Raw genomic sequence first — 56409 nt, forward strand, 5'->3', positions numbered from 1 at the left:
CCGACGTGGCCCGGTTCGCGTCGCTCGGCATCCCGGCGCTCAACTACGGGCCCGGCGATCCGCTGCTCGCGCACGCCCCGGACGAACACGTCGAGATCGGCAAGATCCGGGACGGCGCGGCCACGCTCCACCGCTGGCTCGCGTCCTACCCGAGCTGACTGGCCGCGTACGCCTGCCCACCGCGTACGGGAAGAGGGCGCAAGCGGACCCTCAGGCCGACCGGACCGTGACCCGGCCGATCGCCCGCCCGGCGGGCGGAGCCGGCACCGGATGCAGCAGCGCGGCCACCGGGATCTCGATCGTGGCCTCGCCCGGGTCGGCGGGCTCGGCATGATTGTCGGGCCGGGCAGCGGACATGCGCCGCTCCTCGACCACCAGACGGATGCGCCGTTGCATGCGGCGCTGCATCTTCATTCTTTCGTATCGGGTCGTCACGGTGGCTCCCTTGCCTAGCGCCGTGCCCTGCCGTAGAGGTCTAGCCGCGGAGGTTTGGTAACTGTACAGACGCTTCAGAGCTACCGTCCGTTGCTTCAATCTGGCAAAAAGGTCGCCGACCCGCAATCCTCTTACCGAAACCCAGCCGGTTGTTCACCGGGTTACTGACCGTCCGCACTACCTTTTACGCATGACGGACAGCACCAACGGGCGACCTTCCGGCGCCGAGCGCCACCGCGGGGCGGTCACGCTCCGCCATGATTCCATTCCGCCGAGCACAGCCGACGAGAAGCTGCTGGACTCGCACCACCGGCGCGAATGGAAGACCAAAGACGCCTGGCGGTCGCTGCGGATCCTGTCCGAGTTCGTCGAAGGCTTCGACACGCTGGCCGACCTGCCGCCCGCGGTGAGCGTCTTCGGCTCGGCCCGCAGCACCCCCGACAGCCCCGAATGCGAGCTGGCCGCCGCGCTGGGCGCCGCCCTCGCCGAGGCGGGCTACGCGGTGATCACCGGCGGCGGCCCGGGCGTGATGGAGGCGGCCAACCGCGGCGCCACCGAGGCCGGCGGCATGTCGGTCGGGCTCGGCATCGAGCTGCCGTTCGAGCAGGGGCTCAACGACTGGGTCGACGTCGGCATCGACTTCCGCTACTTCTTCGTCCGCAAGACCATGTTCGTCAAGTACGCCCAGGCCTTCGTCGTGCTGCCGGGCGGCTTCGGCACGCTCGACGAACTGTTCGAGGCGATCACCCTCGTGCAGACCAAAAAGGTCACCCGCTTCCCGGTGATCCTGATGGGCGTCGACTACTGGGCCGGCCTGGTCGACTGGATCCGCAAGACGCTGCTCTCCGACGGCAAGGTCAGCGAGTCCGACCTCGACCTGATCCAGCTCACCGACGACGTGGAAGAAGCGGTCCAGATCATCGTCAGCGCTCAGGAGGCCGTGCTGGCCAAAGACCAGGGGAATCGCTGATGGCCGCGATCGGCGTCTTCTGCGCGTCGTCCTCCACCCTCGAACAGAAATGGCTCGACCTGGCCACCGACACCGGCCGCGAGATCGCCGCCCGCGGGCACACGCTGGTCTCCGGCGGCGGCTGCGTCGGCATGATGGGCGCGGTCGCCGACGGGGCCCGCTCCGGCGGCGCGCACACGCTCGGCGTGATCCCGCAGTCCCTGGTGGACCTCGAGGTCGCCGACGTCCACTCGGACGAACTGATCGTCACCGCCGACATGGGCAGCCGGAAAAACCTGCTGATCGAGCGGTCGGACGCGTTCATCACGCTGCCCGGTGGTCTGGGCACGATGGACGAACTGTTCGAGGTGTGGACGACGGCCACGCTCGACCTGCACCACAAGCCGATCGTGCTGCTCGACCCGGAGGGCTTCTACGACGGGTTGCTGGCCTGGCTCTCCCAGCTGGCCCACACGCAGTTCGTGCGGCAGGCGGCGCTCGACCGGGTGACCCTGGCCAAGTCGATCGCCGGAGCACTCGACCACATCGAGGGTCGCCCCGCCCGGTAGGGCGTGGAACACTGCGGGACATGCCCCCGCAACGGGCGACCCTGCTTCAGGTCGCACAGCGGGCCGGTGTGTCCCGCAGCACGGCGTCCTTTGTCCTGGCCGGACGGCACGCGGACATGAGGATCTCCGAAGATGCCCGGCAACGGGTGCTCCGGGCCGCCCAGGAGCTGGACTACCGGCCCAACCTGATGGCACGCAGCCTGCGCACCAAGGTCACCCGGACGGTCGCGCTGGTCTCGGACACCCTCGCCTCCGACCCGTACGCCGGGGCCGCCATCCACGGCAGCCTGGCCGCGGCCGTCGCCCACGGGCATCTGCTGTTCATCGGCGAGACCGAAGGCAACCCGTTGGTCGAGGAGAAGCTGATCTCCGACTTCCTCGACCGGCAGGTCGACGCGTTCATCTACGCCAGCATGTTCACCCGCTACGTCCGGCTGCCCCGGCTGCTGCGCGACCGCCCGGTGGTGCTGCTCAACTGCCTGACCCGGGCCGCGCCGGCCCACCACGCCTTCATCCCGGACGAGCACGAGGCCGGCGTCACCGCGGCCCGCACCCTGCTCGACGCCGGCCACCGCGGCGGCATCCACCTGGTCGGCAACGCGTCCGAGCGGGTCTTCGCGGCCCGCGAACGGCTGGCCGGCATCGGCTCGGCGGGCGCCCGGCTCGCCGCGCCGATCGAGTGCGAGTGGTGGCCCGAATCGGCGTACGAGGCGGTCAGCCGGGCCCTGCGGGACGGCCTCGCCCCCCGGGCGCTGATCTGCCTCAACGACCGGATCGCCCTCGGTGCCTACCAGGCGCTGCGGGCGGCCGGCCGGACGATCCCGGACGAGGTGTCGGTGATCTCGTTCGACGACTCCGACCTGGCGGCCTGGTTACGGCCGCAGCTGACCAGCATTTCGCTGCCGCACTACCAGCTGGGATGGCAGGCGGTCGAGGCGCTGCTCGGGCCGGCGTCGGAACCGGCCGTCCACCGGCTGCCCATGCCGGTCCGCCTGCGCGCCTCGATCGGGAAGGCGCCGTTCGAATAACGTCGTACCGGCGTGGTCTCATTGGTGCCGTGAGCACGCCGGCCCCCTCCGCGGCGGTGCGCCGCCCGGCGTACCGGTTGGTTCGCCGCGCCCGGCCGGCGGCCCCCGCACTGCTCGGCGACCCGGTGCAGGACTATGTCGCCGACCACCGCGACGGGCCGCTGCTGGTGGTCGGCGGCCCCGGCACCGGCAAGACGACGATGCTGGTCGAGGCGGTCGCGGCCCGGGTCGCCGAGGGCGTCGACCCCGAGCACATCCTGGTGCTGACGTTCGGCCGGCGCGGCGCTGCGGCCCTGCGGGACCGCATCGAGGCGCGCATCGCCGACCACCCCGGGCGCATCGTGCACGAACCGCTCGTGCGCACCTTCCACGCGTACGCGTTCGGCCTGCTCCGCCGGGCCGCCGCCGAGCGCGGCGAGCCCTCGCCGCGGCTGCTCACCGGCCCCGAGCAAGACCTGATCATCCGCGAGCTGCTGTCGGTGGTCGGCGACGACGAGGCGACCGACGAGATCGGCTGGCCCGACTCGCTGCGGTCGGCCATCCCGACCCGGGCGTTCGCCCAGCAGCTGCGCGACCTGATGCAGCGCGCGGCCGAGCGCGGCATCGGGCCGGCCGAGCTGGCCCGCCTCGGCGAACGACTGGGCCGCGACGACTGGCCGGCCGCCGCGCGCTTCCTGCGGCAATACGTGGCCGTGCTCGCGCTGCGCGACGTGACCACCCGGGGTTCCGCGGCCTACGATCCGGCCGAGCTGGTGCGGGCCGCGTCCGGCCTACTGGAGGACGACCCCGACCTGCTGTCGTCCGAGCGCCGCCGGCTCCAGTTCGTCTACGTCGACGAACTCGCCGACACCGACCCGGCCCAGATCGAACTCCTGCACCTGGTCGCGGGCGGCGGCAAGCCCCTGGTCGCCTTCGGCGACCCCGATTCCTCGGTCTACGGCTTCCGCGGCGCCGATCCGGGCGCGGTGAGCGGTTTCCCGGCCAAATTCCGTACGCCGTCCGGAGCCGTCGCCGAAACGATCACCCTGCACACCAACTACCGTGCCGCCGAGCCGCTGCTGGCCGCGACCAGCCGGGTGGCCCGCCGGATGCGCGGGCCGATGACCCACCGCCCGATGCACGTCCCACCCCGGCCCGAGCCGGCCGCGAGCCCCGAGCCGGCCGGGTCGTCCGAGCTCGCCGAGCTCGCCCCGGCCGCCGAACCCTCCGACGCGGCCCGCCCATCCCCGTCTCCTGAGCCGGCGCCCGTCGGGCCTTCGGCGTCTGCTCAGCCTGGGCCGGTCGTGCCTTCCGCGTCTGCTCAGCCCGGGCCGGTCGGGCCTTCGGTGTCTCCTGACCCTTCCGCGTCTTCTGAGCCCGCGGTGACCGCTGATCCTGCGGTGGTGTCTGCTCAGCCGGGCGTGTCCGCTGGACCTTCCGCGTCCGCTGAGCCTTCTGGGCCTGCTGGGCCTTCTGCGGGGATCGGGCCTTCCGCCGACGGTGAGTGGGGGCCGGAGGCGGTTGTGCGGACGTTTCGCACGACGGTCGGGGAGAGCGCGTTCGTCGCGCACGCGTTGCGCGAAGCCCATCTGCTGCACGGGGTGCCGTGGTCGCGGATGGCGGTCATCCTGCGGTCGACCGCGCTTCAGCTGCCGTCGCTACAGCGGGCGCTGGCCGCCTCCGGCGTGCCGACCGTGACCCACGCCGAAGACCTGCCGCTGCACCTGCAGCCCGCGGTGGCGCCGTTCCTGCTGCTCCTGCGGTGTGCGCTCGACCCCGAGGCGCTCGACGAGGAAGCCGCGGTGGCTCTGCTGCACTCGTCGCTGGGCGGGGCCGACCCGCTGGCCGAGCGGCGGCTCCGGCAGGGTTTGCGGGCGCTCGCGCTGGCCGCCGGCGACCACCGCCCGTCGGGCGAGCTGCTGGTCGACGCCGTGCGCGACCCGGCCGGGCTCGACCTGGTCGAGCGGCGCTGGGCGATACCGGCCCAGAACATCGCCCGGCTGATCACGACCGCCCGGGACGCCGCGGCGGCGCCCGGCGCCTCGGCCGAAGATGTGCTGTGGACGGTGTGGCGGGCCAGTGGGCTGGCCGACCGGTGGTTCGGGCTGAGCACCCGCGGCGGTCCCGCCCCGGAAGACGCCGAGGCCGGCCGGGCCCGGCAGTGGCGGGCCGAGGCGGCCGACCGCGACCTCGACTCGATGGTGGTGCTGTTCGACGCGGCGGCCCGGTTCGTCGACCGGCTGCCCGGTGCGCGCACCGAGGTCTTCCTCGACCACGTTCTCGGGCAGGATCTGCCCGCCGACTCGATCGCGCCGAGCGCCGACCGCGGTGAGGCGGTGCGTCTGCTCACCGCCCACGCGGCGAAGGGCCTCGAGTGGGACGTCGTGGTGCTGGCCGGCGTGCAGGAGGGCATCTGGCCCGACCTGCGGTTGCGCGGCAGCCTGCTCGGTTCCGAACGCCTAGTCGACGTGCTGGCCGGCCGCGCCGCCACCGGCGTGGCCGCGGTGGTCGGCGAGACGTCAGCGTTGCTCGACGAGGAGCGCCGTCTGTTCTATGTGGCCACCACCCGCGCCCGGCTCAAGCTGATCGTCACCGCGGTGGCCTCGGGCGGCGTCGGCGGCGACGAGGGCGAGGAGCAGCCCAGCCGCTTCCTGACCGAGCTCGCCCGGCCCGAGTCCGACGCCGGCTCGCCCCCCGAAGGCCCCGAGCCCCCGGACCCCGACGATCCAGGCCCCGACGATCCAGGCCCGGACGAACCGCCGGACCCCGGCGAACCGCCCGACCCCGGCGAACCGCCCGACCCCGACGACCCCGGCCCCTCCAACCCCACCGCCCCGAGCGCCTCCGGCCCGCCCGGCTCCGGCGGTCCGGTCAGCCCTGGCGGTCCGGTCAGCCCTGGCGGTCCGGTCAGCCCCGGCGGTCCGGGCGACGACCCGCTCAGCCCCGGCGGTCCGGGCGGCGGCCCGCTCAGCCCCGGCGGCGATGCCTTGGCCGGCGGCGCCATTCCCGTCGACGGGTCCGAGAGGCCGCCCGTCCGGACAAAAGCGGATAAGTCTGGAGGAGGCGAGTCCGATGTGGTCCGGGACGCCTGGACCGACCCGGGGATGGACACCGATCCTGACGTGGCCGACAGCGCGCAAGCGGCCGACGATGACCAGGCGCGCGTGTCGGCGGACACCTCGGGGGAGCCGGGGGAGGACGCGAGCGAGGCCGCCCGGCTCGACGCCGCTCTGGAGCTTCCCGTCGGGCGGGCGCCTCGGGCGCTGACCCTGGCCGGGCTGGTCGCGGAGTTGCGTACGGTCGTTGTCGGCCGGGAGCAGACGCCCGGCCGGCGGCTCGCCGCGGCCGCCCAGCTGGCCAAGCTGGCCGCGGCCGGCGTGCCCGGCGCGCACCCCGACGACTGGTGGGGTCTGCGCCCGCTCTCCGACGACCGGCCGCTGGTCGACGAGGGTGAGCCGGTCAAGGTCACCCCGTCGTCGATGGAGAGTGCGATGCGCTGCAGCCTGCGCTGGCTGCTGGAACGGCACGGTGGCGCGGCCCCGGCCGGCCCCGCCCAGGGCGTCGGCAACCTGGTGCACGCCGCTGCCATGCTGGCCGAGGACGCCAACGCCGACCGGGAGAAGCTGGTCGAATATGTCAGTGCCCGGTTCGACTCGATCGAGCTGGCCGCGCGCTGGCTGGCCGGGCCCGAGAAGGAGCGGGCCCAGGCCATGGTGGACAAACTGTTGCGCTGGCTGGCCGTGAATCCGCGGCGGCTGCTGGCGATCGAGCACGAGTTCACCGTGCTGCTCGAGGACGAGAAGCGGCCGGTGCGGCTGACCGGGCGGGTCGACCGGCTCGAGATCGACGACGAGGGGCGGCTGGTCGTGGTCGACCTCAAGACCGGTAAGTCCACCGCCGTAGCGGCGGCCGAGGTCGAGGAGCACGCCCAGCTGGCCGGCTATCAGGCCGCGGTCGACGCGGGGGCGTTCGCCGACTACGGCCGGGAGAGTGGCGGCGCCTCCCTGGTGCAGCTCGGCCCGGGCAAGGACGCCCGCGAGCAGATGCAGCTCCCGCTGGCCGACGCGACCGACCCGGCCTGGGCCCACGCGATGGTGAAGCGCACCGCCGAGACGATGGCGGCTGCTACCTTCTCCGCCGTCGCCAACAGCCGGTGCCGGGTCTGTCCGGTCCGCACCAGCTGCCCGATCTCCGGAAAGGGCCGTCAGGTAGTCGAGCAGTGACCCAACCGAGTTTGTTCGCCGACGAGCCGGCGACACGGAAGAGGAGAGCCAGCGAAGGGCCCCGCTACACGCCCGCCGAGCTGGCCCGTCTGTTGCGCCTGCACCCGCCGACCCCGGAGCAGGTCGCGATCATCGCCGCCCCGGTCGAGCCGCTGCTCGTGGTGGCCGGGGCCGGGTCGGGCAAGACCGAGACGATGTCCTCGCGGGTGGTCTGGCTGGTCGCCAACGGCTATGCCCGGCCGGACGAGGTTCTCGGGCTGACGTTCACCCGGAAGGCGGCCGGTGAGCTGGCCCATCGCGTACGGACGCGGCTCGGGCAGCTCATCAGAAGGCTGGGCCGCGACGACGCGTTCGCCGGTGAGGCCACCATCTCCACCTATCACTCCTATGCCGCCCGGGTGGTCACCGAGCACGGTCTGCGCGGCGGGTTCGAGCCGTCGGCGCGGCTGCTCACCGAGGCCGCCCGGTGGCAGATCGTCGACTCGTTGGTCCGGGCGTACACCGGGGAGATGACCGGCCTGAACCGCGCCCCGGGCACGGTGACCGACGACGTGCTGGCGCTCGCGGCCGAACTGGCCGAGCATCTGGTCGACCCGGACGATCTGGCCGCCTGGACGGGCCGGTTCTTCGCCGAGGTGACGCAGCGGCCGGGCCGGGTCTACAAGGATGTGACCGACATGCTGGCCCGCCAGCGCAACCGGCTCACCCTGCTGCCCCTGGTGCGCCTCTACGAGCAGCGCAAACTCGCGCTGGAGGCGATGGACTTCGGCGACCAGATGTCGCGGGCGGCGCGGGTCGCCCGTGACTATCCCGAGGTCGGCGAGATCGAGCGGGGCCGCTTCCGGATCGTGCTGCTCGACGAATATCAGGACACCAGCCACGCCCAGGTCACGATGCTGAACGCGCTGTTCGGGGGCGGGCATCCGGTGACCGCGGTCGGCGACCCGTGCCAGTCGATCTACGGCTGGCGGGGCGCCTCGGCGGGCACGCTCGACCGCTTCCCGGGCGAGTTCACCGGACCGGCCGGGACCGACGCGTGGGTGCTCAACCTGACCAGGAGTTGGCGCAACCGTCCCGAGATCCTGCGGGTCGCCAACGAGCTGTCGCGTCCGCTGCGGCAGGCCGGGGCCCGGGTCGCCGAGCTGGTTCCGGCCAGCCGGGTGGCCGGGAGCGTCGGTGGCCGCACGGTCGCCTGCGCGCTGCTGCCGACCTTCGCCGACGAGGCCGACTGGATCGGCGACTCGATGCTCACCGCGTGGCGGATCGCGGCCGGCCTGCGGGAGGCGATGCCCGAGGAGATTCCGGTCGAGAAGCGCCCGACCAGCGCGATCCTGGTGCGCGTCCGCAGCCAGATCCCGGTGATCGAGGCGGCCCTGCGGGCCCGCGGCCTTCCGGTCGAGGTGGTCGGCCTGGGCGGCCTCCTGGACACCCCGGAGGTACGCGACGTCGTCTGCACCCTGCGCGTCCTCGCCGACCCGACCGACGGCGCGTCGCTGTTGCGCCTGCTGACCGGCGCCCGCTGGCGGATCGGCCCGCGTGACCTGGTCGCCCTGCACCGCCGGGCCCGGGGCATCGCGTCCGCCCGGGCCGCCGTCGTCAACCGCACCGACCCCGACGACATCGTCGCCGACCGGCTCGACGACGCGACCCTGATCGAGGCGATGGCCGACCTCGGGGCCCCTCAGCAGTATTCGGCCGAGGGCTATGCGCGGCTCCGGGCGTACTCCCGCGAGCTGAGTGCCCTCCGGCAGCGCCTCGACCAGCCGCTTCCCGATCTGGTGGCCGACATCGAGCGCACCGTGGGGCTGGACGTGGAGGTGGCCGTCCGCGGCTGGCACGCGGGCGACGCGGGGCTGGCCCGCGGTCACCTGGACGCGCTCGGCGATGTGGCCGCCCGCTATTCGGGTGAGACCGAGGGCGGCACCCTGGCCGGTTTCCTGGCTTTCCTGGCCGCGGCCGAGGAGGAGGAACGCGGCCTCGAACCGGGGCAGGTCGACGTGGTCGAGGGCGCGGTGCAGATCTTGACCGCGCACGCCGCCAAGGGCCTGGAGTGGGACGTCGTGGCGGTGGCCGGCCTGAGCACCGGGGTGTGGCCGGGCCTGGTCCGCAACTCCGACCACTACCTGATGGGCCTGGGGGTGCTGCCGTTCCCGCTGCGCGGCGACTCGTCCGGTCTGCCCGTGCTGGACCTGTCGGCGGCGCGGGACCAGAAGGACGTGCTGGCCGCGGTCAACGCGTTCGGCCGCGACTGGCGGGAGCACGACGAGCGCGAGGAGCGCCGCCTGGCCTACGTGGCGGTCACCCGGCCGCGGCGGCTGCTGCTCTGCTCCGGCTACTGGTGGGGTGACGGGGTGAAGCGGCCGCGCGGCCCGTCGGTGTTCCTGGAGGAGGTCCGCACCGCCTGTGACGACGGCGCCGGCGTGGTCGACGTCTGGACGCCCGAGCCGGCGCCCGGGGCGGCCAACCCGTCGTCCGAGGTGGTGGCGTCGGCCGAGTGGCCGCAGGATCCCCTCGGCGTACGCCGTCCGGCGATGGCGGCCGCCGCCGACCTGATCCGCCGCATGATCGCCCAGCCGACCCCCGACGCGGCCGCCGCCTTCGCCGACCTGATCGAGCAGGAGCCCGAGGTCGCCGCGCGGGCGGGCCTGGCCGCCGACCTGGCCGGCGTCGCCGAAGGCACCGATCTGGCCGGCCTCGCCGAGGGCGCCGATCCCGATCTCGCGCGCTGGCGCAAGGAGGCGGCCCTGCTGCTGGCCGAGCGCGAGGAGCGGGCCCGGCGCGACGGCCCGCTCGAGGTCGCGCTGCCCGGGCACCTCTCGGTCTCCCAGCTGGTCGTGCTGCGCCGCGATCCGCAGGCCCTGGCCCGGACGCTGCGGCGCCCGCTGCCCCAACGGCCGACCCCGCACGCCCGCCGGGGCACCGCCTTCCACGCCTGGCTGGAGCAGCGGTTCGGCTCGGCCCGGCTGATCGACGTCGACGAGCTGCCCGGCGCGGCCGACGACGACGCGGCCGGCGACGAGGAACTGGCCGCGCTGCAGGAGGCGTTCCTGACCGGTGAGTGGGCCGACCGCACCCCGGTCGAGGTCGAGGTGCCGTTCGCGACGACGATCGCCGGCGTGGTCGTGCGGGGGCGGATGGACGCCGTCTTCGCCGAGCCGGGCAACCGCTTCGACGTGATCGACTGGAAGACCGGGCGACGGCCGTCCGGGCTCGACGCGGAGGCGGCCGCGGTGCAGCTGGCCGCCTATCGCGTGGCCTGGGCGGCGCTGGCCGGGGTGCCGGTCAACCGGGTCCGGGCCGGCTTCCACTACGTGCGCGAGCAGGTCACCGTGCGCCCGGTCGACCTGCTCGACGCGGCGGAGCTCACGGCGTTGATGGAACAGGTCCCCGAGGGGTGACTCAGGCGGCGCCGGCCGCCGCCAGCAGGTGCAGCAGGGCTCCCGCGTACGCCTCCTCGGCCGTGGCCCCGTCGAATGTCCGGCTCTCGCCGAGCAACTCGACGTCCACGGCGTACCCGGAGAGCGGGCGCCGCAGCGCCCGGAACGTGCCTCCGAGGAACTCGCGCAACTGGTCTTCGCGGGGCAGCCAGAGGGTCTCGTCGAGCTCCACATCGTCGAGCGCCCACTCGGTCGTGCCGTTGAAACCGATCACCCGCCCCTCGGGCATCGTGTGGACCTCGATGGTCATGTTGCTCAGCACGAACACCTCGTCGTCGAGGTCGCGGTCGGGGATCGCGAAGCGGTCTCCAGGCCCCGGTTTCCACTCGAGTCCCGCCTGTTTGAGCTGCCGGGCAAGTTGTACGCCGATCACTGGCCAGCCTTCCTGAACGTGCTACGCTCCCGAGCGTTGTCAGTTTGGTTCCCAAGTACTTAGGAGCGCCTGTGGGGAATTCTGCCCCAGGCGCTCTTTGTCGTAACCCGGGTTTCTCCGGTACGGGCGATCAGTACGGCGACACGAGACCGCGAATTGCGGCTCTTATTATCTCGTTCCCGTCCATAATGGCCGGGAACGATCGACCGTCGAGGAGACGAGCATGGTTACCGGCGTTGTGAAGTGGTTCAACGCGGACAAGGGCTTCGGGTTCATCACCCCTGACGACGGCGGCGCCGACGTCTTCGCCCACTTCTCCGCGATTCAGATGTCGGGCTACCGCAGCCTGGAGGAGAATCAGCGGGTCGAGTTCGAGGTCACCCAGGGCCAGAAGGGTCCGCAGGCCGCGAACATCCGCGCTGTCTGAAGTAACTGGTCACCGGCTCCGGACCCTCGGGGACGGAGCCGGTACGGCCTGATTCACATCGCGGCGGCTGCCTCGGGCAGCGGCGCCGTACCGCCCAGATGGGCGGGGAGCCACCAGCGGTCCTCGGGACCGGCGGGCTTGTCGGGGTACGCGCGTTGCACCGCGTCCAGCAGCCCTTGGATGCGCTCGCGCAGAACGACCGAGATCGCGTCGGGCGAGACCCCCTTGGGCATCTCGACCGCTTGCCCGATCTTGATGAGCACCGGCACGTGACGTTTGGTCAGTTCTTTCGGGTGCCCCTTGGTCCAGAGCCGGTGCGGGCCCCAGACGGCCATCGGGATGAGCGGCACCTTCGCCGAGCGGGCGAGGCGCACCGCCCCCGACTTGATCTCCTTGACGGTGAACGACTCGCTGATCGTCGCCTCCGGGAAGACGCCGACCACCTCGCCGCCCTTGAGCGCGGCCGCGGCCTGCCGGAACGAGCCGGCCCCGTTGTCCCGGTCGACGCTGATGTGCCGCATGCCGCGCATGAGCGGCCCGCTGATCTTGTTGTCGAAGACCGACTGCTTGGCCATGAACCGGACCAGGCGCTTGGCCGGCTGGGCACCGAATCCGCAGAAGATGAAGTCGAGGTAGCTGGAGTGGTTACTGGCCAGCACCGCCCCGCCGGTCTCGGGGATGTGCTCGGCGCCGTCCACCTGAACCTTCAGGTCGAGCACCCGGAACATCGTCTTGGCGAAGGCGATGACCGGGGGATACACGAGTTCCATGGAGTGACGGTAGCCGAACGCCCTGAACAGGGACCGAAACGGGTGCAACCGACGGCCGGGTTGCCGCGTCTTTAGTTTTGACGCCACTTCACGGAAGGCACATCCACCATGCGGAGCACACCCGGCAGCCGGGAGCTCGGTTTCGTTCTCGCCGTCGCCCTGGCCGGCCTCGCGCTGGTTCTCGCGGTCGCCTTCACGCCGTGGTATTCGGCGTCGGGCGATGCCGCGGCCGCCCCGGTCGAGGTTCCGGCGGCCACCGCCACGCCGGTGCTGTGAGGCAATAGCACCCCGGGTGGTGTTCACTGGGGTTCATGACCGAGCCCACCCAGCAGACGTTTCCCTGGCAGCGGCCGGGCGGGACATGGGGTTCCGGCACGGTCACCGCCGGTGGCATGCCTCCGCTCGCCCCGCCGCCCCCGCCCGCCCCACCCCAGCCGCCACCGGACGGCCCGGCCCGCCGTCGCCGGCAGATGATGATCTTCGGCTGGCTGGCCGGCGGCATTCTGGCCCTCGGTCTGACGATCCTGCTGGTAGTGGCCCTGTCGACCGACGGCGCGCCGTTTCGCGGCCAGGCCGAGGCGCCGAAGGACGTACGCCCGCCGCTCGCCCAGGCCTGCCCGGCGCCGACCGGTTCGGCCGCCCCGGCCCCGAGCGCGGCCTCGCTGCCGCCGGAGACCGGCCCGCGCACGGTCGACCAGGCGGCCGGCATCTCCTACCGGGCGTACGGCGCGCCCTGGGTGCCGTGGACCGAGGAGTGGAACGCCGGGTCGCTCCAGGTGCCGTACCGGGTGGGGCAGCACTTCGTGACCGAGGTGTACAGCGGCGGGACGTACCACGCGTCGATCCTGTCGGCCGCGGTGCCGGCCGCCGACAACGACGCGGTGACGCTCGACCTGTCCTGCGTGGGCCGGCAGGTGGCGGCCGACGTGCGGGCGTCCTACTACCCGCAGCCCAACACCCTCGACGAGCTCCGGGACGGTCTGACCACGCTCGGCGGGCGGCCGGCCTACGTCAACGAGTTCCGGCTGCACTTTCACGCCGACGGGCTGACCGCCACCTCCGAGCTCTCGGCGGTGGCGGTCATCGACGTCGGCAAGCCGACCGCGGCGGTCCTGTACGTCTCCATCCCCAGCACCCACAAGCAGTGGGACTACGCGGTGGAAGACGTGTTGAACTCGGTCAGGCCGCTGTAGAAGTCACTGGGTGAGGCCCCATCGCTTGCGGAGCGAGGTGTCGGCCCAGCTGAAGAGCACGTCGATCAGGATGCCGAGGATCAGCACCACGATGATGTAGCTGATCACCAGGGTCGAGTCGAAGAGGTCCTGGGCGTTCTGGATCCGGACGCCGATGCTCACCGTGCCGGGCACGATGACCAGCAGCTCACCGGCCATCAGGCTGCGCCACGAGAACGCCCAGCCCTGCTTGAGCCCGGAGACGAACGACGGCAGCGAGGCCGGCAGCACGAGGTGGCGGTACTTGGCCCAGCCCCGCATGCCCATCACCTGGCCGACCCGCAGCCAGGTGCGCGGGATGTAGTCGATGCCGCTGATCAGGCCGTTGGCGACCGACGGCGCGGCACCGAGGATCACCACGAAGTAGATCGCCCGCTCGTCGAGCTGGAACAGCAGGATCGCGAGCGGGAACCAGAGCACCGACGGCATCGTCTGCAGGCCGGTGATCAGCGAGCCGATCGCCGACCGCAGCGGGGCGAACGTCGCGACCAGGGAGCCGAGCACCGTGCCGATGATCACGGCCAGCGCGAACCCGAAGACCGCCCGGGTCATGGTCAGGCGTACGCCGTCCCAGAAGTCGGCCGTCTTGACCAGGCCGCCCAGGTCTTTGAAGACCGGTCCGGGCCCGGGCAGGATGTATGACGGTTTCCAGCCGGAGAGCGCGATCAGCTCCCAGACGAGCAGCACGATCGCGATGGCCAGCAGCTTGGGCCACGCCGCGCTCCAGACCCGGCGGCCGCGGGCGCCGTTGGTCGGCGGTGCCCCGAGTTCGAGCTGGTCGAGCCCGGAGACCTCGTTGGCCGGGCCGGCGGTCGTGAGTTCAGTTGGCATGGCGGGCGACCTCCGCGCGGAGACGGTCGGTGATCTCGGCGGCCTGGCCGGACACCTCGGGCGAGTCGATGCGGCGCGGGCGCGGGTGCTTGACCTCGAAGTCCTCGATGACCCGGCCCGGCCGGCTGCTGAGCAGGATCACCCGGTCGCCGAGCCGCACCGCCTCGCGCACGTTGTGGGTCACGAACAGCACGGTCAGTTCGCGCTCCCGCCAGATCCGCTCGAGCTCGTCGTGCAGGATGTCGCGGGTCATCGCGTCCAGGGCGCCGAACGGCTCGTCCATGAGCAGCACGTCGGCGTCCTGGGCGAGGGCCCGGGCCAGGGCCACCCGCTGCCGCATGCCGCCCGAGAGCTCGTGCGGCCGCTTGTCGGCGAAGCCGCCGAGGCGTACGAGATCGAGCAGTTCCGACGCCCGCCGGCGGCGGTCCGCCTTGCTCGCCCCGCGCAGCCGCATCGGCAGCTCCACGTTGGCCGCCACCGGGAGCCAGGGGAACAGGGCGGCCTCCTGGAACATCATCGAGACGAGTGCACGGCCCGGGGCCTCCCGGTGCTGGCCGCCGATGTCCAGGGTGCCGCCGCTGATCTCGTCCAGTCCGGCGACCAGCGAGAGCAGGGTGCTCTTGCCGCAGCCGGACGCGCCGAGCAGGCAGACGAACTCGCCCTTGCGCACGCTCAGCGAGACCCCGTCGAGCGCGAGCAGGGAGTTCGGGCCCGTTCCGTAGCGCTTGGAGACGCTGTCGAGCCGGACGACGTCGACCAGCTCGCGATCCTCGACGATGGTCATGAGTGCTACTCCTCGGTCGGTCAGGAGGCCGGAGCCGCGTCGCTGACCGCCGGCTTGCCACCGGCGGCGAGCAGGCTGTTCAGCGGGGCCAAGTCGTAGATGCCCTTGAGGTCGACCGACTTGAGCAGGCCGACCGCCTCGGCGTGCTGGGCGCCGGTGTAGAGCGACGACGCGATCGGGTCGTTGGTGAAGGTCAGGTCGGTGAACGCGGCCTGGAGCACGTCGTCCTTGAGCGGCTTGCCGGAGAGCGAGGCGAGCTGGGCGTTGGCCGCGGCCTGGGCGTCGGCCTTGTTGCTCGCGATGTAGTCGATCGACTTGAGCTGGCCCTGGAGCAGCTTCTTCACCGTGTCGGGGTACTTCTTCAGGAACGTCTGGGTGACGACCAGTTGGGTCGTGACGAACTGGCCCTGCGGCCACAGCGTCTTCTCGTCGACCAGGACCTTGCCCTTGGACTGGAGCACCAGCTGGCTCAGGTAGGGCTGGGGCACCCACGCGCCGGCGATGCTGCCCTGGGCGAAGGACTGGAGCATGGCCGAGTTCGCCTGCGGCACGATCGAGACGTCGCCGCCGCCCTGGGTGTCGGTGGTGAGTCCCTGGTCCTTGAGCCAGGAGCGCAGCGCCACGTCCTGGGTGTTGCCGAGCTGCGGGGTGGCGACCTTCTTGCCCTTGAGGTCCTGGACACCGGCGACGCTCGGCTGGACGACCAGGGCCGCGCCGCCCGAGGTGCTGCCGGCGATGATCTTCAGGCCGGTGCCGTGGGTCTGGGCCCAGCCGGTGATGGCGGGGTTGGGGCCCATGTAGGTGGCGTCGACCGCGCCGGAGAGCAGAGCGGTCAGCGCGTCGCCACCGGCGTTGAAGGTCTTGGTCTCGAGCTTGGTGCTGCCCAGCGCGTCCTGATAGAAGCCCTTGTTGACGCCGACCAGGGCGGGGGCGTGGGTGATGTTGGGGAAGTAGCCGAGCCGGATCGTCGAGGCGTCGCCACCGGCCGACGCCTTGTCGTCGTCCTTGCCGCAGGCGGCGAGGGCGGTCGTGGCCAGCAGTGCGGCGGCGGCAAGGGCAAGCGCGCGTATGCGGCGGGAGCTCATGCTCTCTCTCCTAGTTCTAGGGCGGCCAGAGTGGTGTGGTCGACAACGCCCTCGATGGCTTCCTCGACCGCGAGCCACACGTCACGCAGGCCGGTCGCGGCCCCGTGGTAACTCGTGGTGGTGATGGGCAGACCGCGTACGGTGGCCAGCGCCCCGCCGACCGCGCGGACGATGTCGCCGATGGTGATCTCACTGGCCGGACGGGCCAGCACGTAACCGCCGTCGACCCCGCGGTGGCTGTGCAGCAGCCCGACGCGGCGCAGGTCGAGCAGGATGCCCTGCAGGAAGCTGAGCGGGATCTCCTGGGCGGCGGCCAGCTCGGCCGCCTTGACCAGGCGCTGCCCGGAGGCCGCGACGGCCAGCATGGCCCGGACGGCGTAGTCGGTGCGCGCGGAGACGTACACGAATCCCTGCCCCCATCCCGCCCGTGGCGATCAAACTCTGCTTTGTCTACCTGTTGGATGGGAATACTGGACGATGTAGGGTTTCGGCGTCAAGGCCGATCCGGATGGCGGGACAGGCCGGGGCCCGGGCAGCGCGCTAGGGTCAGCCTGTGGCGCGCACAATCAAGATCCCCGCGACGAAGTACCCGGTCGAGCGGTTCACCCTGGACAACGGCCTCCGAGTGGTCCTGACCCCCGATCGCAGCGCGCCGGTGGTCGGCGTCGCCGTGGTCTACGACGTCGGCATCCGCTCCGAGCCCCAGGGCCGCACCGGCTTCGCCCACCTCTTCGAGCACCTGATGTTCCAGGGCTCGGAAAACCTGGAGAAGCTGGCGCACTTCCGGCACGTGCAGGGCGCGGGCGGCACCTTCAACGGGTCGACCCACCTCGACTACACCGACTACTTCGAGGTGCTGCCGTCGGGCGCCCTCGAGCGGGCGCTCTTCCTCGAGGCCGACCGCATGCGCGGCCCCCGGCTCACCGAGGAGAACCTGCGCAACCAGGTCGACGTGGTCAAGGAGGAGATCCGGGTCAACGTCCTCAACCGGCCGTACGGCGGCTTTCCCTGGCTCAAGCTGCCCCCGGTGATGTTCGAGACGTTCCCCAACGCGCACGACGGCTACGGCTCGTTCGCCGACCTCGAGAGCGCCACGGTCCAGGACGCGCAGGACTTCTTCGACCACTACTACGCGTGCGGCAACGCGACGCTGGCGGTGGCGGGCGACTTCGACGTGGCCGCGGCGACCGAGATGATCAGGCGGCACTTCGCCGACGTACCGGCGCGGCCGGCCCCGAAGCGCCCGGACTTCGACGAGGCGGGCCTGACCGCCGAGCGCCGCGAGGTCTACACCGACCACCTCGCGCCACTGCCCGCGATCGCCGGCGGCTGGCGGGTGCCCGACCCGATCGGCGACTTCACGGCGTACCTGCCTTTTGTGGTGCTGGCCGAGGTGCTCACCGACGGCGACGCCTCCCGGCTGGTCGAGCGTCTGGTGCAGCGCGACCGCACGGTCACCAGCATCGGCGGCTACATCGGCTTCATGGGCGACGAGTTCCAGGTGCGCAACCCGACCGCGCTGCTGCTGCAGGCGTTCCTGCCGCCCGGCGGCGACGCGGTCAAGGTGCTGCGCACGATCGACGAGGAGCTCGACCGGCTCGCCACCGACGGCCTGGCCGCCGGTGAGCTCGAGCGCACCCAGGCGCGCATCGCCACCCACCTGCTGCGGGACACCGACGCGGTGCTCGGCCGGGCGCTCCCGATGGCCGTGCTCGAACTGCAGCGCGGCCGCCCCGAGCTGCTCAACGAACTGCCCAAGCTGATCGGTGAGGTGACCGAGGCGCAGATCACCGTGGCCGCGGCCGCCCTGCGCCCCGAAAATCGCGCCACCGTCGAGGTCGTCCCCGGAGCCGCCGCATGACCAGGAACCTGCCCGACCTCGTGCCCGACGCCAAGCTCAAGCTGCCCAAAGAGGCCGAGCGCACGCTGCCGTCCGGACTGACCGTGATCGCCATCCGGCGCCCGGCGGTGCCGCTGGTCGAGCTGCGCCTGCGGGTGCCGTTCGGCCGGGCCCCGCTGCCCCGGGCCACCCTGCTGTCCCAGGCCCTGTTCACCGGCACCGGCACCATGTCGAGCGTGCAGATCGCGGCCGAGCTGCAGGCGGTCGGCGGCGGCCTGTCGGCCGGGCTCGACCCCGACCGGCTGTTCGTCACCGGCAACGCGCTGGCCGGCGGCCTCGACCGGATGCTCGAGATCCTCGCCTCGGTGCTGACCGATCCGGCCTATCCCAACGAGGAGGTGGCGACCGAGCGCGAGCGCCTGGTCGACCACATCCAGGTCGCCCAGAGCCAGCCCGCCCACCTGGCCCGCGAGGCCCTGCTCAAGCGCATGTACGGCCGCCACCCGTACGCGGTGCAGACCCCGGAGCCCGAGCAGGTCCGCGGCGTACGCCCCGGTCAGCTGCGCTCGCTGCACGCCGACCGGGTGCGGCCCGACGGCTCGGTGCTGGTGCTGGTCGGCGACCTCAACCCGGAGAAGGCGATCGACGCGGCCGCGAAGGCGCTCGGCAGCTGGACCGGCCCCGGCCGGGACGGCGACGTGCCGCCCACCCCGGAGCTCGAACCGGGCCCGCTGCTGCTGGTCGACCGGCCCGGCTCGGTGCAGTCCTCGTTGCGGATGGCGCTGCCCGCGGTGCCCCGCACCCACCCCGACTACGCGGCGCTCCAGCTGGCCAACCTGGTCTTCGGCGGCTACTTCTCGTCCCGCTGGGTCGAGAACATCCGCGAGGACAAGGGCTACACCTACGGTCCGCACTCCTCGATCGAGCACTTCCTGGCCGGCTCGGCCCTGCTGGTCTCGGCCGAGGTCGCGACCGAGGTGACCGGCCCGTCCCTGCTCGAGACCCGGTACGAACTGGGCCGCATCGCGAGCCTCCCGCCGGGCGAGGACGAGCTCGAGCAGGCCCGGCGCTACGCCCTGGGCACGCTGCGGCTCGGCATGTCGACCCAGGCCGGCCTGGCCGGCCTGGCGAGCATGTACGCGAGCTTCGGCCTGCGCCTCGACCACCTGCGCGAGCACTCGGCGTCCCTGGCCGCGGCCACCCGCGAACAGGTCGCCGAGGCGGCGGCACATTACCTGGCCCCGGCCCGGGCGATCACCGTGGTGCTGGGTGACGCCGCCAAGGTCGAGGCCCCCCTGGCCGCGTTGGTGCCGGTGGAGCGTGGCGGCGAGGAAGCGTGAGCGAGCAGGAGCAGCCTGACCTGGGCGAGCAGCCCGGCCTGCCGCCGCTCGCCCGCAGCGCCCTCGACCGGTCGGCCCTGCGCCGCCGTGACGACGCGTGGCTGGCCAAGGCCTGGGACGAGGGTGTCGTGCTCGTGGTCGACCTGGCCCAGGGCGGCCGGGCGCTGGTCACCGACCGGGCCGACGGCAGTGCCGCGCTGGTGCTGGTGCCGTCGGCCGAGGCGCCGGAGGGCGACCACTGGTTCCTCGGGATCGACCCGTCGGGCCTTCCGGTGTGGACCATCGACGCCCCGTTGCCGTCGCTCGACGGCGCGCGGGCGGTCACCCTGCGAGACATCGGGCACCTGCTCGACGACCGCGACGCCGGGCTGTTCACGGCCGCCGCGGCCCTCGACAACTGGCACGCCAGTCACAAGTTCTCGCCGCGTACCGGCCTGCCGACCGAGGCCGTCGAGGCCGGCTGGGCCCGGCGCGACACCGAGGGCAACATGATGTGGCCCCGCACCGACCCGGCCATGATCGTGCTCGTGCACGACGGGGTGGCCGGTCCGGAGGGGCGCTGCCTGCTCGGGCACAACGCGGGCTGGCCGGCCGGCCCCGACGGCGTGCGCCGGTTCTCCTGCCTGGCCGGGTACGTCGAGCCCGGCGAGTCGGCCGAGGCGTCGGTGATCCGCGAGGTCGGCGAGGAGGTCGGCATCGCGCTGCGCTCGCTGCACTACGCGGGCAGCCAGTCCTGGCCCTATCCGGGCTCGCTGATGCTCGGGTTCCACGCGGTGGCCGATCGTGATCAGCCGTTCCGGCTCGACCCGGAGGAGATCGACGAGGCCCGGTGGTTCACCCGCGATGACGTGGCCCGGATGATCGCGGGCGACTTCGTCGATCCGGAGTCCGGCCGCCCGTCCAGCCTGCCGATGCGAGCTTCTATCGCGTTTTACCTCATTGAACGTTGGTTGCGCGGTTTGCCCGCGTAACGTACCCAACCCGGTCTAAGCGGAGAAGTTTTCTTCTTCTGCGGTAACCTTCCCGCGTTCTCAGACCGTCTCGAACTACAAAGACCGAGAGGTGGATTCGATGACGCAGGTTGAAGCGCCCGCATGGACCCCCATGACGGACGACGAGCGTGCCACGTTCGATCGGGATGGCATCCTCGTCGTTCCGGGCGTGCTCAGTGAGAGTGAGATCGAGGTCGGGCGCAACGCGATCCAGGCCGCATACGAGCGGGCGCAGGAGCCCGGTGGCCACGGCCTGAACGCGACGGGTGCCCTGCACCAGCTGTCCGCGATCACCTCAGTCCCTGAGCTGGCCTACTTGATCGACCACCCGACCGCGTTCAAGTACATCTGGTCGCTGCTCGGGTGGAACACGCACATCTACCACTCCCACGTGGACGTGCACCCGCAGATCCACGAGAAGCAGAAGGACTGGTGGCACTGGCACCAGGACGGTGGCCGTCAGAACCGGGAGATCGAGACCGACCCGCGCCCGATGTTCTCCGTGAAGCTGGCCTACTGGTTCTCCGACGTGAGCGAGACCGGCCGCGGCAACTTCACCGTGATCCCGGGCAGCCACAAGGCCAACTGGCTTCCGGGCCCGCCGAGCCGGGGCGTTCCGTGGCCGGCGCCCGAGGGTGCGACCCAGATCACCGCCAACCCGGGCGACCTGGTCGTCTTCGACCGGCGCATCTGGCACGCGCGTTCCGACAACTACTCGGCGATCACCCGCATGGGCGCGTTCTTCGGTTACACGTACCGCTGGATCGCCGGCCGTGACGACGTGGCGCACCTGCCGCAGGAGCCGTGGTTCCAGGGGCTCAACGACGTGCAGAAGCAGCTGCTCGGTCACTGCCCGAAGGGCGACGGCACCGGCGACCACGCCTGGGGCCACTACCCGGAGACGACGCCGCTCTACGGCGCTCTCAAGGAGCGGGGCCTGCTCGACTCCAGCATTCCGGCTCTGATCCCCTGAGACCGCGCATCCGGTTAGAGTCCGGATGTGGGTCAAATAGGGCAATTAGCGACAGCGGCGACCGCGGCGGGCCGACTCGTCCTCGAGGCACTCGAGAGCGAGCACCCGGCGCGGTCGCTGTCTCGTCTCAGCGACTCGCCGCGCGCCATCCGGCTGCTGCGGGAACTGTTCATCGTCGCGGTGCGCCGCACCTTCGTCGGGCGTGATCCGCGGGCGGCCACCCGATATGTCAACGATCTGCTGGCGTACCAGTCACTGCCGACCGGCGGCGAGGTCGCCCGCCAGGCCGAGGCACTGATCCGCTCGGCGACCGGCGAGCCCGAACTCGCGCACGGCATCTCGGACGTGCGCCGCTTCGAACTGATCTGCTACGTCGTCGGCGACCTGGGGCGGTCCGGCGTCGACGCGGTCGCGCTGATCGACCAGGCGGAACGGCGGGTGGCCCGGTTCGACCGGCCTCGCAACCGCACGATCGGCCGGCGGTCGGTATGAGCAAGCCCAAGCGGCGGCCGGCCAACCAGGGCCGGCACGCCGATCCGGCGCGGCTCCGGCGGCCGAACGAGGGCCCCCGCGACCCGGCGGCCCCCTCGGCCGGCCCGGACCATCCGCCCTGGACCAACGCGGGAGACTATCTGCGGGCGGCGGCCGGCGACGAGGCGCCGGCCCGATTCGGTACGCCGTCGGGCCCGGTCGACGACTACGCCCGCCGGGTCTGGCACAACGCGTTCGGCCTGGCCGTCCGCCGCCGGTTCGAGCCCGGCAGCCCGCTGGCCGAAATCAGTCGCACGGTCGCGACCGCGGTCCACGTGCACGAGGTGGCGGCGCTACCCGCGATCGACGCCGAGATGCTGGTGCGGGCCGAACTGGGCGAGACCGTTCCGGTCGGCGAACTCGACCCGGCCGTGCTGGTCGGCGTCCACCTGCTGCTCTTCGCCTCGCTCGCCGACGAACTGGCGCTCGGCGACGACGAGCTCGACGACCTCGTCACCGAGGCCGAACGGCTCGCCGCCGCTCTCGCTGGATGAGCGTCAGGCCGTGATAGCGGCCAGGTGCTCCTTGACCTTGACGATCGACGGGTTGGTCAGCGCCGAGCCGTCCTCGAACTTCAGGGTGGGCACCGTCTGGTTACCACCGTTGACACTCATCACGAACTCGGCCGCGGCCGCGTCCTGCTCGATGTCGACGACGTCGTAGGCGATGCCTTCCCGGTCGAGCTGCGACTTGAGGCGGTGGCAGAAGCCGCACCAGGACGTCGAGTACATGGTCAACATCGGTCGGGATCCCTTCGTACGGGTCACATGGCATTGCGCCGTCCCGCACAACGTCATACCGGGGTGTCATGATTCCCTACCGTGCAGAGTGATGCGGTGCTCGCCGGGCTCGACCCCGAACAGCGGACGGCGGTGACCGCGCCCGCCGGCCCGGTCTGCATCCTGGCTGGCGCGGGCACCGGCAAGACCCGGGCGATCACCCACCGCATCGCCTATCGCACGCTGACCGGCGAGGCGAGCCCGCGGCATTTCCTGGCCGTGACCTTCACCGCGCGGGCGGCGGCCGAGATGCGGGCCCGGCTCAGCGCGCTCGGTGCCGCCGGGGTGCAGGCCCGCACGTTCCACGCCGCCGCGCTGCGCCAGGTGCGCTACTTCGCGCCCCGGCTGCTCGAGGGGCGCGCGATGCCCGAGCTGCTGGAGAGCAAGGCCCGCATGGTGGGGCTGGCCGCCGCCCGGGCCGGGGTGCGGGCCGACCGCGCGGGCGCCCGCGACCTGGCGAGCGAGATCGAGTGGGCCAAGTCGTCGCTGGTCGAGCCGGGCGAATACGCGGTGGCCGCGACCAAGGCGCTGCGCGAGCCGCCGTTCGAGCCGGCCAAGGTGGCCGAGGTCTTTGCCGCCTACGAGACGCTCAAGCGCCGGCAGGGCGTGATCGACTTCGAGGACATGCTGCGCGCCGCGGTGTGGGGCATCGAGGAGCACTCCGACGTGGCCGAGGAGATCCGCGCGCAGTACCGCCACTTCGTGGTCGACGAATACCAGGACGTCAACCCGCTCCAGCAGCGCCTGCTCGACGCCTGGCTGGGCGGCCGCGACGACCTGACCGTGGTCGGCGACGCCAGCCAGACGATCTATTCGTTCACCGGCGCGACCTCCGGCTATCTGATCGACTTCCCGCGCCGGCGGAAAGCGGCGGTGGTGGTGCGGCTGGTCCGCGACTACCGCTCGACCCCGCAGGTGGTCGGCCTGGCCAACGCGGTGATCCGCCAGGCCAAGGGCAGCGAGGCGCGACTGCGGCTCGAACTCGTCGGCCAGCGGCCACCCGGCGCGGAACCGGAACTCAAGATCTTCCCGGACGAGGCGGCCGAGGCGGCGGCGGTGGCCCGGCGCTGCCGCGACCTGATCGCGTCCGGCACCCCGGCGAGCGAGATCGCGGTGCTCTTCCGCATCAACGCGCAGTCCGAGGCGTACGAGGAGGCGCTCGCCGAGGCGCGGGTGCCGGCCGTGGTGCGCGGGGCCGAGCGGTTCTTCGAACGGCCCGAGGTGCGGCAGGCGATGATCGCGCTGCGGGCCGCCGTGCGTTCCACCCCCGGCGAGACCCCGCTGGTGGTTGCGGTGGTCGAGGCGCTCGCGGCGGTCGGCTGGTCGCGCGAGCAGCCGCCGGCCGGCGGCGCCGCCCGCGAGCAGTGGGAGGCGTTGGCGGCGCTGGTCGCGCTGGCCGAGGAGTACGCGAAGGCGCCCACCATAGAACCGATCGGTCAGGCCGGGGCCGTGCAGCGGGACGTCTCGCTCTCGGCGTTCAACGACGAGCTGGCGCGCCGGGCCGAGCAGCAGCACGCCCCGACGGTCGAGGGTGTGACGCTCGCCTCACTGCACTCCGCCAAGGGCCTGGAGTGGGACGCGGTCTTCCTGGTCGGGCTCGCCGACGGGACGCTTCCCACGACGTACGCGAAGACGCCCGCCCAGCTGGAGGAGGAACGCCGCCTGTTGTACGTCGGGGTGACCCGGGCCCGGCAGTGGCTCTGGCTCTCCTACGGTCAGCTGCGGTCGACGGGCGGCCGCGCCCGGCGGCCATGCCGTTTCCTGCCCCAGCTCGAGCGCACGTCGTCGACCGAACGGGCGGGGGACCGGAGTCGGCCGGGTCACAACAACCGGGCCGACCGACGGCGGCCCCAGGTCGCGTTCTGCCGCATCTGCGGGGCCACGCTGCTGGCCGGCGCCGACCGCAAACTGGGCCGCTGCCCGACCTGCCCGTCGGACATGGACGAAGATCTCTACGAGCGTTTCCTGACCTGGCGGCAGCGCACCGCGGCCGGGCTCAAAGTCCCTGCGTACGTTGTCTTCACCGACGCGACCCTGGTCGCGCTGGCCGAGCGCCGGCCGAGCGGCCCGCCGGAGCTGCTGGCGATCGCCGGAATCGGCCCCCGCAAACTCGGTCAGTACGGCGACGCGGTGTTCGCTCTGGTGGCCGGAGCGAGCCCGGATGATCTTGCTCCCGACCCCGCTCAGAAAAACTTTGAAAACTAGTCCGTAATTCGTTTGCCCTCGCTTGCGAGGCAGGAATAGCCTCAGAGCACACCTCAGCGAGCAGCTGTTCGCGGGGCAAAACAACGAGTGCAAGGCATATGGAGGAGGTGGCAACGATGGAGACCAACAAGCTGACGCGACCGTCGGTGCTGCTGCCTGCTGCCTGCGCTCCGTCCACCCTGACGCCCGCCGCCGCTGCCCCCGTGGCAACTCCGGTATTGGCGGAAGCGTGGGCTCCGATTTCGCGGGTGCACCAGGTCCAGACCCAGGCCGAGCTGGCTCTGGCCGACGGTCGCACCAACGGGATCAATGGCACCACCGGGTTCATGGGTCTCGGCGGCTCCAGCAAGCGGTACGTCGATGAGCGCGGGATCCCGCCTCGAGGAAGGCCGGTCTGATCACCAGACCACCGGCTCACCTTGAGGCCGCGGAACCCGATAACCGGGATCCGCGGCCTATTTCTTTGCCGGCTTACCGCCGGTGCACGACCGGTAAGGCGATCCAGAAGATCGAAGAGAAGAGAGAGGTGACCGGGCTTTATGAGTCTGGCGCTGGCCCCGATCGACGTGAACGTCGAGATCGAGGCAAACCTGCCCTGTCGGAAGTTCGACCCGGACCTGTGGTTCTCGGACTCCCCGGCTCAGCTGGAACTGGCGAAGTCGCTCTGCGGGGACTGCCCGCTGCGCGTCGAATGCCTGGCCGGCGCGGCCGAGCGGAACGAGCCCTGGGGTGTCTGGGGAGGCGAGATCTTCGAGCGTGGCGCTGTGGTCCCGCGTAAGCGGCCCCGCGGTCGTCCCCGCAAGGCTGATGTGGCCCGCGACGCGGAACTCGCGGTCGAGGTCGAGGAGCGGCTGGCCCGCGACGGCGTCGACTCCCGCAACGCGGTCCGACTGGCGGCCTGAGAAGCAATGACCACCACCCTGATCCATCCCGACGTCCGAAAGCCGAGTAGCGAAATGACCCCGAACGGAGCCACGAAGGTGAAACTTCTCCACGAAGCGTTGTCCCGGGCCCGAATGCGTCGGCCTCAGAGTGACCGCACATCTGAGGCGTACCGTCCCGCTCGTCGAGTAGCCCTGGAAGCCCGTGCGCGGGCCTCCCGTGAACTCGGTGGTGGGCGCTACTGATCGACCCCTGACCGGCCGAAACCAGGAGAGAACGAGAAGAGCCCGACCGCCTCGCCGGCGGCGGGCTCTTCCGCATGTCAGGCGTTCGAGAGGAAGACGCGGGCGGCGGCGGCCAGACGGCCGGGGTCCTCGACATGGCACATTTCGCGGGCCGAGTGCATCGACAGCAGCGGGGTGCCGACGTCCAGGGTCGGGATGCCGAGCCGGGTCGCCGTGATCGGGCCGATCGTCGAGCCGCACGGCACCGCGTTGTTGGAGACGAACTCCTGGTAAGGCACGCCCGCGACGGCGCAGGTGCGGGCCCACAGCGCGGCGCCCGCGCCGTCGGTGGTGTAGCGCTGGTTCGCGTTGATCTTCAGCAGCGGGCCGCCGCCGGGCACCGGATGGTTGGCCGGGTCGTGGCGGTCGTCCCGGTAGGGGTGGATCGCATGCCCGGCGTCCGAAGACAGGCACCACGAGCCGGCGACGGCGCGGGCGAGATCGCCGCGGTCGCCGCCGAGCGCGGCCGAGACGCGTTCGAGCACGTCGGCGAGGAACGGGCCGGCCGCGCCGGAACGGCTCTCCGACCCCACCTCCTCGTGGTCGAAGGCGGCCAGGACCGCGATCGAGCCGGCCGGCTCGGCGGCGAGCAGACCGGCCAGCCCGGCGTGCACCGAAGAGAGGTTGTCGAGACGGGCCGAGGCGAACAACGACTCGTCGGCACCGAACCGGGCCGGGGCCGCGGCGTCGACCGTCACCATGTCGTACCCGCCGACCTGCTCCGGGTCGATGCCGGCCAGCTTCGCCAGATGGCCGACCAGATCGCCGTCCCCCGGGCCGCCGACCCCGAAGACCGGCTGCACGTCACGCTGGCGGTCGGGCGCGAACGACGTGTTCAGGTCGCGGTCGAGGTGGATGGCGAGGTGCGGGATGCGGGCGTACGGGCCGGTGCGGATCAGGTGGGTCGTGCCGTCCAGGGCGACCAGGCGGCCCGCGAACTCCAGCTCGCGGTCGAACCAGGAGGAGATGATCGGACCGCCGTACACCTCGACGCCGGCCGACAGCCAACCGAAAGCGGACAGCGTCGGCCTGGGTTTGAGTTTGAAACCGGGCGAGTCGGTGTGCGCCCCGACGACGCGGAACGGGGTCGTCGCCCCGGCGTCCGGCGGCAGCGCGAACGCGATCACCGAGCCCTCGCGCACCACGACCAGCCGTGCGCCGGGCCGGACGGCCCCCCGCCAGTCGGCGGTCTCGTCGAGCGGAACATAACCCGCCTCGCCGAGCCGGCGGGCCGCCTCGGCCGCCGCGTGGTACGAACTGGGCGATGCGGTGACGAAGGCGGCCAGGTCATCGATGTGGGAGGGCGCGTCCATTCCCTCATCGAATCATGAAAAGCGGTTGCCTATCCGACCGGTGCGAAGCCCGGCAGCCACTCCTCGAGGATCGAACGGTAGGGCGCCTCGGCCTCCAGCTGACACAGCACCCCGATCGAGCCGAGCGTGACCCGGTGGATCAGCAGGTAGGACGGCGGCAGGTTGAGCTTGCGGCTGAGCTGGTAGGCCGGGGACCTGGGATTGCTCAGGCGGGTCGCCTCGCCGCGCAGCCAGGCCCGGCTGAACCGGAACTCGTCGACCGCCACCGGCTCGATCATCGGGCGCAGGAACGCCAGCACCGCCTCGGCGTCGATCTCGGCGTCGGCGGCGATGAAACCCTCGTCACGCAGGCCGTCGACGACCCCCTGGGCGTCGCCGTCGAGCGCCAGCCGCACCAGCCGGCCGACCGGCTCGGGATGGCCGCCGGGCAGCCGGGCCACCGCGCCGAAGTCGATCACACCGAGCCGGCCGTCGGGCAGCATGCGGAAATTGCCCGGATGCGGGTCGGCGTGCAGCAGCCCGGCCCGGGCCGGGGCGGAGAAGTGCAGAAGAGCCATCAGGCGGCCGGCCTCGTCGCGCTCCTCGACCGTGCCATCGGAGATCACCTTGGCCAGCGGGGTGCCCTCGACCCACTCGGTGACCAGCACTCGGGGCGCCTGGGCGATCACCTTGGGCACGAAGATCTCCTCGTCGCCCTCGTACGCCGTGGCGAAGGCCCGCTGGGTCTCGGCCTCCATCGCGTAGTCGAGCTCCTCGGTGATCCGCTCGCGCAACTCGGCCAGCAGCGGCTTCACGTCGATGCCGGGCTGGATGATCTTGAACATGCCGGCCAGCCGGCCCAGCTGCTTGAGATCGCCGAGCAGGGCCTCACCGGCACCCGGATATTGCACCTTGACCGCGACCTGGATCGTCTTGGGCCTGGCGTTCCGGCGGGCCGGCTTCAGCTTCCAGGTCGCGCGGTGCACCTGGCCGATGCTGGCCGCGGCGGCCGGGCTGTCGTCGAACTCACCGAACTTGTCGCGCCAGTCGTCGCCCAACTGCTCGGCGAGCGCCTTGTGCAGGCTGGCCACCGGCATCGGCGGGGCCGCCTCCTGCAGCTTGGTCAGGGCCTGACGGTAAGGCCCGGCCATCTCCTCGGGCAGCGCGGCCTCGAAGACCGACAGGGCCTGGCCGAACTTCATCGCCCCGCCCTTGAGCTGCCCGAGCACACTGAACAGCTGCTCGGCGGTGCGCTGCTGGATGTCGGCGGAGATCACGTCGCTCGCGATGCCCACGGCGCGCTTGCCCAACCCGAGTGCGGTGCGCCCGGCGAAGCCGAGAGGCAGTGCCGCCAGCTTGGCCGTGCGGGCCGCGGCACGGCGCGGTATGTCGCTCACCCGATCATTGTGACCGAAGAATCGGCCATCATCCGCCCGGGTGGGCGGCCTCTGTCCGGTTTGATGGGCGAATGTCCGATCATTGCCCGACGCGATCTGTCCCACGCACGCCGCGAGGTCGGCCCGGTTCCGCCGGGTGGCGCCCCGGCCGAGTGCGCGGGTGGCCGCAGCGGCGTGCGCTGCCGCTGGGGTGGGGCCGGCGCCGAGAGTGGGGCCGGCGGCGAGAGTGGGGCCGGCGGCGAGAGTGGGGCCGGCGGCGAGAGTGGGGCCGGCGGCGAGAGTGGGGCCGGCGGCGAGAGTACGGGTTGTGCCGAGCGGGCAGGCCGGCGCTCGGAGTGCGGGCGGGCACGGCTGGCCGGCCGGGCTGGCACCGGCGGGGTAGGCCGGCACCGGCCGGGGCTGGTCAGCGCTGGCCGCCGGCTCAGCGGTGGGCGGCCGGCTCAGCGGTGGGCGGCCGGGTTGGCGGTTGGCGGTCGGGACAGCGGGGGCGGCCGGCTCAGCGGTGGGCGGTCGGGTTGGCGGTGGGCGGCCGGCTCGGCGGCGTGCAGTCGGGTTGGTGGTTGGCGGGCAAGTCAGTGCCGGGCCGGCGGATCGGCGGTGCAGTGGCAGGCGGGGTGGGGTGTCCAGCGACGGCGGCGGGTGCGGCCGGGGGCGGTGATCTCGACTGTGGCGCCCACGGTCTGGGGACGGCCGCCGTCGAGGTGGGTCAGGGCCTCGGCGGTCGCGAATGCGGTGGCGGCCAGGAGGGTGGCGACCGCGCACGGCTGGATGGCCTCGTGGAGTGGCCGGCGGGGTGGGCTGGGCCAGGCCGGATCGCGGTCCTGCCGATGCAGGTCGAGGCAGCGGAGGCAGGGGCCGCCGAAGGCCGGGACGAACGGGCCGATGACGGGTGTGCCGTCGCGGATGGTGACGGCCAGGTGTGGCACTCCGGGTGGTCCGTCCTGGTCCAGCCGCACGACCAGGGACATGGCGGGGTCGAACTCGGGTGGAGGGTGCGGGCCGGTGCCGTCGGTGGCCGGCGGGAAAGCGGGGTGCAGGCGGGGCATGGCGTTGTCCTGCGCGGAAGGAGGGCGGTCGGCGGGGTCGCGTACGGAAGGGGGGCGTGACCGAGGCGCGGTGATGCGGCGTACGGAAGGGGGGCACGAGCCGGAGGCGGCGCGGAGGACGGCGTCGGAGATCGCCTCCCGCCTGGGCCGGCCAAGGTCGGTTCCGTGCAGCGGGCCGCCCGCCAGTTCGCCCGGGCCGACCGTGCCCGGCACGTCGGCCTGCACCGAGCCGACGCCCGCCTCGGTGAGGGCGACCCCGATCGGCGCGCCCAGCCGGCCCGGCCCGGTCAGGATGACCCGGCAGTTGGACCGGCGGCGCAGGATGTCGGCCGGATGTCTGCCGGTCATGGCCAGCGCGGCCGCCTCGCCGATCAGGCGGCGCCGCGGCTCGTCGGGGACAGCGGTTGGAAGCAGGTCGGCGGCCGGAAGGACCAGGCCGGCCGCCTGCAGGGCCTCGAGCAGGGCTTTCGCCTGGTCGACGGGGGCACCCAGCTCGGCGGCTCGCAGCAGCACGGCCCGCTCGGGGCGGGTGCCGTCGAGCAGGTCGAGGATCTGGGCCGCGCGCGGGTCGGGGAGCTCGATCGACAGCGCCCGGGACGGGTCGGAGCCGAACTGAATCTCGCGTGGGCCGCGCCAGAAGCGGGGGAGGCCGGGGATGAGGATGGGGCGGTTCACGGGTGACACCGTGTCACGGGGGCGCTGCGGAGCGGATCAGTTGTCCACAGGGCAACGAGGCTCGTGACACATGTTGTCCACAGCTCTGACGAAGTTATCCACAGGCTGGGGACGGACCACCAATCACTAAACGTGGTTGAGTCGACACGGATACGGGTTCCCCCGGGGCGGTCACCCGCCCCGGGGAACGCGGATCAGGCCTTGGCCTTGCCCAGGATCCGGTTGACGGTGGTGCCGCAGACCGGGCACTTGCCCTTGGCCATGTTCATGCCGGTCTTCGAGACCTCCACCGTGCCCTGGAAGTCGCGCTTCTCCTTGCACTTGACGCAGTAGCCGTTGTACGTGTTGTCGGCCACGGTTCCTCCTAGTGTCATGTCGTCGGCCGGATCGGCCCGGTGCCTGCCCGCAACGGCGGGCCGTGATCTTCTGTTCGGCGCTGGACCGCTCCGCGACCACGTGGATGTGGCCGCCGCTCGGCGGTCACTACCCAGGTCAGGCCAGTTCCATGTCAGCGCAGCGTCGGCGTGTGTCTCCGACGACGCTGAGTGTGCCGGGAGAAAACGACCTTTTCGTCCAATTAGCCCGAAACACGCCGACGATTGTCTTCAAACCGGATCTTTTCGCTGTTTCTGGCAGGAACTTGCGCGAGGCGGGGGCGACGAGCAATCGTCTGTGTTGCGAGGGTGGAAAATTTTTTCGGTTATTTGCGGACGAAGTACGCATATCCGACAGGTGTCATCGGCCGTACTCTTGCGGTGACATGGGTCTCACGGATTAGCGTCTCAACGTGAACCCGAACCTGGGCTGCGCGAGCCGGTAATGGCACGCACGCGCAAGCCTGTCGTCGAAGTGCGGCGCAGCCAGCGCCGGCGTCGGACGGTGTCCGCGTATCGCGACGGTGAGCGCGTGGTCGTGCTCATCCCGGATCGGTTCTCCCGGGCCGAGGAGACCGAGTGGGTCGAGCGCATGCTGGCCCGTCTCGCCGCCCGTGAGGAGCGCGACCGGCGCACCGACGAGGAGCTGCTGGCCCGGGCCCGTCGCCTGACCACCCGCTACCTGCCCGACCATGCGGCGCGCATCATCCCGAACAGCGTGCGCTGGGTCACCAACCAGAACGGCCGCTGGGGCTCCTGCACCCCCGACGACGGCACGATCCGCATCTCGCACCGCATCCAGGAGATGCCCGACTGGGTCATCGACTACGTGCTCCTGCACGAGCTGGCCCACCTGGTCGTGCCCAGCCACAACGCCCGGTTCTGGGACCTGGTGGGCCGCTACCCCAAGTCCGAGCGGGCCCGGGGCTACCTCGAGGGCATCAGCGCCGCGACCGGGCTGGTTCTGGCCGACGACTAGAGTTCGGGCGTGGTTCGACGGGTTGTTGCTGCTCTGCTGGTTCCGGTGACGTGGAGTCCGCCCGGGGTGGCGCTCGACAAGTGGCGGGCGGCGCTGGCCGAAGACGTCATCGACCTCCTCGCGCGGCTGTCCGCCGCCTCGCCGGCCATCGCGTGCGTCCCGGCCGACCGTGAGCTGGCCGAAGAGATCGCCTGGCCGGGCATGCGGGTGTGGGAGGTGCCGTCGGCCACGATCCGGCCGGTCTTCTCGGCGGCGGTCGAGGACGGTTTCGATCAGGCGGCGATCGTGGCCGCGGACGCGCCCGACGTGCCCGGGATGATCCTGGGGAAGCTGCTGCAGCCGCTGGACGCGAAGACCCTGGCGGTGGCGCCGGGTGGGCCGGGCGGAGGGGCGCTCGGGGTGGCGGCCCGGTTGCCGCTCGCCTCGTGGGTGGGCGATGTGGGGCTCGATGAGGCGACCGCTCAGATGTTGCGGCGGGGGGCGCCGCAGCCGGGTGAGGTGACCACCACGGCCGCGTGGCGGCGGCTGAGGGGCGCTGAGGAGCTGGCGTCGCTCGACATGGGGCTGGAGGGCTGGGACAACACGCGGGCCGTGCTCGGCGGCTGAGATTGCTGCTCAAGCGGCTGGACGAGGCCCGCGGGGGCGCCCCCCGATGCCATTCTCGCGCGAAAATGAAGATCGTGGGGGGTGCCTGTGGACAACCCGGGGGCTGTCCACAGGCGGGGTGTCACTCAGCCGCGGGACCGGGCTCCTCGCCCTTGTCCTTCGGGCCGTCTTCCTTGGGAGCGTCACCCAGGTTGTCGAGCTCGCTGATGTCCCAGTCGTCGCTCGTCTGGGCGAACGCCTGCGGGTTGGCGAAGTCGTCGTCGGTCGGCAGCAGGTCGGGGTGCCCCCACAGGGCGTCCCGCCCCTGGATGCCGCGGCTCTCGGTGACCGCCGCCCACAGCGCTCCCGCCTCGCGCAGCCGCCGCGGCCGCAGCTCGAGGCCGACCAGTGCGGCGAAGGTCTGCTCGGCCGGTCCGCCGGCGGCCCGGCGGCGGCGGAACGCCTCGCCGAGCTGTACGACCGACGGCAGCCGGTCGCCGGCCGCCGCGTCGACCACGTGGCCGACCCAGCCCTCGATCAGGGCGAGAGCGGTCTCGAGGCGGGCCAGGCTGGCCTTCTGCTGCGGCGTGTCCTCGGGGGTGAAGATGCCCTCGAGGGCCATCGCCTGCATCGACTCGGGGTCGCTCGGGTCGACCCGGCTCATCGCCTCCTCGATCGCGTCGCGGTTGACGGTGATGCCGTTCGCGTACGTCTCGACGGCCGTCAGCACGTGCGCGCGCAGCCACGGAACGTGCCCGAACAGCCGCTGGTGGGCGGCTTCGCGCAGGGCGACGTACAGGCGTACCTGATCTTCGGGGATCTCGAGGCCCTCGCCGTACGCCTTGATGTTGGCCGGGACGAGGGCGGCCGTGCCGCCCGGTCCGAGCGGAAGCCCGATGTCGCCGGCCGAGAGAACCTCGGCCGCGAGCTGGCCGAGGGCCTGCCCGAGCTGGCCGCCGAAGAGTGCGCCGCCGAGCGTGGCGACCATCGACTGCATGGGACCGAGCTGGGCTTTCGCCTCATCGGGGACGAGGTCGCCCATGGCGCCCACCATGCGGCCGGCGATCGGGTCGCAGAGCTTCTTCCACACGTCGAGCGTGTTGTAGATCCACTCGTTGCGGTTCCAGGCCGCGGCGACCTTGATGCCGCTGGGCAGGGCGGAGGCGGGGTCGAGCCACAGGTCGGCGAGCCGCAGCGACTCCTCGACCTGGTGCCGTTCGAACATGTTCACGGCGGGATCGCCGGATCCGGAGAGCTGGCTCGCCGCGACCTGGCGGGCCAGGTCCCAGTTGACCGGGCCGCTGCCGGGCGCGGCGAACATCTGCTGCAGCTGATTCATGAACTGCTGCATCTGCTGCGGGTCGGAGGGATCGGGCGGCTGAGCGCCCGGCAACGAGAAGCCGAACGGGATATCGGGCACGTAGTCAAAGGTACGCGCGAAACACGAGCTCCGGACCGTTGGCGGTGTCAGCTCAGAGTGAACTCAGACAGGGGCGATAGTCTCACGCGCATGAGACGTCGCGGTGTCACGGTAATCCTCGGCGCCCTGCTCACCGCTCTGCTGGCAGTCGGTGTCATGGCCGCACCCCTGCCCTACGTGGTGCTCAAGCCCGGGCCGACGGTCAATACGCTCGGCACCGCCGACGGTAAGGACGTCATCCAGGTCAAGAAGGGCGAGACCTCGACCTCGACCGGGCAGCTGCGGCTGACCACGGTCAACGTGCAGTCGCAGGTGGAGCTGGTGTGGGCGATCGGCAGCTGGTTCAGCAGGAAGGACGCGGTCGTCCCGCGTGAGCTGATCTACCCGCCCAACCAGACCGAGAAGCAGGTCGAGCAGGAGAACGCCCAGGAGTGGACCGAGTCGCAGCAGAGCGCGGTCACGGTGGCGCTGACCAAGCTCGGCTACCCGGTGCAGACGGTCGTGCAGAGCGTGACCGCGGGCGGGGCGGCGACCGGCCTGCTCCAGGCCAACGATGTGATCACCACCATCGACGGCGGCAAGGTGACCGACCCGGGCAAGCTCACCGACCTCGTGCAGGCCAAGCCGGCCGGCACCGCGCTGGCCGTGGGCTACACCCGGGGCGGCAAGGCGGGCACGGCCACGGTGACCACGAAGGCCGACGCCAAGGACGGCAAGACGCCCCGGCTGGGTGTTCAGATCACCACCAAGCAGCCGAGCCCGTACGACATCCACATCGATCTCGACAAGATCGGCGGGCCGAGTGCCGGGCTGATGTTCACGCTCGGGATCCTGGACAAGCTTGAGCCGGCGGATCTCACCGGCGGCAAGATCATCGCTGGCACGGGCACGATCGACGACGGGGGCAATGTCGGCCCGATCGGCGGTATTCCACAGAAACTGGTCGGAGCGAAGAGCGCCGGCGCACAAATTTTCCTGGTGCCCAAAGACAATTGCGCCGAAGCCCTGCAGAACGCGGTTCCCGGTCTGCCGATGGCCGAGGTGGCAAACGTGGACGACGCTCTCACCGCGCTCAAGACCTTCACCAGCGGCGGCACTCCCAAGCCGTGCTCGGCGTCGTGACAGGTGTCGTAGTGTGAGAAATTCGGCCCGACTGAAGTGTGGAGCCAACGTTGGTCATGCGTAATAGTCCTCTGCCGAGGATGAGTCGCCGCGGTCGCGTCACCGTCGGCGTCCTGGTCGGGGTCTTCCTTTTATTCACGCTGCTCGGCTGGGGCATCGACGCGTACACCGACTATCTCTGGTTCAACGAAGTTCATTTCACCAATGTCTTCACCGGTGTTCTGCTGACCCGGCTACTTCTGTTCGTCGTGATCGGCGTGGCAATCGCGCTGGTCATCGCCGCGAATCTTTATCTGGCCTACCGGCTGCGGCCGCTGCTGCGCCCGCACTCCGCCGAACAAGCCACCCTCGAGCGCTACCGCATGGTCATCGGTCCCCGGCTCGGCACCTGGATCACCGTTCTCACGGTGATCATCGGGTTCTTCGCCGGCCTCTCCGCACAGGGCCGCTGGAAAGACTGGATGCTCTTCCGCAACGCGGTGCCGTTCGGCGTCAAGGACCCCCAGTTCCATGTGGACCTCTCGTTCTACGTCTTCGACTACCCGATCTGGCGCTACCTGCTCGGGGTCGGGTTCACCGCCATCGTCCTGTCGGTGATCGGCTCGCTGGCCGTCCACTATCTCTTCGGCGGCGTGCGCCTGCAGGGCGTCGGCGACCGCATGACCACCGCGGCCCGGGCCCACCTGACCACGCTGGTCGCGATCTTCGTGTTGCTCAAGGCCGTGGCGTACGTGCTCGACCGGAGGGCCCTGCTGCTCGCCCAGCACGTGTCACCCGGCCTCTACGGCGCCGGCTACACCGACGTCAACGCGCTGCTGCCGGCCAAGGAGATCCTGGCCTACATCTCGATCGTGGTCGCGGTGGCGATCATCGTGTTCTCCAACGCCGGCATGCGCAATCTGGTCTGGCCCGGCGTCTCGCTCGCCCTGCTGGCCATCTCGGCGGTCGCGATCGGCGGCATCTACCCGCTGGCGGTGCAGAACTTCGAGGTCAAGCCCAGCCTGGCCGACAAGGAAGCGCCGTACATCCAGAGGTCGATCGACGCCACCCGGACCGCCTTCGACCTCGGGTCGTCGTCGCCGGCGGTGCCGGCGCAGACCGACAACTTCACCCCGAAACCCACCCTCGCGACGAACACGAGCGCTCAGAACGTACGCATCGTGGACCCGCAACTCGTCTCGCAGGCGTTCACCCAGGCCCAGCAATACCGGGGGTTCTACGACTTCGGCAAGAAGCTGGACGTCGACCGGTACACCCTGGCCGGCGCGAAAACCCCGAGCGACTACGTCGTCGGCGTGCGCGAGATGAACGACGACAAGCTGACCACCCAGCAGCGCAACTGGATCAACCGGCACACGGTCTACACCCACGGCTACGGCCTGGTCGCGGCCCCGGCCAACAAGGTGGTCTGCAACGGCCTGCCGTACTTCGTCTCCGGCTTCCTCACCAACAGCCAGCCGGCGACCGGCACGCCGACCGGCAGCACCAACCAGCAGGAATGCTCCTCGCCGACCGACCAGATCCCGGTCGACCACCCGCAGATCTACTACGGCGAGGAATCCACCGAGTACGCGATCGTCGGCCAGACCGACTCGACCAAGCACGTCGAGTTCGACCGGCCGGCGCCCGACGCCACCGGCCAGACCGCCGGCAACAACAACTCGGAGGCCGGGGAATACTCGACCTACGACGGCAAGGGCGGCGTGCCGATCGGCTCGTTCTTCCGCCGGCTCGTCTTCTCGATCAAGAACGCGGACAGCAACTTCCTGCTCTCCGACGCGATCAACAAAGACTCCAAGATGATGTACATCCGGGACCCGCGCTCCCGGGTGGAAAAGGTCGCGCCGTTCCTCACCATCGACGGCGACCCCTACCCGGCGGTCGTCGACGGCCGCATCGTCTGGATTCTCGACGGCTACACGACCGCGTCGACCTACCCGTACTCCCAGAAGATCAACCTGGCCACGGAGACGCGCGACGAACTGACCGGGCAGGGGCAGTTCGCCCTCGACCGCGACGACGTCAACTACATGCGCAACTCGGTCAAGGCGACGGTCGACGCCTACGACGGAACGGTCAAGCTCTACCAGTTCGACGAGCAGGACCCGGTGCTGAAGGCCTGGAACAAGGCGTTCGGCGGGCACCTGATCATCCCCAAGGCGCAGATCCCGCCCGAGCTGGCCCAACACTTCCGCTACCCGCAGGACATGTTCAAGGTGCAGCGGAACCTGCTCACCAAATTCCACGTGACCGACCCGCACGCGTTCTTCTCCGGCCAGGACTTCTGGCAGGTGCCGAACGCGCCGGACAACCCGCAGAGCAACGTGCGGCAGCCACCGTATTACCTGAACATCCAGCTGCCACAGCAGGCCGGCACGACGTTCCAGCTCACGGCCGCGGTCACGCCGTACAACCGGGAAAACCTGGCCGCGTTGATCAGCGGCTATTACGACGCCGGCGACAATCCACACTTACAGATAACTGAAGTGCCCGATCAAACGGTCACACCGGGCCCGGTCCAGGTCCATCAAAAGATGACCAACAACACGGCGGTACGCACCGAGCTACTCGGGCTGCTGTCCAACAGCAGCCAGTCCCAGGTGCAAGTGCTCTACGGCAACCTGATCACGTTGCCGGTCGACAACGGCATCCTGTACGTCGAGCCGGTCTACGTGAAAGCCGGCAACCAGGACACGGCGGCGCCGCTGCTGCAGAAGGTCCTGATGTCGTACGGCGACGGCGGCACCTACGTGGTGCTCGCCAACAACCTGCAGGACGGCCTCAACGCCCTCAGTAAACAGGCGGGCACCAACCCGGGTAGCGGCACTACAGCGCCAACCCAGCCGAACGCACCGCCCGCCAACCTCAGCGGCCAACTCGCCGACGCGGCCGCCAAGGTCGATCAGGCCATCGAGAACGTGCGCAACGCCCAGAAATCCGGCGACTTCGCCAAGTACGGGCAGGCGCTCCAACAGCTCGACCAGGCGATGAGCGACTTCCAGAACGCGCAGAAGGCGGCCGGCCAGCCCGCCACCGGGCCGACGGTGACCCCGTCCGGAAGCGCGCCAGCGACGCCGAGCGCACCCGCCTCCGGAAACCCGTCGCCAACCCCGAGCGGCTGAGAAACCCCAGGTCAGGTGGCCCGCCAGCGGCGGGCCACCGGGCTTTTGGGGGTCACTTTGCAGGTGCCGTGCGGGTTGCGCTAGTGTTAACAGGCCGACGCGGGGTGGAGCAGCTCGGTAGCTCGCTGGGCTCATAACCCAGAGGTCGCAGGTTCAAATCCTGTCCCCGCTACAGAGAAAGTGCAGGTCAAAGGCCCTTCACCCGTACGGGTGAAGGGCCTTTGTGTACTCCGTGGTCGCAAGGTGGTCGCAGACGAAAAAACACTAACCGGTGACGCGGGCCACTTGATTGCTGCACATCGATTTACCGCGTCGTTCGCACAGGTTGGTGTGGTACAGCACTCGGTCCTCGGGTTGCCATAGGTTGCGAGCGCCGGGAGTGTTCAGCTTGTTTCGGTGCTTTTCCAGGTGGTGAGGAAGTCCTGGTAGAGCGCCGGGCTGGCGGCGCGCAGGCGCGACAGGATGCGGAGCGCGTCGTTGGCGAGGGTGGCGGCGAGCTGGGCGCGTCGCCGGGTAGTCGCGGCTGAGCCGGGCGTGGTGAAGCAGTTTTCCAGTTCGGTGTAGGTGTGGTCGGCCGTCGCGATGAGCGAGTTGAGCGGGTCGGCGGGAGCGGTGTCGAGCGGCGACAGGTCGGTGGCGTTCAGGAGGTATTCGAAACCGTCGAGTCCGTCGCTCCGATTGGTGACGTGTTCCTGCTCGACGGGCAGGTCGTGGAGGCGTCGTCGTCGTGGTCCGCGAGGTACGTGAGGTATTTAAGAGCGTAGACAAACAGGTCGATGGCGGTGTCGATGGCGTTTTCGTCGGTGGTGGCCGCCTCGCCGATCGCGGCGAGAATGTTGAGCCGGTCGACCTTGCGGGCGATATTGGCCATGATCGAGATTTGCTCTCCGCGGCGTTTCCAGGAGTCGCCGTAGGCGGCGTCCTTGCTCCGGTGCAGTCCGCAGATGGTCTCGCGGAGCGGGTCGGCTGCCCCGATTCGCTTCGGGGCGCCGATGGCCGGACCGGGTTCGACGACGGTGAGGGTTTGCGTGTCGAGGTCGAGCCGTACGGTGCCTCCGTGAAGGCGGCGCAGGGCGCGCCAGGCGGTGAAGCCGGTGAGGATGGCTTTCTCCCAGTCGGCGGCGCGGTGGGTGGCGACCTCGAGGTGGGCGACCATGCCCTGGATGGTGTCCAGCAGGTCGTTGCCGATGTGGGTCTTGCCGTCGAGGTAGTGGTGGCGGCCGGCGTACCCGAAGATCAGCGCGGAGATGCCTTCCTCCGATGGCGATGGCGCGGCCCGCCGGTCTGCGGGAGCCGCGCTGGAGCACGTCATGTCGGCGTCGACGCGTCGTCCGGTCAGCAGGCGGTCGACGCGAAGATGACGCGCATCTTGCGGACGCCGATACCGCGGATGACGTCGATGGCCGGCAGGTCACAGGTCTTCCAGCCGGGGGCTGGGGTGGGAGTCCTTGGAACTGGCTCTGCCAGCCGATCAGCGGCAGCCGGGCGCTCTTGATCTTGGCGGTGTGTTTGATCGAGTTCAGGAGTTTGCGTTCGGCGGCGGTGAGCTTGTCGCGGTCTACACCGATGCGGGGGTCGTGGGCCTCGGTGTGGACCTGGGCGCCGTGCTCGGTACGTCCGGCGATGAACTTGCCGAGTTGGGTGTAGTAGTCGGGTTCGCCGTAGTGCACGGTCAGGACCAGGTCGACGACGCGGCCCGAGCTCGGATGGCGGTAGTGGTGGATCGGGGCGTACAGGACATCACCGTCGACCTTGACGATGGGGAACTGATTCACGAACGGGCCCTTTCGGAGGCGATTGCTGTATCGGTAGTGGGGCGGTGCGGCCACGCTGGGTTGACGGGCACAGCCGTCGCGGAGTGCTGGGTTGGTGTTCGACGGCGCTGTGATCGGGTGCGCCGAGCGGCCCGGCCGTCTCCGGGACGCTCGGGATGTTGCGCTCATGCGGGGTCCTTTTCTGCCTGCTGGTGGCGCCGGTTCCGTTGTGTTGGCCGATGCTCACGGGCCGCTGAGGTGTTGTTGTGCTTGCCGGGCGGATCGGTGAGGGCCTGGGACTGGTCTACAGCTGCGGAGAGCTTGTCGATCAGAACCCAGGCTTCGTCGGCGGCAGCGTGGAGTCGTTCGGGGTTACGTGCGTCAGGGATGCGGCCGAGGTCGCCGCGTGCCACGGGCGCGGTGTCGTCGAGAAAACCGTCCCGGTAGCTCGACGGGCTCGGCGACGGCGGGCCTGACGCGGGCGTCCGAGGCGACGCTGTGGCGGGGGTCGGCCGCGGTGTCTTGATGGAATCGGCTGCGGCCGGTGTGGTGGTGCGGTCTGGGGTGAGGTGGCGGTAGGGATCGAGGACGGCTGCGAGGTAGCCGCCTGCGGCCAGCCAGAGGGCGCCGGTGGTGCCGGCGAGGGCGGTGAGGGCGGCCGCCGTCAGGCCGCCGAGGGGGATGCCGGTCCAGGCGCCGGTGTTGATGAGGGTGAGGACCCGGCCGCGTACTTGGTAGGGGATTCGTTCGATCTGGAGACTGAGTATTAGGGAGCCGACGATGCCGCTGGCCAGGCCGGCGACAGCGAATGTGGTGTAGATGGCGGGCAGCGGGGCGTCGGCGGCGAGGACGACGAAGCGGCTGATCCCGGAGACGATGATCGCGGTCAGGTAGGTGGGGCGGCGGGGCAGGCGGTGCCCGACTGCGGTGGACAGCAGAGCGGTGCAGGCGGCGGCCGCTCCGAATAGGCCGAGGCAATCGCCGATGTCGGCGGCGGTGTAGCCGTGGGCGTGGAACCAGACTGGTAGCAGCAGCGTGAGCAGGGCCTGGTCGAGGCAGTTCGTGATCGCGAACATGACCGTCAGGGAGCGCAGACCGCGATTCGCTGACCTCTGCCGAGAACGTCGCCTGGGCGGAGTTTGTGCCGGTCGCCGGCGGTTCGGCGTCGGTCGTAGTAGGCGGGGGCGCCGGGTGATCGGGTGAGGATGGCGAAGGCCCAGAGGTAGCAGGCGTCGGCCAGGCGTTTGTTGCGGATGTTTCGGGCGAGCACGGCGCGGTGGCGGCCGGAGGCGCGGGTGATGGGTGCGGTTCCGGCGTAGGCGCGGCGGCTGGCAGCATGGGTGAAGCGGGTCGGGTCGTCTCCGAACTCGCCGAGTACCCGGGCGCCGAGGATGAGACCGAGCCCCGGGCCAACCGACGCGCCGGCCGCCGATCAGACGACCTCATTCGGGCTGTGACCAGCAGCTACCCGAACACGCAATGACCCTGGTTCAACGGGTCACGCGTTGCCGGCGGAATAGCCGCCACCCGAAGGTAGAACTTCAGTTGCCCGGACCGCGCGCAGCCACCCGCACCAAACTCATGGTCTTGAAGAGGCAGCAGTCTGCCCTCTGACAAACCCCGACGTTCAGGTGTGGCGCTTGAGGCTACCTGCGGAGAGCCTCAACCGGCTCTATGCGTGAGGCACGCAGTGCCGGATACAAGCCTGCGAAAAGCCCAACTATCGCGCCAACGGGTGGCGCTCCGAGAACGGACCACGAGGCAAGGATGGCCGTCCAGTCGCGGGAAATCGAGATCAGGACTACGGCCGCGATGCCGATGCTAGAACCAATCAGGCCGCCGACCAGGCCGAGAACTGTCGATTCTGTTAAGAACTGAACTGCAATGTGCAATGGACGTGCGCCCAAGGTGCGACGTAGTCCAATTTCAGGTATTCGTTCCATGACCGCAACGAGAGTCGTATTAGTGATACCAACCGCGCCGATAAGCAGTGATATCCCAGCAAGGACAAGAAAAAGTTCCCCGAGATCACCGGCGATCGTTTGTTGAAGGACCCTGGCGTCAGCAGTAGTGGAAACCCGGAAACGACCAGGGGAATCGGGCCGTAACGCTAGAGCGCACTGCTGTCGAACCAGATTGGCTGCGCCGACCTGCACTTCGACTAGCATGTTCGGCCGATTGATGGTCGGCTCGCCGTAAACGGCCCGTGCTGTGCTCGTCGGAATTAGGACACTGAAAAGTAAATCGTTCATACGTGCGACATCGTCGACTATTCCGACGACGGTGTACGGCGTGCCATCAATGAAGACGGCCGGAAAACTGTCGATTCGCGTAATTCCAAGTCTTTCGGCAGCGACAGATCCTAGGACTGCAACGCGTTCGGCCCGGCTCTCGTGGAAGGCATCGTAGATACGACCGGAACGCAAACGCGGATGTGTGGCGGCAAGCGCAGAAGGGTCTATCGCGGTGATCGACAGGCCAGCCGGGCCATCGACTCCCGGAATCGCGGTGATTTTCAGCTTGTCCGACGGGATCGTCCACCACAAGCCCGCATGCCTTACCCCGTTAAGGGCTTCAATCTTTGAGGAAGCGTCAGGAGGGAAGGAGACGGCGTTGTCCGCGTCGTTGGAACCACCAATGTCCTCTACCGTCACCTGCGTCGCAGCAAGCTCGCTAAAGCGCCGATCGATCTGTCCACTCGCTGTGCTCGTAAGTCCTAGGACTGCGACGAAAGTCCCGACGCCCAAGATCGTACCGATCATGGTCAGAGCAGATCTGACTGGACGCTGGACAAAGCCAGCGAGCGCCTCGTTGGCGAGATCCGCTAGCTTGAGGCGGGAACGGTCCATTTACACCACGATGCCATCTCGGATCGAGAGGGTAAGTTCCCCACGCCGCGCGACGTCCATATCGTGCGTGATGACAACCACCGTCATGCGATCCATGTGAAGTCTTTCTAGAAGCCCCAGGACCTCGCCGGCCGTCGTGCTGTCAAGGTTGCCAGTTGGCTCATCACATAACAGCAAGCTCGGCCGGTGCACCAACGCGCGGGCTATAGCGACTCGCTGTTGTTCACCACCAGACATGGTGCGAGGCAGCGACTCCGCACGGTGGGCTAGACCTACGGTGTCGAGGGCTGCTCGCGCAGCCGCGATGCGCTCAGTCCTGGGGCGCCCGCTGTAGAGGAGCGCGAGGGCGACATTCTCGACTGCACTTCTGTGCGAAAGAAGGTTAAACGCTTGGAATACGAACCCAATCCGATTGCCCCTAAGAGCGGTTCGTTCCTTTTCCGGCAGCGAGCTAACGTCAATGCCGTCGAGTTCGTATACACCCCGTGTGGGCCGATCCAGCAACCCCAATATATTCAGGAAGGTGGACTTCCCGGATCCCGAGGGTCCAACGACAGTTACGTACCGGCCAGACTCGATCTTGAGATCGACCGGACGTAGCGCAGCCACAGGTGGTGAACCCGGATAGGTGCGCGCAATGCCCTTGAATACTACGACCGGGGCAACAAGGGATCTCATGAGGCCCCGCCGACTACAACGAGATCATCTTCGCTCAGTTCCCCGCCGATTGGCGTTACCGCCACAAATCCGTCCCCTGAGGCGCCAGCCTTTACCTCGACGCGCCGGTTGGTCCCCGTCTTGTCGCTTACGGAAACGGTCGTCTTTCCGTCCGCCCCCGCAGATATTGCTGATAATGGCACGACAAGCACCCGCTGCTCAGTCTTTGCGGAAATAATACTAACTCTGACGTCCAAGCCCGCCCACTGAACGGGGAGAGCCTTTGCCGGCGTTACCGTTGCTGGAACGAATGCCGGTCCTCCATTCGGGTCCGGAGTGACAACACCAACTTGCGTTACCTTTCCGTCAACCTGTTCGCCGAGAGTCTCTGCGTCCAACTTGACTGACATACCTACGCGCACAGATTGCACCTGATCAGGGCGTAGCTTGACCGTTCCGCGGAGGTCACCAGAAGCGAGTGTTACTAGGGGCGCTTTGACAGTGTTCCCGATCTTTCCAGTTATAGCGACCAAGCGAACCGGAAAGTCAGGCACGAATACAAACTCTCCGGCCGGCAGCATTGTGCCAGTCCGCGCGAGGAGAGCGGTTCGGCCGTGCTGAGCTCGTGTGAGCTTGATCTCCGCCCTCGCGAGCTGCTTAGAAAACGACTCCTCGTCCACGGAAGCCTTTTCACCCGCTGCGATACGACGACGGATAGCCGCAACGTCCTGCTCTGCAGTGTCCACCGCGTCTTCTGCGGCATTTAGACTTGCCTGGTCATCGATACCGCCGGGGCCGCCAGTGTTCGGTGCATCATAACCTGCATCGTTGTACAACTGACGGACTGCGGACTTGGTCGCTGGGCCGAAATATCCGGCCTCGTCCCCGCCACCATATTTGCCCAATTCACTTAAGGCCTGCTGCAACTGGTGAACGTCTTTTCCAGTATCGGCAGGCTTTAGATCTCGATAGGCCGGAATCTTACCATGAAACACAAAGAGTGGCCGACCGGAGACCGCTACGATCACCCTTCCAGCATCGATTTGGCTTCCCAACTTCGCCGGAATGGCCGTGATGACTTGGGTAGATACGCCATTAACAATCGGTGTAACCTCGACCTTATTCGCCGCGTCGACCGTCCCTCGTGTTACCACGGTGCTGACGAGCACTCGTCGTTGTACTGCAGCAGTGAGAACACTCGATTTTGGCGGCGCTGTCTCGGCTCGCTCCTGTTCCGGCGATTTCACCCAGAATGAGGCTAGCATCCCGGCTACCGAAACGATGACAGCAATGGCTGAGACCCAGAGCACTAAGTGTTCACGGCGTCGGCCGCCTCGCTGCGAGGGCACTTCAAGTGCGTCGGGCTTAGCGTCAGGTTCCGATTTCCGTGAAAGTGCGTGTTTGAGGAAGGACGTGCTCAAGCGTCAGCCTCCGGCAACACGGGCGGCGTTCCGGGCCTGGGCAGCGTGGTATTTGAGGAGTATGTCTAGTGCTGCCGAGTTTTTTGCGACCACTCTGTTCTGGTAGCCAATCTCAACTGCGAACCACATACCGGTCAAATTTACCTCGCGCTTGCATTTCACGTCAGCCGTTGCAGTTGCTATTTCGGTCGCTGCTGGCGGCTCCGGCCAATTCTCATTGTTCGGATCCCAGATCGACTTGTAAGAGTAGCCGGAGCGCTGCATACAATCGCTCCACTCCTTCATAGCTTTTACTACGCGTGAGTCTCGCTCTGCTTGGTGAAAAGTATCGGCGGCCAGGCGGCTAGGGAGATTTTCATCCATCTGCCCTTGCGGGATCGTGGTATCCGAGGAGAAACCTTGGGCCAGAATTTGGTCTGCTTCGGCGGAACAGCCGCCCCGACCGAGTTCCTTGCCGTTGGCGTCTTTTGGCGCGAGCTTACCCGGTTCCGCACCCCGAACCAGGACCAACTCTGCATCGCTCGGATTCCATCCTCCCGCCCCCTTTCCTTTCCCAGAAGACTCTTGGGGGGTGGAATCTGTGGTCGAGGAGGGAGCTATGCTGGGCGGGAGGTCGTAACCACGTTCACCCGCGTTCTTGCTGTCTATCAGCCCGTAGCGCCGGGAGTTTCCCAATTCGAACGGCGGAAGATTGTCCAACAACACGCTCTCCGGGAGCGTGTATGTCCCTCCGAATCGAGCAACACAGTCTCCCGTGAGTATCCAGGCCGCCCTCCTGACGCTAACGTACTCCTTCTTTTTCACGTCGTATGCATCGAGCGGCAGGTTAAGCTGATTGGCGTTATCAATTGTTGGTATTGGTCCAATGCTCGGCTCAGGTTCGGTTGGATTGGAGCCATGGACGCATGCACCAGTCGCCAGAACAATGGCGCTCACGGCAACAAACCTGGCAACGCGTAGATCTCCGATCCACACGGAAAACCCACCAATCAAGACGACGATTAATCCGAAGGCAACAGACGTTTCTCAGAAGATCATGACCATTCGATTGAGGTGGTTCGGTCGTTCATGGCCGAGCCCATGTTCGCGGTGTTACCGGCATACCCCAAGCTTGCTCCGGAATAGCCAGCGCTCTCCCAGTGGCGCGCCAAGCAGTCTGCATACACATAGAAGGAGGAAATCCTATCGTTCCAGGCGCTGCCAACGTTCGTGGTACCCCAGTCGCGGTCGTCCGTTGATGCCGTGCAAACGTAGCCGCTAGTACTTCTTTCCCAGTAGTTGCTGGCGCCGCCAAAGTTGGCATTCTCGAATTCGAGGCCGACGACAGTGGTCGCCTGCGCCGGACCGGACATCAACATGGCACCGGCACCACCTGACACGGCAATGACTGCGGCACTGACAATCGCTCTTGAGAGCTTCAAATCTTCCACCCTTCTTCTGGGCGGGGACGAGCTTTCTACTAAAGATGGGCAACAAGGACGCCGAGGACCGGATCTACGCATCGGACAATGCTAGGCCTCATTTGCAATGTTGCCCGGCAACGGCATTCAAGTTGGTATCAGAGCGCCCCCGCTGTTCGTGACAGCGAAGTTATCACGGGGAAGAGACGCCGATCAATGGGGGTCGGCGAATTTTCGCGACCTGGCATGTCCTGAATGCCCGCCATCCAACTGAATCACTACAATTGTTCCGAGGGCTGCGGCCACTGCCAGCGCCGGATGACCGTCTCCTACCAGGTCGATGCCGGCAAACCCCGGATCAGTTACAACTGCGGCGGAACCCGCGCCGAGTACGGTGGCCCGGTCTGCCAGCGCATGTCCGGCCGCTGCATCGACCAGGTTGGCACCGCCGCCGTCCTGCAAGCGCTGACCCCCGCCGCGATTGCGGTGAGCCTGCACGCCATCGCGCAGGTCCACACCGAGCGGCAACGCCTCGAGCAGTTGTGGAATCTGCGGCTGGAACGAGCCCAGATCAACGTCGACCACGCCCGCCGCTGCTACCAGGCCGTCGACCCGCAGAACCGGCTCGTCGTCCGGCAACTGGAAGCCGGCTGGGAGCGAGCCCTGCACGAACAACGGGCATTGGTCGAGGAACAAGACCGGTTCCAGCACACCACTCCCGCCACGCTGACCCCGCCCAGCAGCAGGCCATCATCGCCGCAGCCGCGGACCTGCCCCGGATCTGGCACGCGACCAGCACCACCGACACCGACCGCAAACAGATCATCCGCAGCGTCCTCGACGAGATCACCGTGCTCGCCCACGGCCGCACCGAACTGGTCGACCTCACCCTGACCTGGGCCGGCGGACACACCACCCACCTGCAGGCCCGCCGCCCCCTGCAACGCATGGAAGACCTCTCCTACTACCCCCAACTGGCCGCACGGATCGGTGAACTCTGCGACACCGGCCTGACCCCCGAGGCCATCGTCATCCACCTACGCGACGAAGGTTTCCGCCACCCCAGAGGCGACCGGGACATCGGCTGGCGCGCCGTCGAGCAGGTCATCCTCCGAACTGGACATGCCATCAACCGCCACCACCAACCCCGCCGGGTCCACCCCGACCAGGCCCCGCACACCGACGAATGGTGGCTGGCAGACCTCGCCGCCGAACTCGGCGTCACCATCGGCACCATCCACCACTGGCGCCAGCAAGAACGACTAGCCGGACGGCAGGAGACCTACCCACCCCACCGCTGGATCCTGCACGCCAACCCGAACGAACTCACCGAACTACGAACCCATCTCAACCACGTCCGCGGCCGCACCACCCGCGTCCATCCCCGCTTCGCCGATACCTGAATTGATGACACACCGGTGCAGTCTGCTTGACAGATGGAGAACAAGATCCACTGGGTGCGAGACGCCACCTATGACGAAGACCGATCGCAAATCCGCACCGGCACCGGACAACAGGTTATGGCCACGTTACGCAACGCCGCTATCGGTACCTTACGCCTCGCCGGCATCACCAACATCGCCGCCGCCAACCGGCACCACGCCCGCGACAGCACCCGCCCACTCGCCGTGCTCGGGATAACCTGACGACGTTGCCGGGGCCCTGCCCACGGACCGCCCTCTCACGCGGCCAGGAGTACCGCGTACCCATATCAGGTACGTATCCAGTCGTATGCCCCGAAGCGTTGTAGACCGGGCCAGGGAGCCCTCGGACAATTGTGGAATTTCATTTTAATGGTGGACATTCAGGACAGGCCAGGTCGCGAAAATCGCCGCCCCCATTGATCGGCGTCTCTTCCCCGTGATAACTTCGCTGTCACGAACAGCGGGGGCGCTCTGATACCAACTTGAATGCCGTTGCCGGGCAAAATGGTTGCAAATGAAGCCTAGCATTGTCCGATGCGTAGATCCGATCCTCGGCGTCCTTGTTGCCCATCTTCAGTAGAAAGCTCGTCCCCGCCCAGAAGAAGGGTGGAAGATTTGAAGCTCTCAAGAGCGATTGTCAGTGCCGCAGCCATTGCCGTGTCAGGTGGTGCCGGTGCCATGTTGATGGCCGGTCCGGCGCAGGCGGCCACTGTCGTCGCCCGCGAATACGAAAATGCCAACTTTGGCGGCTCCGACTATACCTTGCAAGCCGATGAAAGCGGGTTGGTTTGCACGGCATCAACGGACGACCGCGACGAGGGTCTCCCGAACGTCGGCAGTGCCTGGAACGATAGGATTTCCTCCTTCAAGGTGTTCGCAGACTGCTTGGCGCGCCACTGGGAGAACGCCGGCTATTCCGGAGCGAGCTTGGGGTATGCCGGTAACACCGGGAACATGGGCTCGGCCATGAACGACCGAACCACCTCAATCGAATATTCATGATCTTCTGAGCAACGTCTGTTGCCTTCGGATTAGCCGTCGTCTCGATTGAGGGGTTTCCGTAAACATTCCCGATTAGTCACTGTCTACAAGATCGGGAACGCTTCCAGGCGCTCAGCGACGGCTGGATCCTGTGGCAATCTTCGCCTACCCCGGACTCCAACGAGCGCTTCAACAAAGGCGCGATCCGGAAGATGTAACAGTATTCGGCACTCCGGCCCCTGAAAGTGCCACCACGACCCTCCGTTCAAAGACCGTTCCTTCAAAACCTGTTCGAGGCATGGCCCGGCGATCCTAGTGTTCCATTCTGAACCTCCAGCTTGAAGGCAGGGAGCTTCTGTCGGCGGCGGCCTACCCGGGCGGACCCGAGGCCCTTGCGTGTTCGTCAGGCGGTCGCTTGAGCTGGGTTATGTGGGGCGACTGGCCTTTGTGGAGGTAGTCGGGGCGGGTGAGGTCCGACCTCACCCGCCGATGGCATCTTCGCTCATTCCCGCACTGACCGTGACGGCACCCATCGGCCGGCTCACGAGCCCGGCTGTCACCGACGGTGAACGCGGCGGCCTGGTAGTCGCGCTCGCCGCCGTTCCGGACCCTCGGGATCCTCGCGGCGTGCGGTATCCGCTGACCGCGCTGCTCACGGTGGCCGTGTGCGCGGTCCTGGCCGGGGCGTCGTTCGCCGCGATCACCGACTGGCTGCACGACCTCAACGAACAGATGCAGGCCCGGCTCGGGTTCACCCGCGGCATACCCGCCGGGACGACGATATGGCGGTTACTGACCCGCCTCGACGCCGCCGTGCTCACCGCGGTTCTCGCTGACTGGCTACGCACCCGCACCCCGGCGTCACCGCGCCCGCGCCGATACCGCACGGTGGTCGCCGTCGACGGCAAAACCCTGCGAGGCTCCCGCATCGACGGCCGCCAAATCCACTTACTGTCCGCGCTGGACACCAGCACCGACATCGTCTTGGCCCAGATCACCATCGACGCCAAGAACAACGAAATCCCCGCCTTCGCACCTCTGCTCGATGCCGTCGAGGCCGTACTCGGCACCCTGACCGGGGTCCTGTTCACCGCCGACGCCCTGCATACCCGGACCGGCCACGCCGACGAGATCGCCCGCCGCGGAGCGCACCTGCTCGTACAGGCTAAGGCCAACCAGCCGACCCTGTTCAAACAACTCAAACGCCTGCCCTGGGCCCAGATCCCGCCGGGAACCGAACCCGCGACCGCGGTCACGGCCGCCGCGAGACCCGCACCGTCAAAGCCGTCACCCTCGCCACGCCCGGCGGCATCGCCTTCCCCCACGCGCAGCAGGCCGCCCGGATCACCCCAACCCGCGCCATCGCCAGTCAAAGACGTGACATTCCGTGAAGACCCCTACCAAGCCCGAACCGGCACCGGACCCGCCGTCATCGCGACTCTACGTAACACCGCTATCGGCTACCGCCGAATCACCGGCGCCACCAACATCGCCCGAGCAACCTGCCACGCGAACCGCCGCTCAGCCGACCTCATCACCGCCGTGACCAGTAGTTACCCACAACGCAATGGCCCTGACCAGTAACAGCACCACCCCCAAGCGTCGAGCGCAACGGGTGGTCCTCCTGACCGCGATACCGGACAACCTCCGGCATATGGGCGGCATCCAGCATCCTCCAGCGCGTTGATGAAGAGGTGCTATCAGGCTACTCACGGGCGGTGTTGAAAGGTCTTTCGCGCCTGAGTCAGTCGTCGAGGTGGGGCCACCCGCCGTCGGCCCCGTCTTGCGCCCTGGCGCTTCTCGCCAGCAAGTCCCGGGCGGTCCGGCGCCTGCGAAATTGGGTATCACATGGATGGTTTGCAGAAGAGCTCGGCGGTTGCTTGGACACCACTGACACCGGGTTGACCACCTGGGGCACAACCCTGGTGCGGACGATGAGCGCGGTCGGCATGGCCATCGACGGCTCTCTCTGCGGGCACCTGAACTGGCTGGCCTCCGGGACTTACGTTCTGCGCCAGGACGCTCGATCTTGATCAGGCGCGCTCATCTCGGATAAGAAGTCGGCATAAAATCGGCTTATGCCGAAGCCCGGGTTATGCCGCCGTTGCCTGACGATGTGCTGGTCGGCAGGTTTTGGTTGGCTTCTGAGTCGGCATAACCCAGCGGGTTCCAGCGGTAGCTAGAGGTTGTCGAGGAACGTGAGCAGGGTGTCGGACGCTTGGTAGCGTCCGGGGTTGGTGCCGGGTTGGTGAACGCGGGCGAGGGCAGGACGTGTCCGGGTTGATCGAGGGCCTGTTCGTGGCCGTCGGCATCCCGGCCGGCTGGTGGCCTGGCCACCGGCGTGCATGCCTGGCTAAACGCGCCCGCCAAGGGGGCCGGCACCGAGCTTCCGGCCATGGCCGTCGGCCAGGACCGCCGTTCCGCGCTCATCGGCGGCCTCGCATCGGCCTTCGCGGCCAGCCTGGTCAGCGTGATCGCCGTGCTGGCCGGTGGGGTTGCTGGCGTCGTCGTCTTCGGACTGGCCAGCGGCTGATCCGGCTGGCCAGGCGGATTCCACCCGGTAGTTCGAAGACTGGGGCGGGGGGCGTGAGGTAGAGCACAAGACTGGGCACGCAGCCGTGCAGCGTCAGAAAGATTGCTCTCGGGTTGAACCTTTCGGCCTTCGGCGTGAGTTAACGAATTGCCGAACAGAAGAAAGAGGGTGTCGACCGTGACCGACCCGGATGCTGACTTTGCGGCGTATTTCGCCGGGCAGGTGAGCGCCGTGCGTCGTATCGCCTACGCCCTGTGCGGGGACTGGCACACCGCCGACGATTTGGTTCAGGTGACCTTCATCAAGTTGTACCCGCGGTGGCGGCGTGTGCGGGACGGGTCGGTGGACGCCTACGTACGCCGGATCCTGGTTAATGCCTATCTGAGCCATGTGCGCAAGCACCGGCGAGAGAAGGCCGTCGCCGAGGTGCCGGACATGCCGGCTCCGCAGGCCGACACCCACGAGGACCTGAGTCAGGCGCTGCGCCGGCTACCCGCACAACAGCGCGCCGTCGTGGTCCTGCGGCATCTGGAAGACCTGTCGATCGCCGACGTCGCCGAGATGCTGCACCTGGCCGAAGGCACCGTCAAAAGCCAGTCCGCCCGGGGCATCGCCGCGTTGCGCACGGCGATGAGCCGCTCCGCCCAGCCGAAGGAGTTGTGAGATCGTGACCGATCCTACTGACACGCAGATCCGCGACGCGCTCGTGGCCGACACCGGCGCCGAGCCGCCGCTGTCGTTCACCTATGACCAGGTCCTCGCCGGCGGTCGCCGCGCCCAGCGGCGCCGCTGGCTCGCAATGGCCGGCACCGCGGCGGCGGTGGCAGCCGTGGCAGTCGGCGGTGTTGCGCTCGCGCTGCCGCACCGCAGTGCCGACCTGACCCCGGCGCCCTACGCGGTGGCCGGGCCGTCCTGGTCGACGCTGGACGTGGCACCGCTCTGCAAAACCGCCAGCGCCGAGCCAACGAGCCCGATGGTCAAGCCCACCACCGTCGTCAGCGAGAAGGACGGCTACCCGATCCGGATCCCGGCCGAGCCGGCCGACCATGCCGCCGCCCGGATGAGCTGTTACCTGACCACGGCGATACCCTCGCTGTTGCCCGATGTCGCCTACCACCGATCCGCAGCGGCCCTCGCCGGCACCATGCCGCTCCAGGCATACCCGGGACGGATTTTCGACCCGACCCGTCCCGCGGAAACGACACCGCCGTTCATCACCGCCAGCGCCGTCATTACCGACGACCAAGGTTCCGGCGAAATCGGATTCGGTGCCGCTCCGGCGTACGAGAGCGCCGCCGACGCCACCGCGAATTGTGCCGGCAATGGCTGCACGGTGCGCACCGGTCCGAACGGCGAAACCGTCATCGTGCTGGACACGACCACGGCATCGGGATACCACCACGTCGAGGTACACGCCTACCGCGCCGGCACGATCGTTTCGGCAAGCGCCGAGAACGGGGTGACGCCAGCCACCGCCCCCGGCCAGGTGATCAGCAGCGACGACCTCAAACCCACACGCAACGGTCTTCCCCTCACGGTGGAACAACTCGTCGAGCTGGCCAGCGCCCCCGAACTGGACCTCTTCTCCTAGTACGGCAGCCGCCATTTGCGGGACTGTGCCGGGAGCGGTGTTTTCGGCCCGACACGCCGGTCCGAGAGGCTGGCGGGATGGGCACTGTGAGTGATGACATCGAACGTTGTGAGTCCACGGAAGAAGACCGAGGGTGACGGGCGGCAGCTGTCGCCGGAGCAGGCCGCTGCGGCGGCGATGGTGGCCGAGGCGAGGGCCCGCGGCCCGCGGCCCGCGATTCCTACGCCACCAAGATCGACGAAATTCTTCGCACCGAACGTCTGGTATGGCGGGAGACCGAACGGCACCTGCAAGGCAAGGTCCAACGAGCGCGCCTGTTCGACCCGGTCACCGGTCTGCCGAACCGGATCGCCCTGCGCGAGCACCTGCGCTCACTGATCGACCATGCGGCGACCGGGAGCCGGCTCGGTGTCTGCTTGGTACGCATCGACGGCTTCGCCCCGCTGAACAACACCCTCGGGCACCGCAACGGCGACGACCTGCTGCATGCCGTGGGACTGCGGCTGCGCGAGATGATCGATGGTCTTGCTCAAGGGGCTCCCGGCAGCGAAGATCATCCCGGCGCCGGGTGGCGCTATCACCTCGCCCACCTCGGCGGCGAGCAATTCGTGATCACGGTCGCCGACAGTGTCGGCCATGACGAACTCGTCAAGATCGGCCGCCTTGCCCAGCACGCGATCACCGCCGCGTCACGATCATTGGCCTGGATTGACGGTTACCAGCTCAAACTCAACACGATCGCCGGGATCGTCGAAGGCCCCGCCACCGCGGACGGGCCGGGCGACGAGGGCGACGCGGAGAGGTGGCTGCGTAACGCCCACATCGCCGCGGAATGGGCACGGGCCGACCGGCAGCCGCACGCGGTCTACGAGCCGGACCGCGCCCGTGCCGATCTTTACCGCCACCGGCTCACCGCCGCGATGCCCGACGCCCTCGATCGCGGCGAGTTCCGGCCGGTATTCCAACCGATCTACGCCCTGGCCGACCGCACCTTCATCGGCGTCGAGGCCTGGCCCGCTGGTGGCAGCGCGGCCACACCGCTCCGCTGGGACCGCAAGAATTCATCGCCTCAGCCGAACAGACCGGACTCATTCGCCCCCTCGGACGGACCCTCCTGCGCCAGGCCTGCTCCCACGGCGGCACCTGGCACGCCGCCGGCCACGAACTGCTGATCAGCGTCAACCTGTCCCCGCTGCAACTCGCCGAACCGGACCTGCTCCTCGCCATCCAGGAAATCCTCGACCACACCCGGCTGCCCGCCTGCGCGCTGCAACTCGAACTCACGGAGTCCGCCGCCGTGCACAGCCCGCCCGGCCTGCTCGACGAACTCTCCGGCCGCGGCATCCAACTGGCTCTCGACGACTTCGGCACCGGCTACGCCAACCTCGACGCCCTCGCCCGGCTCCCCGTCACCAGCGTCAAACTCGCCCGGGAACTGGTCACCGGCCTCGACGACCCCGACAACATCGCCGCGGCCGCGATCGCCTACCGCACCATCCAGCTGTGCCACGACCTCAACCGCACCGTCATCGCCGAAGGCATCGAAACCGAACGCCAATACGCGGCCCTGCGGGCCCGCGGCTGCGACTACGGACAAGGCTTCCTGTTCGCCAAAGCCGTCCCGGCCTCCGACATCACCCAGCTGCTCGCCAAAGGCCAGTCCGACAGCGGTCAATAGCCGAGCGGCACATCGAACAACCGCAGACCACGCCGGTTCTCCGACCTGACCCACTGGCCCAACACCCCGGCCTGGACTGGAAGGGGTTGCGGACAGGGCCGAGCTCCCTCGAGCGGTTCGGCCCTGCGGCGTGTCCAGAAGGGCTCGTCTACCGCCAGCGGAAGACCAGGAGGAGACGCAGCTCGATTCAGCGGCGCCCGCTTCGCTCTCTGGCCGGGCGCCGCCTCAACTCGGCGGCTACCCCGTTGCGCTAAACGAGATACCCGGGATCCACGTCGTGCCATCGCCCCCGCAGACATCGGTGATGCACCTCCGCTCATGGCCCACGCCGAGACGTACGCCCGGCCGATCTTCTGCCCGATGGTGCAGTGGCGGGATGCCGGCGCCCGCCAGAGCGCGACGGCACGTTCGTTGGGCACCAGCGCATCAAGTGGTCGTGCGCTGGCGGTGCGGCGCCGCGCGGCCACCGACCCCCCATTCGGCGTATCGGCTTGCGAGTCGTGGGAGCCTCGTCTTGGTATGCGCAGGACCGTACCTCAGGACGTAACCGATTCGACCTTGGCGATGGCCCGGCGCGTCACGTCCTCGGTCGTTTTGGTGTCGATCACGCCCCGCACGGTTTGCGAGATGCTGATGAGAACGCCGCCGTGCCGGACCATCACGAAGTCCAGGTTGACGGTCGTGCCGTCGACCGTCGCCGTAGCACGCGCGGCGAACGTGTCATCACCCAGCTTCGGGAAGGACAGTGCCTTCAGGTACAAGTCGAAGGGCGTGCCGTCGCCGGTCCGACTCACAATGTCCGGGCAGGCCGTCACGGCGTCGGAGAATTCGGTGAGCAGCTGGCGTGCCGCTCCCTCAGTTAGTGCCTCGATGCCCTCGACGACGTCCGAACCGGCCGGTGAGGTGAATTCGGCTCCGATGTCGTCCATCGCCTGGGTCTTCCTCGTCACGGCCGCATACTGCGGACACCCCTCGTATTCCTCCGAGGTGTCGGTCGCCGACGGCGCAAAGTCGGGTTTGGCGGTCCACCCGGTCGGCAGATCGGTCACCGCCAACAGGGCGCGTTTGGCCAGCGTGGCAGAAATTTGGCGCGTGGGAGTCGCGGGGTGCGCAGGGTGCGCGGCGGGCCGGCCGACGGTGCCGGCGCGTTGGTCACCGGCCTCGCCGCAGTCGGCGAGGACACCGATTGCCAGTACGGCGGCGGTCACCGCACGAAGCCTGATCATGAATCTCCGCCTGTGCCCAGCAAGTAAAGACATAGGCGACGATCGTAGCTTCAAAGGGTTGTCGCTGCTGTCCGCCGTGGACTCTCGTGGCTAGCTTCGGACCGGGTCAGTTCGAGGCGAGGGCGACACTCAGGGATCCGGTGGCGGCGCTGCTCGGGTCGATGACTACCTGGTAGTTGCCCGTAGCGGTCAAGGCCGGCGCGGTGATGGTGTTGTCGCCGATCAGTGTCCGGCTGGCGAAAACCGTCCCGTCCGGGCGCAGGATCGTGACGGTGTAGAGGCCGCCGAGCGTGACATCGCTGAACTTGAGCGCCGGAGTTTGTCCCGCGGTGGCGGCCAGCGAGAAGCGGCCGTTCTGGCCCGGCCGTTCGACGGCGATCGTCTGGCTGGGATCGCCGGCCGTCAGGGCACCGCCGTCGACATCGGCGGACAGCGTGATGGTCGCCTGCCCCGTACCCACAGCCGAAGGGTCAAGGACGACCTGGTAGGTGCCGGTCTGCGCCAGGGTGGGCAGATCGACGTCGCCGTCGGCGCCGGCCAGCGGCGTGTTCACCACGGTGGTGCCGTCCGGCCGGGTCACCGCGAGGTAGTAGAGGCCGTCGAACGTAGCGCCGGTCAACCCCAGGCTGAGGCTCTGACCCGCCATGCCGGTGAAGGTGAAATGGCTGTTCTGCCCAGGCCGGACGATCGTTGTCGGAACGCTCGGCCCGGAGGCGGAGAGGGCGCCCCCCTCGACATCGGCCGCCAATGTTGTCGTGATGTCGCCGGTCGCGCCTTCATCGGGATCGATCACTACCTGGTAGGTGCCTGTCTGGGTGAGCGTGGACAGGTCGAGTTCCGCGTTGGCGCCTGCCAGAGGCGTATTGAGCAGGGTGGTGCCGTCCGGGCGGGTGACCGCGATGTAGTAGAGGCTGTCGAACGTGGCGGAGGTGAAG

General features: G+C 69.1%; 56 protein-coding genes, 1 tRNA gene and 1 pseudogene (1 of these 58 running past the window's edge). 33 read left to right on the plus strand and 25 right to left on the minus strand.

Annotation, left to right across the window (positions count from 1 at the left end):
• A protein-coding gene (dapE, locus tag AB0M88_RS12260; protein ID WP_364099562.1) for a succinyl-diaminopimelate desuccinylase crosses the window boundary here: on the plus strand, positions 1–158 show its final stretch. 922 nt of this gene lie to the left of the window's left edge; the window shows 158 of its 1080 coding nt (coding positions 923–1080); its start codon lies beyond the left edge, outside the window; the stop codon is at positions 156–158.
• A gap of 52 nt (positions 159–210) precedes the next feature.
• On the opposite strand, the gene AB0M88_RS12265 is transcribed toward dapE, so the two are convergent.
• Positions 211–435: a hypothetical protein gene (locus AB0M88_RS12265; RefSeq protein ID WP_364099565.1), complete on the minus strand. Its 225-nt coding sequence runs from the start codon at positions 433–435 to the stop codon at positions 211–213.
• A gap of 190 nt (positions 436–625) precedes the next feature.
• Between AB0M88_RS12265 and AB0M88_RS12270 the strand changes: the two genes are divergently transcribed.
• Genes AB0M88_RS12270 through AB0M88_RS12290 form a run of 5 tightly spaced genes read left to right on the plus strand, consistent with a single transcriptional unit; the run spans position 626 to position 10581 of the window.
• Positions 626–1405 (plus strand): TIGR00730 family Rossman fold protein, encoded by a 780-nt coding sequence (locus AB0M88_RS12270; protein WP_364099568.1) that lies wholly within the window; start codon positions 626–628, stop codon positions 1403–1405.
• Positions 1405–1953 carry a TIGR00730 family Rossman fold protein gene (locus tag AB0M88_RS12275; RefSeq protein ID WP_364099571.1) on the plus strand — a complete coding sequence of 183 codons (549 nt, stop codon included), beginning with the start codon at positions 1405–1407 and terminating at the stop codon, positions 1951–1953. The genes AB0M88_RS12270 and AB0M88_RS12275 overlap by 1 nt, the downstream gene beginning before the upstream one ends.
• Before the next feature lie 20 nt (positions 1954–1973).
• On the plus strand, positions 1974–2981 hold the full coding sequence (locus tag AB0M88_RS12280) for a LacI family DNA-binding transcriptional regulator (RefSeq protein ID WP_364099574.1): 1008 nt from the start codon (positions 1974–1976) through the stop codon (positions 2979–2981).
• A 29-nt stretch (positions 2982–3010) separates the two neighbouring features.
• Positions 3011–7183, plus strand: a complete 4173-nt coding sequence (locus tag AB0M88_RS12285) for a UvrD-helicase domain-containing protein (RefSeq protein WP_364099577.1) — start codon at positions 3011–3013, stop codon at positions 7181–7183.
• Positions 7180–10581: a UvrD-helicase domain-containing protein gene (locus AB0M88_RS12290; RefSeq protein ID WP_364099580.1), complete on the plus strand. Its 3402-nt coding sequence runs from the start codon at positions 7180–7182 to the stop codon at positions 10579–10581. Before AB0M88_RS12285 ends, AB0M88_RS12290 begins: the two co-directional genes overlap by 4 nt.
• Before the next feature lies 1 nt (position 10582).
• Here the strand turns inward: AB0M88_RS12290 and AB0M88_RS12295 are convergent, their stop codons facing one another.
• Positions 10583–10993 (minus strand): pilus assembly protein CpaE, encoded by a 411-nt coding sequence (locus AB0M88_RS12295; protein ID WP_364099583.1) that lies wholly within the window; start codon positions 10991–10993, stop codon positions 10583–10585.
• 223 nt (positions 10994–11216) lie between these two features.
• On the opposite strand from AB0M88_RS12295, the gene AB0M88_RS12300 reads away from it, so the two are divergent.
• Positions 11217–11420, plus strand: a complete 204-nt coding sequence (locus AB0M88_RS12300) for a cold-shock protein (RefSeq protein WP_030442529.1) — start codon at positions 11217–11219, stop codon at positions 11418–11420.
• Positions 11421–11473: 53 nt separating this feature from the next.
• On the opposite strand, the gene AB0M88_RS12305 is transcribed toward AB0M88_RS12300, so the two are convergent.
• Positions 11474–12190: a lysophospholipid acyltransferase family protein gene (locus AB0M88_RS12305; protein ID WP_364099587.1), complete on the minus strand. Its 717-nt coding sequence runs from the start codon at positions 12188–12190 to the stop codon at positions 11474–11476.
• Between the two features lie 108 nt (positions 12191–12298).
• Between AB0M88_RS12305 and AB0M88_RS12310 the strand changes: the two genes are divergently transcribed.
• Positions 12299–12466 carry a hypothetical protein gene (locus AB0M88_RS12310; RefSeq protein ID WP_364099590.1) on the plus strand — a complete coding sequence of 56 codons (168 nt, stop codon included), beginning with the start codon at positions 12299–12301 and terminating at the stop codon, positions 12464–12466.
• A 35-nt stretch (positions 12467–12501) separates the two neighbouring features.
• A complete protein-coding gene (locus AB0M88_RS12315; RefSeq protein WP_364099593.1) occupies positions 12502–13383 on the plus strand; it encodes a hypothetical protein in 882 nt (293 codons plus the stop codon).
• 3 nt (positions 13384–13386) lie between these two features.
• On the opposite strand, the gene AB0M88_RS12320 is transcribed toward AB0M88_RS12315, so the two are convergent.
• Genes AB0M88_RS12320 through AB0M88_RS12335 form a run of 4 tightly spaced genes read right to left on the minus strand, consistent with a single transcriptional unit; the run spans position 13387 to position 16526 of the window.
• A complete protein-coding gene (locus AB0M88_RS12320) occupies positions 13387–14253 on the minus strand; it encodes an ABC transporter permease (RefSeq protein ID WP_364099596.1) in 867 nt (288 codons plus the stop codon).
• Entirely contained in the window at positions 14243–15037 is a 795-nt protein-coding gene (locus tag AB0M88_RS12325; protein WP_364099599.1) for an ABC transporter ATP-binding protein, read from the minus strand. Before AB0M88_RS12325 ends, AB0M88_RS12320 begins: the two co-directional genes overlap by 11 nt.
• Before the next feature lie 20 nt (positions 15038–15057).
• Positions 15058–16122 carry an ABC transporter substrate-binding protein gene (locus AB0M88_RS12330; RefSeq protein ID WP_364099602.1) on the minus strand — a complete coding sequence of 355 codons (1065 nt, stop codon included), beginning with the start codon at positions 16120–16122 and terminating at the stop codon, positions 15058–15060.
• Positions 16119–16526 (minus strand): Rrf2 family transcriptional regulator, encoded by a 408-nt coding sequence (locus AB0M88_RS12335; RefSeq protein WP_364099605.1) that lies wholly within the window; start codon positions 16524–16526, stop codon positions 16119–16121. Before AB0M88_RS12335 ends, AB0M88_RS12330 begins: the two co-directional genes overlap by 4 nt.
• 149 nt (positions 16527–16675) lie before the next feature.
• Here AB0M88_RS12335 and AB0M88_RS12340 point away from each other — a divergent pair, with 149 nt between their 5' ends.
• The 6 genes from AB0M88_RS12340 to AB0M88_RS12365 all read left to right on the plus strand — a co-directional run bounded on the left by AB0M88_RS12340 (position 16676) and on the right by AB0M88_RS12365 (position 22292).
• On the plus strand, positions 16676–17983 hold the full coding sequence (locus tag AB0M88_RS12340; RefSeq protein WP_364099608.1) for a pitrilysin family protein: 1308 nt from the start codon (positions 16676–16678) through the stop codon (positions 17981–17983).
• The gene (locus AB0M88_RS12345; RefSeq protein WP_364099611.1) at positions 17980–19302 is read left to right on the plus strand and encodes a pitrilysin family protein; all 1323 of its coding nucleotides are present in this window, start codon (positions 17980–17982) and stop codon (positions 19300–19302) included. The genes AB0M88_RS12340 and AB0M88_RS12345 overlap by 4 nt, the downstream gene beginning before the upstream one ends.
• The gene (gene nudC / locus AB0M88_RS12350) at positions 19299–20273 is read left to right on the plus strand and encodes an NAD(+) diphosphatase (protein ID WP_364099614.1); all 975 of its coding nucleotides are present in this window, start codon (positions 19299–19301) and stop codon (positions 20271–20273) included. The genes AB0M88_RS12345 and nudC overlap by 4 nt, the downstream gene beginning before the upstream one ends.
• A gap of 100 nt (positions 20274–20373) precedes the next feature.
• Entirely contained in the window at positions 20374–21267 is an 894-nt protein-coding gene (locus AB0M88_RS12355) for a phytanoyl-CoA dioxygenase family protein (RefSeq protein WP_364099616.1), read from the plus strand.
• Positions 21268–21294: 27 nt separating this feature from the next.
• Complete coding sequence (locus tag AB0M88_RS12360; protein ID WP_364099619.1) at positions 21295–21759, plus strand: hypothetical protein; 465 nt, start codon at positions 21295–21297, stop codon at positions 21757–21759.
• Positions 21756–22292: a hypothetical protein gene (locus tag AB0M88_RS12365; protein ID WP_364099622.1), complete on the plus strand. Its 537-nt coding sequence runs from the start codon at positions 21756–21758 to the stop codon at positions 22290–22292. The genes AB0M88_RS12360 and AB0M88_RS12365 overlap by 4 nt, the downstream gene beginning before the upstream one ends.
• Positions 22293–22295: 3 nt before the next feature.
• On the opposite strand, the gene AB0M88_RS12370 is transcribed toward AB0M88_RS12365, so the two are convergent.
• Positions 22296–22538, minus strand: coding sequence for a mycoredoxin (locus AB0M88_RS12370; protein WP_364099624.1), 243 nt, complete (start codon positions 22536–22538; stop codon positions 22296–22298).
• 81 nt (positions 22539–22619) lie between these two features.
• On the opposite strand from AB0M88_RS12370, the gene AB0M88_RS12375 reads away from it, so the two are divergent.
• From AB0M88_RS12375 to AB0M88_RS12385, 3 genes are all read left to right on the plus strand, one after another.
• Positions 22620–24782, plus strand: a complete 2163-nt coding sequence (locus AB0M88_RS12375) for an ATP-dependent DNA helicase UvrD2 (protein ID WP_364099627.1) — start codon at positions 22620–22622, stop codon at positions 24780–24782.
• 116 nt (positions 24783–24898) lie between these two features.
• Positions 24899–25180, plus strand: a complete 282-nt coding sequence (locus AB0M88_RS12380) for a hypothetical protein (RefSeq protein ID WP_364099630.1) — start codon at positions 24899–24901, stop codon at positions 25178–25180.
• 141 nt (positions 25181–25321) lie between these two features.
• A complete protein-coding gene (locus tag AB0M88_RS12385) occupies positions 25322–25684 on the plus strand; it encodes a WhiB family transcriptional regulator (RefSeq protein WP_364099633.1) in 363 nt (120 codons plus the stop codon).
• Between the two features lie 302 nt (positions 25685–25986).
• Here AB0M88_RS12385 and AB0M88_RS12390 read toward each other — a convergent pair whose 3' ends face one another.
• The 4 genes from AB0M88_RS12390 to AB0M88_RS12405 form a co-directional block, all read right to left on the minus strand.
• On the minus strand, positions 25987–27261 hold the full coding sequence (locus tag AB0M88_RS12390) for a M18 family aminopeptidase (RefSeq protein WP_364099636.1): 1275 nt from the start codon (positions 27259–27261) through the stop codon (positions 25987–25989).
• A gap of 29 nt (positions 27262–27290) precedes the next feature.
• Positions 27291–28637, minus strand: a complete 1347-nt coding sequence (locus tag AB0M88_RS12395; RefSeq protein WP_364099639.1) for an AarF/ABC1/UbiB kinase family protein — start codon at positions 28635–28637, stop codon at positions 27291–27293.
• A gap of 572 nt (positions 28638–29209) precedes the next feature.
• Positions 29210–30358: a hypothetical protein gene (locus AB0M88_RS12400; protein WP_364099642.1), complete on the minus strand. Its 1149-nt coding sequence runs from the start codon at positions 30356–30358 to the stop codon at positions 29210–29212.
• 194 nt (positions 30359–30552) lie between these two features.
• Positions 30553–30714, minus strand: a complete 162-nt coding sequence (locus AB0M88_RS12405) for a DUF5679 domain-containing protein (RefSeq protein WP_015625326.1) — start codon at positions 30712–30714, stop codon at positions 30553–30555.
• Between the two features lie 463 nt (positions 30715–31177).
• Between AB0M88_RS12405 and AB0M88_RS12410 the strand changes: the two genes are divergently transcribed.
• Both AB0M88_RS12410 and AB0M88_RS12415 read left to right on the plus strand, forming a co-directional pair.
• Positions 31178–31711, plus strand: coding sequence for a M48 family metallopeptidase (locus tag AB0M88_RS12410; RefSeq protein WP_364099645.1), 534 nt, complete (start codon positions 31178–31180; stop codon positions 31709–31711).
• A gap of 9 nt (positions 31712–31720) precedes the next feature.
• The gene (locus tag AB0M88_RS12415) at positions 31721–32317 is read left to right on the plus strand and encodes a hypothetical protein (RefSeq protein ID WP_364099648.1); all 597 of its coding nucleotides are present in this window, start codon (positions 31721–31723) and stop codon (positions 32315–32317) included.
• Positions 32318–32438: 121 nt separating this feature from the next.
• Here AB0M88_RS12415 and AB0M88_RS12420 read toward each other — a convergent pair whose 3' ends face one another.
• A complete protein-coding gene (locus AB0M88_RS12420; RefSeq protein ID WP_364099651.1) occupies positions 32439–33716 on the minus strand; it encodes a zinc-dependent metalloprotease in 1278 nt (425 codons plus the stop codon).
• 90 nt (positions 33717–33806) lie between these two features.
• Between AB0M88_RS12420 and AB0M88_RS12425 the strand changes: the two genes are divergently transcribed.
• The 3 genes from AB0M88_RS12425 to AB0M88_RS12435 all read left to right on the plus strand — a co-directional run bounded on the left by AB0M88_RS12425 (position 33807) and on the right by AB0M88_RS12435 (position 38132).
• Complete coding sequence (locus AB0M88_RS12425) at positions 33807–34838, plus strand: PDZ domain-containing protein (protein WP_364099653.1); 1032 nt, start codon at positions 33807–33809, stop codon at positions 34836–34838.
• 80 nt (positions 34839–34918) lie between these two features.
• Complete coding sequence (locus tag AB0M88_RS12430; protein WP_364099655.1) at positions 34919–37960, plus strand: UPF0182 family protein; 3042 nt, start codon at positions 34919–34921, stop codon at positions 37958–37960.
• A 98-nt stretch (positions 37961–38058) separates the two neighbouring features.
• Positions 38059–38132: transfer RNA gene (locus AB0M88_RS12435), tRNA-Met, on the plus strand.
• Between the two features lie 468 nt (positions 38133–38600).
• On the opposite strand, the gene AB0M88_RS12440 is transcribed toward AB0M88_RS12435, so the two are convergent.
• The 9 genes and pseudogenes from AB0M88_RS12440 to AB0M88_RS12480 form a co-directional block, all read right to left on the minus strand.
• Positions 38601–39272 carry a hypothetical protein gene (locus AB0M88_RS12440; protein WP_364099658.1) on the minus strand — a complete coding sequence of 224 codons (672 nt, stop codon included), beginning with the start codon at positions 39270–39272 and terminating at the stop codon, positions 38601–38603.
• Positions 39273–39899: 627 nt separating this feature from the next.
• The gene (locus AB0M88_RS12445) at positions 39900–40790 is read right to left on the minus strand and encodes an MFS transporter (protein WP_364099661.1); all 891 of its coding nucleotides are present in this window, start codon (positions 40788–40790) and stop codon (positions 39900–39902) included.
• Positions 40791–40855: 65 nt separating this feature from the next.
• A pseudogene (locus tag AB0M88_RS12450) lies at positions 40856–41122 on the minus strand (transposase); the annotation flags it as partial.
• 238 nt (positions 41123–41360) lie between these two features.
• The gene (locus AB0M88_RS12455; protein ID WP_364099664.1) at positions 41361–42563 is read right to left on the minus strand and encodes an ABC transporter permease; all 1203 of its coding nucleotides are present in this window, start codon (positions 42561–42563) and stop codon (positions 41361–41363) included.
• Complete coding sequence (locus tag AB0M88_RS12460) at positions 42564–43241, minus strand: ABC transporter ATP-binding protein (RefSeq protein ID WP_364099667.1); 678 nt, start codon at positions 43239–43241, stop codon at positions 42564–42566.
• Positions 43238–44467 carry a peptidoglycan-binding protein gene (locus AB0M88_RS12465; protein WP_364099670.1) on the minus strand — a complete coding sequence of 410 codons (1230 nt, stop codon included), beginning with the start codon at positions 44465–44467 and terminating at the stop codon, positions 43238–43240. Before AB0M88_RS12465 ends, AB0M88_RS12460 begins: the two co-directional genes overlap by 4 nt.
• Before the next feature lie 177 nt (positions 44468–44644).
• Positions 44645–45577, minus strand: coding sequence for a hypothetical protein (locus AB0M88_RS12470; protein WP_364099673.1), 933 nt, complete (start codon positions 45575–45577; stop codon positions 44645–44647).
• Positions 45578–45675: 98 nt separating this feature from the next.
• Positions 45676–46071 (minus strand): hypothetical protein, encoded by a 396-nt coding sequence (locus tag AB0M88_RS12475; protein ID WP_364099675.1) that lies wholly within the window; start codon positions 46069–46071, stop codon positions 45676–45678.
• Between the two features lie 183 nt (positions 46072–46254).
• Entirely contained in the window at positions 46255–46752 is a 498-nt protein-coding gene (locus tag AB0M88_RS12480; protein WP_364099678.1) for a hypothetical protein, read from the minus strand.
• 140 nt (positions 46753–46892) lie between these two features.
• Between AB0M88_RS12480 and AB0M88_RS12485 the strand changes: the two genes are divergently transcribed.
• From AB0M88_RS12485 to AB0M88_RS12520, 8 genes are all read left to right on the plus strand, one after another.
• Positions 46893–47444: a hypothetical protein gene (locus AB0M88_RS12485; RefSeq protein ID WP_364099681.1), complete on the plus strand. Its 552-nt coding sequence runs from the start codon at positions 46893–46895 to the stop codon at positions 47442–47444.
• Between the two features lie 33 nt (positions 47445–47477).
• On the plus strand, positions 47478–47687 hold the full coding sequence (locus tag AB0M88_RS12490) for a hypothetical protein (RefSeq protein ID WP_364099683.1): 210 nt from the start codon (positions 47478–47480) through the stop codon (positions 47685–47687).
• A gap of 384 nt (positions 47688–48071) precedes the next feature.
• Positions 48072–48467: a peptidase inhibitor family I36 protein gene (locus AB0M88_RS12495; RefSeq protein WP_364099686.1), complete on the plus strand. Its 396-nt coding sequence runs from the start codon at positions 48072–48074 to the stop codon at positions 48465–48467.
• 606 nt (positions 48468–49073) lie between these two features.
• Positions 49074–50030, plus strand: coding sequence for an ISAs1 family transposase (locus AB0M88_RS12500; RefSeq protein WP_364099688.1), 957 nt, complete (start codon positions 49074–49076; stop codon positions 50028–50030).
• A 296-nt stretch (positions 50031–50326) separates the two neighbouring features.
• Positions 50327–50479, plus strand: a complete 153-nt coding sequence (locus AB0M88_RS12505; protein ID WP_364099691.1) for a hypothetical protein — start codon at positions 50327–50329, stop codon at positions 50477–50479.
• 362 nt (positions 50480–50841) lie between these two features.
• Positions 50842–50979, plus strand: coding sequence for a hypothetical protein (locus AB0M88_RS12510; RefSeq protein WP_364099694.1), 138 nt, complete (start codon positions 50842–50844; stop codon positions 50977–50979).
• Between the two features lie 177 nt (positions 50980–51156).
• On the plus strand, positions 51157–51642 hold the full coding sequence (locus AB0M88_RS12515; protein WP_364099697.1) for a SigE family RNA polymerase sigma factor: 486 nt from the start codon (positions 51157–51159) through the stop codon (positions 51640–51642).
• A gap of 43 nt (positions 51643–51685) precedes the next feature.
• Complete coding sequence (locus AB0M88_RS12520) at positions 51686–52570, plus strand: hypothetical protein (protein ID WP_364099700.1); 885 nt, start codon at positions 51686–51688, stop codon at positions 52568–52570.
• On the opposite strand, the gene AB0M88_RS12525 is transcribed toward AB0M88_RS12520, so the two are convergent.
• On the minus strand, positions 52567–52935 hold the full coding sequence (locus AB0M88_RS12525; protein WP_364099703.1) for a hypothetical protein: 369 nt from the start codon (positions 52933–52935) through the stop codon (positions 52567–52569). The two genes, AB0M88_RS12520 and AB0M88_RS12525, sit on opposite strands and share 4 nt — an antisense overlap.
• On the opposite strand from AB0M88_RS12525, the gene AB0M88_RS12530 reads away from it, so the two are divergent.
• Both AB0M88_RS12530 and AB0M88_RS12535 read left to right on the plus strand, forming a co-directional pair.
• Positions 52936–53742 (plus strand): diguanylate cyclase, encoded by an 807-nt coding sequence (locus AB0M88_RS12530; protein WP_364099717.1) that lies wholly within the window; start codon positions 52936–52938, stop codon positions 53740–53742.
• Positions 53634–54248, plus strand: coding sequence for an EAL domain-containing protein (locus AB0M88_RS12535; RefSeq protein ID WP_364099719.1), 615 nt, complete (start codon positions 53634–53636; stop codon positions 54246–54248). The genes AB0M88_RS12530 and AB0M88_RS12535 overlap by 109 nt, the downstream gene beginning before the upstream one ends.
• Positions 54249–54784: 536 nt before the next feature.
• On the opposite strand, the gene AB0M88_RS12540 is transcribed toward AB0M88_RS12535, so the two are convergent.
• A complete protein-coding gene (locus AB0M88_RS12540; protein WP_364099706.1) occupies positions 54785–55456 on the minus strand; it encodes a hypothetical protein in 672 nt (223 codons plus the stop codon).
• A 124-nt stretch (positions 55457–55580) separates the two neighbouring features.
• The coding region (locus tag AB0M88_RS12545) for a hypothetical protein (RefSeq protein ID WP_364099708.1) at positions 55581–56409 on the minus strand (829 nt) is incomplete at its 5' end.

The sequence above is a fragment of the Actinoplanes sp. NPDC051411 genome (assembly GCF_040682075.1).
Taxonomy (GTDB): domain Bacteria; phylum Actinomycetota; class Actinomycetes; order Mycobacteriales; family Micromonosporaceae; genus Actinoplanes.

Coding starts and splice junctions, on each gene's coding strand:
- AB0M88_RS12270 (WP_364099568.1), top strand. CDS start 626: ATGACGGACAGCACCAACGGGCGACCTTCCGGCGCCGAGCGCCACCGC.
- AB0M88_RS12275 (WP_364099571.1), top strand. CDS start 1,405: ATGGCCGCGATCGGCGTCTTCTGCGCGTCGTCCTCCACCCTCGAACAG.
- AB0M88_RS12280 (WP_364099574.1), top strand. CDS start 1,974: ATGCCCCCGCAACGGGCGACCCTGCTTCAGGTCGCACAGCGGGCCGGT.
- AB0M88_RS12300 (WP_030442529.1), top strand. CDS start 11,217: ATGGTTACCGGCGTTGTGAAGTGGTTCAACGCGGACAAGGGCTTCGGG.
- AB0M88_RS12305 (WP_364099587.1), bottom strand. CDS start 12,190: ATGGAACTCGTGTATCCCCCGGTCATCGCCTTCGCCAAGACGATGTTC.
- AB0M88_RS12310 (WP_364099590.1), top strand. CDS start 12,299: ATGCGGAGCACACCCGGCAGCCGGGAGCTCGGTTTCGTTCTCGCCGTC.
- AB0M88_RS12315 (WP_364099593.1), top strand. CDS start 12,502: ATGACCGAGCCCACCCAGCAGACGTTTCCCTGGCAGCGGCCGGGCGGG.
- AB0M88_RS12320 (WP_364099596.1), bottom strand. CDS start 14,253: ATGCCAACTGAACTCACGACCGCCGGCCCGGCCAACGAGGTCTCCGGG.
- AB0M88_RS12325 (WP_364099599.1), bottom strand. CDS start 15,037: ATGACCATCGTCGAGGATCGCGAGCTGGTCGACGTCGTCCGGCTCGAC.
- AB0M88_RS12330 (WP_364099602.1), bottom strand. CDS start 16,122: ATGAGCTCCCGCCGCATACGCGCGCTTGCCCTTGCCGCCGCCGCACTG.
- AB0M88_RS12345 (WP_364099611.1), top strand. CDS start 17,980: ATGACCAGGAACCTGCCCGACCTCGTGCCCGACGCCAAGCTCAAGCTG.
- AB0M88_RS12355 (WP_364099616.1), top strand. CDS start 20,374: ATGACGCAGGTTGAAGCGCCCGCATGGACCCCCATGACGGACGACGAG.
- AB0M88_RS12365 (WP_364099622.1), top strand. CDS start 21,756: ATGAGCAAGCCCAAGCGGCGGCCGGCCAACCAGGGCCGGCACGCCGAT.
- AB0M88_RS12370 (WP_364099624.1), bottom strand. CDS start 22,538: ATGTTGACCATGTACTCGACGTCCTGGTGCGGCTTCTGCCACCGCCTC.
- AB0M88_RS12380 (WP_364099630.1), top strand. CDS start 24,899: ATGGAGACCAACAAGCTGACGCGACCGTCGGTGCTGCTGCCTGCTGCC.
- AB0M88_RS12385 (WP_364099633.1), top strand. CDS start 25,322: ATGAGTCTGGCGCTGGCCCCGATCGACGTGAACGTCGAGATCGAGGCA.
- AB0M88_RS12390 (WP_364099636.1), bottom strand. CDS start 27,261: ATGGACGCGCCCTCCCACATCGATGACCTGGCCGCCTTCGTCACCGCA.
- AB0M88_RS12410 (WP_364099645.1), top strand. CDS start 31,178: ATGGCACGCACGCGCAAGCCTGTCGTCGAAGTGCGGCGCAGCCAGCGC.
- AB0M88_RS12425 (WP_364099653.1), top strand. CDS start 33,807: ATGAGACGTCGCGGTGTCACGGTAATCCTCGGCGCCCTGCTCACCGCT.
- AB0M88_RS12430 (WP_364099655.1), top strand. CDS start 34,919: ATGAGTCGCCGCGGTCGCGTCACCGTCGGCGTCCTGGTCGGGGTCTTC.
- AB0M88_RS12440 (WP_364099658.1), bottom strand. CDS start 39,272: ATGACGTGCTCCAGCGCGGCTCCCGCAGACCGGCGGGCCGCGCCATCG.
- AB0M88_RS12445 (WP_364099661.1), bottom strand. CDS start 40,790: ATGTTCGCGATCACGAACTGCCTCGACCAGGCCCTGCTCACGCTGCTG.
- AB0M88_RS12455 (WP_364099664.1), bottom strand. CDS start 42,563: ATGGACCGTTCCCGCCTCAAGCTAGCGGATCTCGCCAACGAGGCGCTC.
- AB0M88_RS12460 (WP_364099667.1), bottom strand. CDS start 43,241: ATGAGATCCCTTGTTGCCCCGGTCGTAGTATTCAAGGGCATTGCGCGC.
- AB0M88_RS12490 (WP_364099683.1), top strand. CDS start 47,478: ATGGAGAACAAGATCCACTGGGTGCGAGACGCCACCTATGACGAAGAC.
- AB0M88_RS12510 (WP_364099694.1), top strand. CDS start 50,842: ATGGCCGTCGGCCAGGACCGCCGTTCCGCGCTCATCGGCGGCCTCGCA.